This is a genomic window from Neolewinella aurantiaca, assembly GCF_008014675.1.
Classification (GTDB): Bacteria; Bacteroidota; Bacteroidia; order Chitinophagales; family Saprospiraceae; genus Neolewinella; species Neolewinella aurantiaca.
Map to the genome: position 1 here is coordinate 1 of NZ_VOXD01000035.1, position 57671 is coordinate 57671.

Below are 57671 nucleotides of genomic sequence, written 5' to 3' on the forward strand. Positions count from 1 at the left end.
GTTATACCATATCGACATCTCGCTAGATTTTGTCGATCGCGCCCTGACTACCGTAACTTACCAGCAGGTCTACGACTGGGAAACCGCCAACACCTGCCCGACGCGATACACTCAGCTAAGAGTGCTCCGAGAGAGGACGGAATCGGCCACGGCCGCAGCCTAACAGAGGGAACACCCTAGGATTAGATGATTCTAAAATTGTTTTTGCTATATTAGATGGTTTAGATTCTGGTACACTATTTGAGGTCGGGTATGCTATATCTCAAAATAAAAAGGTTATTGTATTCACGCAAAAGGAAGACGATGAATCTCTTAAAATGCTTATAGGTACGGGGTGCATTATAGAATCGGATTTTACTACTGCTCTGTACAAATTATATTGGACGCTTGCAAATGAATAATAAATTATTACTTCTTTCAGGCGGGATGGATTCAATTGCAGTAGCCCATTGGAAAAAACCAAAGTATGCAGTAACGATTGACTATGGTCAAAAGCCTGCTAAAGCTGAAATAAGTGCTGCTAAGTCTGTTTGTGCAACACTCAAGATAGAGCACTTTGTTATTAATGCGAATTGTTCGGATCTTGGTTCTGGTGATTTAAGCGATAACCCTCAAATTAGTGTTGGCCCCGTTTCGGAATGGTGGCCGTATCGTAATCAGCTATTACTGACACTTGCCGCTATGAAAGCATTACACCTTGATGTAAAGCAATTGATTATTGGATCTGTTTCAACTGATAGTATTCATGTCGATGGTACTCTTGAATTCTATCGGGAAATTAATGAATTAATTTCAATGCAGGAGGGGAATCTAATTGTTGAGACTCCAGCAATATCGATGACAACGACTGAGTTAATCAAAACCAGTAAAGTTCCGTACTCGACACTGCTATATGCTCACTCGTGCCATAAGTCAAATCATCCTTGTATGCATTGTCGAGGATGTCAAAAGTACTTGTACAACATTCAACAATTAGAATTAGATTGATCATTAGATATACACTTTCTATGAAAAACAACATCCGCTCAATACTGAAGGCCGCGTCAAGCCTCCTGCCATGTTTTTAGCATTGATTGAGTGTTCTTGGAATGAGAAGCGTTGACCTTTCGGCGTCATTGCCTATGGGATAGCTCCCTGCTTGACTGCACACGTTCTAAATAAGAATGGTCGCGAATAAAACTTTCTATTAATCTTAGACTTTCGCTCGCATTTGAAGGTGTCTTGCACAGATAAAAAACGTATATTGAGCAAAATAGCTCTTATGGAATCAAATTTATACAAAATTAATGTGCAGGCCGAATCTCTACTTCTATATAGCTACACATTTGATGAAATATTAACCTTTGACACCTCTCAATTGTATGTTAAAACAGGGGATGGACTATACGTATCGAATATAAGAAAAGGTAATAAAACACCTATCCCTAACCGTGACAACAAGTACTTTAATTGGCTAGTCAAGAAGTTCATTATACGTAGCCTCAGGGATAGGTCCGATGTGATAGATATAAATAATTTCAGAGGTGAATTTACCTTGACTTCTGATCCACTCCACAAGGGAAAAGAATTTAGTATTTTACGCAGATGCAGCTTTAGGATACAGGAGCTGTATAATGAAATATATTTATTAGTTGATTTATATACTAAAGTATATAATCGGATTTCATTAAGAGATCTTTTGGATAGAGAGTATTTACCGATTGATTACGTAGAGCAAAACTGTAAGAAATGTCTCGTTTATGTTGAATTGGAAGGGAAACGAAGGTGGGTGTATGGACAAATTATAGAAATAAAAGAGTCGTCTGTACTTGTATCCACATCAGATAGTCCAGATGACTATATAAATATAGGACAAGAAAGAGTTTTACCTTCACTCAGAACATCCGATTATGAAAATTTTGAAACACCCTCTAGTGAAGTTGAAGCTTTAAGAGACTTAGTAAAAAAGACCAGCTTATCAAATTCTTCTGATAAGCATCGACATATAGATAGTATTGTAAATAATGTATTTTTTTCACTATTCGAAAACTCTGATAATGATTCATTTAAATCATTAAGTGTTAACCCTTTGACTATTCCAGAAAGCAACATTTTATCTATTTCTAATCAGTCTTTGCCCAAGTACTTAATTAGTAGGCAAGGAAAAACGATTACTTCTGAGAGATTGATGGCAGGGCTATCAAAATTCGATCTGAAGGATAATATAGTTGATGAAAATGTAGTAGTTTTCTTTAGGGAAAGTGACAAAGAAGACATGAGAGACCTCCTGAAAAAACTGAATACAGGGATCATTTCAGGCAATTTTTCTTTTAGTTTACCAACTAAGTTTGGCATCAAATTGAACGTCGTAAAGCACTATGAAATCTCTAAAAATACAGAATACATATCCTCTGTGTTTAATTTTCTTCAGTCTTCTAATTCTGATTTTGTCGATTCGTTAGTTATTATCTACTTACCTCCGAATAGCGCGGATTACTACAATATTAAGGCTCTTTTAGCGTCACACGGAAGGGTATCTCAAATTGTTAGTAAAACTAACTTCGATATTTATTCATGTTGGAATATTTCTGCAAATATATATGCCAAATTAGGCTATACACCTTGGAGTATTGAGTCAAAGGCTGATGACTTTTCAGACCTTGTTTTAGGCTTATCATACAGCTCTCTTAAACATAATGGCAGATTGAAGAGGAACTTAGGTCATGTAAACGTATTTGATAGAAATGGTATTTGGAAATATATGAAATCAAGTATCAACTATTTGAACTTTGAGGAACGACAAGAGGAGATGCCCAGGTTGATACTTAATGCTGTTGCTGATTACCAGTCAACTAATCCCAACTTACGAAGCATTGATATCCACTACACAAAGAAATTTTCGGCTAAGGAGCGAAATAAGGTAATGAGAGCTTTAGAATCTCAGCCAATTGAGTGTGTAAATTTTATTTCCCTTAACAAAGGCCATTCTTTCCATCTGTTTGATTCTAGCCGCTCAACCAAAGTTGTTGGTGGCGGAAAAATCGTTATTTTAGGAAAAAATAGATTTCTTCTTTCTACTTCCGTACAGTCTAACTCGGATAAAATTTTTGAAATTACTGTGTGGATAAATGGCACTGATTGCAACTTAAGTGAAGATGAGATACTAAAAATATCTACCAGAATATTATCAATGACAAAACTAAACTGGAAATCAGCAGTCAAATTGACTAGCGATCCAGTTACAACAAAGTTCTCGTCTGAAGTGGCAAAACTCACCAATTACTTCGACTTAACTTCATGGAGAGAAGTGAGTAATAGCTTATCTAACGTCCCTTGGTTTATTTAATATGAGTATCGATAAAGGAAAACTGTCCGAGCAGTACAACAAGGAGAAAGGCTTCTTTGATAGAGTTGCAATTGAAATTCAAGATACTTTGTCTCGAATTGCTAGTGTATACTTTGACCAAACTAGGCTAAAAGTTTTTATCCCAGCGGTGAGAATTAAGCAAATAGAATCTATTCTTAGTAAGTTAGAGAGAAAAGGAAGAAGTGCTGAGTCACTATACTCAAATGCTAATGATGGGACTATGTCTTTAGTCTTAAATGATTTTATTGGCGGACGAATACTATGTAACACAAATGAAGATGTTGTTCAGATAGTAGCTATTATAGAAAAGCATAAAAGATTTGCAGTCGTTAAGCGTGATGACCTGAAAAAGGAGAGTGGGTACAGAGCGATTCATCTTGATTTGACTTACTCTACGTATCATAAGGATAGTCCAGTAAAAGTACCTTTAGAATTGCAGGTCAAGACTTTTTTTCAACATGCTTGGGCTGAAGTTACGCATGATGATACTTATAAACCTACAGATAATATGGGGGCAGAATTGCCTTCTGAAGACTACTATAAAAATATTGCAGCAATCTTAGACGGTCTTGATGGCTTTTTAAGCACTATAAGAAGTCAAAAACTAAGTTACATAACTCCTCCAGAAGAATTAGAGGACACTGATAAAATCATCAACTCTAAAACTTTGAGTTTTAAAGTTAATCAGTGGAAATCGAATACAAAATTCACCAACCAAGAGATGAACCTTGTTCTAAGCCGATTAAGGGAATTAAACTATCAGACATTAGAGGATATTAATAAATTACTTGAAGATGAAAGTATTCGAGATAAAATTAGAGTATCCAAGTCTGAATTAAAAAACCTTTCAAATGTCTCTGCCTTTGAAATGTTACTGTATGGACCGCTTTTCCAAAAAGGGAAGCCTGAATTAGCTATATCAGAAATTCAATCAAATTTAGGATTCGTAAAGCATAAATGCTCCAAATGCAGTTCATTTTTAACTGAGAATGAATATGACTTCATAATTAGAGAAACTGACTCAGATTACGACTTCTATTGTGAAAAACATCGGCTGGAACACTTTCTTAAAAGATGTGAAATCTGTAATAAATATACAACAGCTATAAAGTGTCTAAAGTGTGAAGCTGAAGATGGGATCCCTTTGTTTTAATCATTGATACTTCACTCATGCCTGAATATCTCATGCCACAAAAAATGACGCTAAAACTTAGTTGTCAAATCCAGAGGAGCGAAGCCTAAATAGATTTTGTGTTGAATGGCCCCACCTACGAACTGCCTACTGGGCATTGAACCAAAACGGCTGGCTAGCGGGCGAATCGATGTTGGGAGAATTTACAACTCACAACGACGGCATCTCTGAACATAATGTTGAGTGGTAGCAATAGAAGAGTGCCCAAATCCCATTTAATCAAGGGCATACTGACGTTATTCTTCACTAAGATGTTTGTGTAGGTGTATCCAGCCGTATAAAAGGTTACGTTCTTTCCTATGCAGCACACCTTAGCGGTTCCTTGAGTTAATCGTCGAAGGCCTTCAACGCCTTCAGACACAGTATCGAGGATCGGGAATAGATGGGTTTCCCCCATTTACCGAATTATGAAAACCTGAGCAATCTTTAAAAAGGGAATAAGCTTCTATTGAAAAAGACCATGCCTTGTCTGAATGAACGCTTCTTTTTGTGTGCTCGAAAATAGACAAGTCTATTGAGCAAGAGTTCTTCTAGCGTTTGGTTTTCCGAAATAAGCTGAAGTACATTGCAGCATTAATAAAACAAAAATCTTTTTTAGGTTTTTCGCCTACCATCCTATTATCACACTTAAACACCTATCTACAATGAGAGTATTCCCTGTCCTTTTTTTCTTACTTATCACCTTTTTCTTCTCGTTCAGAATTAACGCACAACTCAATACTGATGTGATACGGGACGACGATGCTGTATTTACCAATAGCGAACGTTGTGGCGGAGTATTAGAGGTAGCAGCAATGGGTAATAGTGGACCATTTACTGTCCAAGTTTTTAATTCATCAAGAATACAAACCCACAATTTTAGCCTTGCGGTGAACGAGGGTAGAACCCTCGAAAACATCTGCGCTGATGATTACCGAGTAATCTATACAAATAGATTTGGATGTACATTTGTTGATGAGAATATTAGTGTTACACAATGTGGAGGAAACGACTGTTGTGATGACTTTGGAGTTTTCCAAGACTTTCAGACATTACCTCCTGACCCTGAGCGATGCGGTACCAACAACGGTTGTCAGATGAGCTTGAGAGTGTCAACAAATCCTAGAGGTTTTATAACCATCAATAACAGCAGGGATAGATACACTTGGAGCAATGGAGCTACAGGTAATAGCTTGCAAGGGTTATGTTCAGGTTCCTATACAGTAACAGCAACAAATGCTTATGGATGTTCCGCTACTCAAACTTTCAACCTTTGCTGCGCAGGAATCCAGTTAGGTACAATTACAAATGCTATACCTGGAGGCGATAGAGGTAGTGTAGAATATGAACTTCTACACGACATGAGAATAGCAAGTCTTACGCTTAACGGAAATGAAGTAAACCCAAGTGTAAATGGCAACGGGATAACTGGTCTTGAACCGGGAAGTTATGTTATTGCTTTTCAAACGGTTCCTGGATGTACAGCTACTGCTCGTTTTACCATTAGTGAATGTGAAGACCTTGGATCAGATACTTTTGAATTACTTACGTCTACAAGCTCTAGTTGTGGAACTACCGTAAATGTTGGTATGGATGATCCATTAAGATTTACTTACCAATGGCAAGACGGTAATACTAATCGTCAGCGTTTTTTGAATTGTAATGTGAACTACTCCGTTACTATCACTGACAACTTAGGATGCGGAGAGTTCTCAAAGTCTTACGTTGTTTGCAAAGATTTCGAGCCACTTAGTCTTAATAATTTCATCGTTAACTCTTCACCGGCCTCAAGTGGCGAAAGTAATGGTGAACTAACATTAGATTTACCTGATCATTTTACGGAATATACCTCTTCGGTCCAATCAAATCAAAATTCTCAATCTTTAGATTACTACATCTTTAATAATGGAAGCATCGTAATTAGAGGGTTGCAAGGAGGTGAAAATAGCTTAACCTTTACTAACGATTTTGGATGTAGTAGGATAGGGTCAGTAATAGTTCCAAGTTGTGAAAATTCCCTCTCCGAAGGTGATGTCTACCTTACTAATCCAATTGTAGAAGGAGAGTTTCTTAATCCTGAAGGAACACCTATAACAATATCTGCGGAGCTAAACTTTAGACCTGGAGTCAGTGAAAATCGTTCTTTTGATTTTTTGTTAGTTAGAGGGACAGAAACTATTCTGTCACGCTCTACTCCTGAATTTGTATTGCCTGGTAGTTTTGATCTCGGTATATACTCTTACAAAATTCATGTTTTCGACGAGTGTACGGGGACGGTCTTAAGCATATTAGACATTGATCACTTATTGGTAGATTGCGCGAACCCTCATGTTCTTCTTGCTATCGAAAATAGATGTGAAAAGCCCTTGTTCACAAGGGCATGGTATAGCGTGCAAGGAATGGCTGGGAGGAGAGTACATCAGAGATTTGAAATTGGAGATAGCGTTTCTGTTCATCGAGAGTACGAACCATACTCAGAAGGTGATGATGGACATATGGCCTCTTATAAAGCAGTTGTGGAAGAAGTAAATAATTTTGACGTACGTATTACGCACGACCTAGATAGACACCATATTAATCATTCAGACAAACCCGGAAAATTAACTGTAACAATAACTCCTCTTGATGGGACATGTCCACTAGTCGCGGAGGTTCAAATGGGTAAAACAACAGAAATAATTCCACATGTGTTGAGTGGTTGGGATGAACTTTCAGATGGACGTATCTTTGATAACTTGCCTAACTACTTTTGGCTAGGTTTTATTGAAAATTGTGAAGTGTGTGGGCTAGAGGATAATTTTGATGATGCAAATTATAGTGATAACAGCACTGATTTTTGTTTCAATAACAACCCAAGAATCACCGACTTTGAATACCAGCCAAGATTCAGAGACAACCCCTGTAAAGGGGGAGGCACACTGATACTCCCTCCTAGATTCAGTGGTGGGACAGGTGGACTTGTTGATACAGTTAGGATCAACGTTACTCAATCATTTTCATCAAAATTAGAGCAGAGTGGAGGAAAGTGCGGATGTATTTTTCCTCCTGAAGCAGTAGAATGGATATCACAGGCACCACAGATTCACCCATTACTACAGGTTTATGCAGAGTTTAAATGCCTTGAAGGCTCTAGTGATTCTGATCCTACAACGATTGAAATTCCAGAAGAAGAAATCGAACAACTTTGTGATTATTACGGAGACTTGTATGATTGCTTTACTTGCGATGTAGCATTGGCTCCAGATGGTTGTAGTTATGACTTAGTATGTTATGATAACAATGAAGAAACGACTCTTGCGAGTAATGTTCAACGAACTTTACCGGATGCATTTCAGGGTGGACAATGCTTTTTTGTACTGCCAGATGAAAACGTACAAAACCTATTTGACATCTATATTGGAATTCCTTGTGAAGTAACTCCATGTATTCCAGATGCTTGGAGTTGGTCCGAAAAGATCGATGCTGTCACCTCTAGAGAAGTAGAGTATTACCGAGAAACAGGTGGAATACAAGAATGTCCAGAATTCAACTGTCACTTTTCTACTTCAGATATTGATTTCTTTCGCGAAGGTGGGCTGGAAGATTACTATTATAAGTCATTTGAAGCGTACGAAAATAGGCTATCTTACATAAAAGGTATTCGTATTTATCCTAATCCTGTTGTTAAATCTGAAAATAAAATTACTTTTACAGTAAACCGTCTAAATATAGATAAATGGATGGTCGTAGATATTTATGGAAGAGTAATTACAGGAAGCACAAATGTTGTTGCTCAAGATGGAAATACAAAAATAACGATTGAATCTAATCAAATCTTAACAGGAATTATTTTTGTTCAGGTAATATTAGAATCGGGTGAATCCTACACAGAAAAATTAGTTGTTGAATGAAATTTATAAATTGGATATACCTCTATTTGTTCTTAATAGTAGTCACTGTATCTGCTTGTGGTAATTCTTGCCAAGGTGAGATGCAGGAATTTGGAGACCAACTTCTAAATGAAAGTACAAGTGGTCGTCTAACTCACTTAGACTATCCTAATTTGATAACCTTTAGAGATTCATCAGGAAATGAATTCTTGTTTAATAAAGTATTAAACCAAAGAAGTATTGAGCGTAGCGTTGCTTCATATACAGGAGAATGTGATAACGGAAATCAATTTACTCCTTTTCATAACCGAGAAGTATTTGAAGTTACATACGCTTCCAACACACTTGATACTTTATCTATTGTCATTAAACCTCTAGTAACTCGACTAGTTACGTTTGAAGATGAGCTTTCTCCTGAGGATCAATCCCAGATTGGTAGAGATGCGATCTTTGTAAAGCTGTCATTTCCTGGATGTGAAATTATAAACACTTCAAGGCTTTTGTCAGATGATGCTGGCGAAACACGTATCAACGTTATCCCTTTTAGCAGAAGCAAATTTGGGCAGTCATATTCTGACACTTATGGTGTTAGGACGGCATGGAGTAATGAAGTCTGGTTTTCTTTTTCTAGAGGAATTGTCGCTTTTAACTATTGCGAAAAAGACTACGCACAAGTCGTAAACTAATATATCACCATTATAACCTTTTTTAACCCTATAACATCTCCTGTAAAATAAAGGAGAGCCAACTAATACAAAAAATATGAAACACCTCATCCTTTTACTTGTTTTCTTCTCAAGTATATGCGTCATCAACGCGCAGGAAGCAGAAGAATTTGTATTCAACTACTACGTCTGCGAAACTGATAATTGCATCACGCTTCAACCGCATCTTGGTGATGTCAATGAGGAAGATGTTGATTGTTTTGCTTGGGAGTCGGAGGAAAATATTAGCTCCCCGCAACAGCAAGAGCAGGAGGTTTGTCCTACTCAAGATACTAAGTATAGCCTATTCATTATAGATTCGGATGGGAATATTATTGAAGAAATAACCTATTTAGTAACAATAATAGCAGGTGAACCTCCTGCTATTGCAGCGCCCGATTCGCAGAGTTCAGATGTTAAAATGAACAAAGCAAACCTATATAGCTGCAATTTAGCAGAAACATTAAATAACTTCTTAATAAATAATGACATCTACAATGGGATGGACCAGAAAATTTCTAAGGAGTTTTCTAATGTGGCAAACGAAAGCAGGTTGCCTGAAGAATTGTTTACCGACTATTTAAATCAATTTAAGCTAGCATCTATCGAATGGACTGAAAGCAGTGCAACGACTCTGGTTAATTTCATGTGTGTAAATGATTTGAACCCCAATGCTCTATCCTATGCAACCATTACTTCTCCGGATTACACTTGTGACCTGCCCTCTCCCGTAAGCCAAGTTGGTTGGGAGCCATTACGAGGGCCAGACTTTGTTGATCTAACTGAGACTCTAATGAATTCATTAATAATTAGATACCCGTTTCAATAAACAAAAATCAGAAGATGGTGGAATTGCAGGATTCTAGGTATAGCTCAAGAGAAAGCCGTCCTTAATTATTTTAATATTCCTAATTCAAGACGTAATGCTCAATTACCTGTTTATAATAAGAGGCCTGACGGAATTACATATGTAACTGCGATTGATTATAATGACTTTGCTATTTATGATCAGCCTAATTTAATTGAAGTAAAAGGGGTTTACAATTCAACAATTTACACCTATAAGGAAAGAGGCAGTAGCGGTAATTATGCGCCTCAATTTATTGGATACCGAGACTACCTTAAAGATCCAAATTTTGTAAATTATCACACTTCAAGCACTTCGCACGGGTTATGGATGGTTTTCCCTTCTGGTGTTGATGTTCACTCTGATTTAATCAAGGAGTGTTCTGATTATAATATCCCTCTCTTCGTTTCTCACATTGAGCATAATACTTTCTCACCTACCTTTATGCGGGTTACCAGTCCAAATTTTTTAAATGCTTGCGAAGTTGACTTTTCTAGGCACTATTTCAGTGAAATAACACCTTGCATTCTTCATAAAGTTAGACAAGAGTTTGAGAGAAGAGTTTTTACTGTATCTCATGTGCCAAACCATTTTGATTTTATGGCAGCTGCCCAAGAATTTGAAATAAGCTATCTTATTCCAAACCTTGACCCAACTTTCGGTGACTGTGACGATAATCAATAATAGCAATGAAGAGGATTGAAAAAATAAAAGATGGACAGCTACTGTACTCTTACCTAGAGATCAGTAGAGAGGATTGTGCCCTTATAGAACAAGAATTCAGGAACGATGGGGGAGTTGACCTAACCGATAACTACTTCTTCTTTTTCCCTTTTTGTTCGGAGGTATTAATTTACCAGTTGAACGATTCCTCGATTTTGGAAAAAGATACTACCACTAGAAGGCTGTTTGAGTCAAAAAAGGAGTATGAGATTTACCTTTCATATTCACAGTACGCAATCCATAACAAATACATTAATAAGACTCCACCGTATAATGTGATATATGTATTAATTGGCGGTGAAGTTGTGAGAGCAAGAACTGTATCTGAAGAGGTTGCCAAAGTAATAATTCTGAACTCAAAAAAAGATGATTCAATAAGTGGATTTGGTTTGACTTCATATCGAATAAACGATGACACTTTTGTTGTAACCGGTGGTGACCACCATTACCAAATATTTGGTAGTTACGACTGTGTGAATTCAATAATGGAGCATAACAAAAAGATAGTCAAGTTATACGAAAAGAATAAGTCATCTATTGAATTGATTGACTCTCTAATTTTCAACCAAGATGGTTCTTTTATAGAAAACAAGGATGGTTACAAGGCGAAGTTGTCTAAGTGTTTAGGTATAAATATTGATGTTTTAGATTTCTCACTAAATAGTTTAAAGGCAATAGAGGTTCAACTCTATGAAAATGTAATCAGTTTTGATTTCTCTTTAAATATTGCAGACCCTTTACTTTATTACTTTGGCGAAGTATTTATGCATCAAAAAGGAGGTATTTGGCATCTATATCACGAATCGAATATTGGTCACTTAATTCCATGTGTAATTATTAACCAGGAGACCATTCTTATTCATAAAAAAATAGCTAAGTTATTAGACCCTACTAGCAGAAATTGGTTATCATTACTTGAGGTTTATAGATCAATAATAAATTCAATGCCCTAAATCAACAAGTCAACCTCAAAACACTTCTGAATATAATGCTGCGTAGTAGCAATAGAAGAGTGTCCCAAAGCCTGTTGGATCAAGAACATATTGACGTTGTTCTTCACCAAGATGTTCCTTTGGTGTATAGAGAGGTTACGTTCTACTAAACAGAGAATTCCTATATATCCAGAAAGTTTACTGATGTAAGAGACTACAACAAATCCATAGCCTCCTTCAACCTATCCCTATCTCTCACAATCCCGACGTACTTAGAAGTCGTCTTGATCGATGAGTGATCCGCTAAGGTCTTCACCACATTTAGATCAACGCCCTTTTCAATCGTCAGCGTGATCGAAGTGTACCTCGTGGTGTACCAAGTGATGTACCTGTCATCTGTGAAATTGATACGCTTAGAAAGGACTCTGAACGTTCGTCTCATATTAGCTCTGTAGTTGCGGAGTCTGGTGTGAATACGATCCGCGCTATCATCGTAGCCATTGAGTACGTCGAGGATGTATTTGCCGCCCGTATCGTACTGTTTCAAGATTTTCATTGCTGCTTCCGGTACTGGTTTACCGCTGGCACTACCAACACCTGTTTTTGATCTCTTGTACTTCCAGTACTGATTATTGATGTCTTCCCATTTCAGATAAGCAAGATCGATGAAGTTGACTCCAAAGAGCTTGTAGCCCAAAACCCAATAGGCTAGGTGCTTCTTTTGTGTTGGCGGGATGTCGGCAGTGTTGAAGAAGTCTACCACCATTTCCTTTTCTTCTTCCGTCATGTCCTTGATCCTGTTCTTCTTTATTTTCTTTGAGGACTTGGCGTGACGTTTGTTGATATTGTACCCTCTTGGAGAATACTGTGTCTTGATCGGGCATTCTTCCGGTTTGAGAAAGCCCCCTTGCATGGCCTCGCAAAGAGCCGTTTTTAGGGTCTTTAGGTAGTTCCAGCCTTTGATTTCCTTCTCATCCATCTTCTTGAGGATGAGCTTTAGCTCACGGTCTCCGAAGTCTTGTAACCGCATATCCTTCTTGAAACACTTCTTCAGGAAGGAGGTAAGCCCCTTAAAATCGTTGGAGTAGGAGACCTGATCATTATCGAAGTAGTATTGCTCTAACTCCTGGAGATAGGAGAAGAGTTTTTTGTGCGTCGGCTCTTTCTGCTCTTCAGAGCGGTTCAGTTCTTTGACGAAGTGTTTGTAGTCCCATTCGTCCATGTAGTCCGCAATCCTCCATGCTTTCTTCTCGTAGGCTTTGAGGAGTTCATTCTTGCGCTCGGAGTGAAGGAAACAATGGTTCTCAAAGTCCCAAGATTTTTTCTTGCACGAGAAGCCTTTTAGTCTTTTGCGCCTTACGTTTGTTCCCCAAGTGACCATTAAAACGACGGGATGGTCTCCTCTTTTCAGTGTGGTTGACTGGTCTAATCTAAGATAGATATTGATCATTGTGGCAAAGATTCTTTAAAAAATAAAGAAATCGTCAATCACAATTTATTGATAATGAGTTAGTTGTCAATGCCTTCGTGGCATGGCATGCAAGAGGTCACCAGTTCGACTCTGGTATTCTCCACTTAAAGAGCCCGTTCGATTCATTTCGGACGGGCTTTTCTTTTACCCACTATGCCGGAACCTTGTGTTTGCCTGCCAGGAGGCCAAAGGTGACTTAGCGATAACTACAACCAGTAATAGCCCGTTAGCAGAGCTAACGGGCTATTAATTTCCATCCGGAGCGTAAAGGTCCCGGGGTATACGGAGGGGATTACTTATGCATCATCCTCGTCGCCAGCTTCGTCTTCAACGAAGACTTCTGGAGCTTTAACGAGCATGTTGCCGTTGTAGAACATGTTGCCTTCTGCGTCGAAGTAAGCGCGGTGAGGCTGGTGAGTTTCACCAGTAGTCTGGCAAACAGTCAGGCTCGGTACAGAAGCCTTGTAGTGAGTACGACGCTTGCGCTTGCGCTGCTTGGAAATCCGGCTCTTAGGATGTGCCATGGTAATTGTAAATTTTAGCTTTGGATGGTATCGGTAAGGCTGATGGAATCAGCCGGTGATAATTATTTGAGGTCTTTGAGAGCGTCCCAGGGGCTTGGCTTGTCATCGTCGTCATCGCTTTCAGCAGCAGTGTCTGAGACAGTGTCTACAGAAGCATCGATTCGGTCCAGCATCTCTTCGTCGCAAGGGTAGGGCGGTTCACCTTCCCGGCATTCGAAAGTACGGATCATAGGCAACGCCAGAATGACCATTTCGTAAGCATAAGGTGCTACGTTGAACAAACTGGTGTCAGGATGAAGGTAAAGGAGTTCACCCTCTTCTTCCATGTTTTCCGCTTCGGTATTGAACTTAACGATCAGCTGGTTCTGGCCACTGACCGGAAAGTCAACATTCGCCAGGCAGCGGTCGCAATCGGTGCGTACACTTCCGGAGAAATCGAAATCCAGGATCAATTGCCGTTGCTGGCGGTCTACCGTCAGTTCCAGGGCAACGTCGGCGTGTTGTACCGGCGCATCAGGAAAAGTTGCGATAAACGCTTCGTCGATCACAAGGTCATACCGGTAAATCCCCTGACCAAGCCCGCTTAAGGGTAAGATAAATGGTGATTGAGCTGACATAACCTTAGGTTTTATCCCGCTTTGTGTGCCCGTTGGCACGAAGGGACGTTTCAAAGTGGGCGCAAAGATAAGGTATTATTGCGATATGACAAGGTTTGTTGGTAAAATGTTTTATTCCGGTTTATGGCGCGACCGCAGGTGCAAAAAATGACGCTTGAAGAGCAGGGGAGAAGTCAGACACGCTGTGACCATATATAAGGTCTTTCGGCCAGCAGGCCGATTGCGACCTCCGGAGCTGGATTCCGGGAAAGTATTGTTCAACAAGTTGCACTTCTTCCTGCCGGTGTATACTATACCTCGGCAGGGAGCAGAATACTCATAATGTACAGGGAATTAAAGGGTTCAACCGTACAGTATCCGGGTTTGGCACCCGCGTCCGCGCCTTGGTGTTCTTTAGATGTCGTCTAAATAGCGGGTGCAGGTGTGAACAAGTTTGTTAAAGAAATGTCATGAAAGTATCTTTGCGCCACTAGAGAAGGAGTATTTTTCCTCCTTTTTCGCACAACTTACTAAATGTCAATTCCTAATGACATACCATTTGAAGTTTATACAGTCTTTCCTCCTCGTTTGCTGCCTCTTTTTGGGCGGTGTCTCCGTGTTCGCACAGGACGAACTGGCTGACGAGGTCACTCCTGAATCAATTGTTCAGGACGATCCGGCCACTTCCGCTGCCGCTCCGGTTGGAGATGTTGCACCTGGCTCCGGTGATTATACCAAAGGTAAAAACCTTTGGAATGCTAACGGCTGTGGTTCCTGCCACAACAAGAACATGAAGGACAACTCTACTGGCCCTGCTCTTGGTGGTGTCCAGGAACGTTGGGCTTCTGAGCCACGCGAGCATCTTTACCGTTGGATCCAGAATTCGCAGGTGCTTATCGCCTCTGGCGAAAGTGCACGTGCTGTTGAAGTGTTCAACGAGTGGAACAAATCGGTAATGACCGCCTTTACCAACCTCTCTGAAGGAGACGTTGAGCATCTGTTGTCTTACGTTAAAGGTCAGTATACCGGCGAGGGTGTACCGGTTGCTGCCGGTGGCGGCGCTGCAGTGGTTGCTGCTGAGCCTACCGATAATACGTGGCTCTTCGTAATTCTTGGTGGCGCGTTGTTGCTGCTCTCTTTGATTCTTGCCCGGATCACGAGCAACATGAAGTACATGGTCAACACCAAAGAAGGTGAAGTGACCTCCCGTCGTACCCTGGTTGAGATACTGACGAGCAAAGGAATGATCGCTTTTGTTGTCTTTGCTCTCGTTGTACTCGGAGGATATACTACTGTAAACCACGCCATTGAGCTTGGCCGCCAGCAGGAATACCAGCCGGAACAGCCGATCAAATTCAGCCACGTTACCCACGCCGGACTTAACCAGATCGAATGTCAGTACTGCCACGACGGTGCCCGCCGCTCTAAGCACTCCGTCATCCCTGCGGTTAACACCTGTATGAACTGTCACCGTGCGATCAAGAAAGGTAGCAACTACGGTACTGCTGAAATCACGAAAATCTACGCTGCCATCGGTTACGACCCGATCGAAGATGTTTACCTCAAAGACTACGAAAACTACACCAACGAAGAGGTGAAGGATGTCTACAAGAAGTGGATCGCACAGGAATACATCAAAGATGAGGGTGACCTCGACGAGATGGAAAATGTGATCGAGGAGCAACTCGATGCTATCGAAGAAGCACTCACTAATGAGATGACCGGAGATGACAAAATTGCCGGTCCGGTAGAATGGGTCCGTATCCACAACTTGCCTGATCACGCATACTTCAACCACGCCCAGCACGTAACTGTCGGTAACCTGCAGTGTCAAAACTGTCACGGTCCCGTAGAGGAAATGGAACTAGTGTACCAGTACAGCCCTCTCAGCATGGGATGGTGTGTGAATTGCCACCGTGAAACAACGGTAGAATTTGCCGACAACGATTACTACAAAGCGTACGAGCGCTACCACGAGGAAATCAAAAACGGTGAGCGTGATGCTGTTACCGTTGAGGAAGTGGGTGGCCTTAATTGCCAGCGCTGTCACTACTAACTCGTCCGTTAGTACTTTTAAGTTTTTTAGCTCGCAGGCTAGACCTCCCCGAGCTACTCCATTAAGAATATAACTTCCCCAGGGAATGAGCAAGAATAACAAAAAAGTCTGGTTAGGTACCGATCAACTCGAGTCCAGCCCGGAGTACATCAAAGCAACGGACAACGAAATCGGGATGCCCGAGGCCGCTGAAAGCCCACGTCTTGAATCGAGCCGTCGTGACTTCCTCAAGTACCTTGGTTTCGGTATGACCGCAGCCACTATTGCTTCCTGTGATATCCCCGTACGTAAGGCAATCCCTTACGTATCTAAGCCGGACAGCATCGTACCGGGTGTCGCTACTTATTACGCTTCTACCTTCGTTCAGGGTGGCGATTACGTTCCCGTACTCGTCAAGACCCGGGAAGGTCGCCCCATCAAGGTTGAAGGTAACAGCATGAGTCCCATCACCGGTGGTGGGACCAGCGCCCGGGTTCAGGCCTCTGTCCTCGGACTTTACGACACCAGCCGTTTTGACGGACCATACCGTGTCGTTGATGGAAAGGCTGTATCTAAAAAGAACCACGCTGAAAACGACGGCTGGGATGTGATCGACGCTGAGATTACGGCTAAAATGCCAGCTAACTCACGGGTAAGTATCGTTTCTCACACCGTAATGAGCCCATCGCTTCTCGCAGCTGTCGAAGAGTTTAAGGGCCGTTTTACCAACACAACGCTCGTACAGTACGATCCGGTTTCAAGTGCTGCTCTCCTTGACGCCAACGAAGCCGATTTCGGTAAGCGTGCAGTTCCCAGCTACCACTTCGACAAAGCAGAAGTCATCGTGGCCATCGGCTGTGATTTCCTCGGTACCTGGGTTAGCCCGGTCCAGTTTGCCCGCGACTACTCTAAAATGCGTAAGACGAGCGGCAAGAAAATGAGCCGCCACATTCAGGTTGAATCAGCGATGAGCCTTACGGGCTCGAATGCCGATAACCGCATCCTGGTTAAGCCGTCTGAGCAAGGACAGGCCATCGCCGCTCTCTACGGGGCAATCGTTGGTGGTGGTAACTCTACTCTTCCTGCGGCTACCAAAGCAAAAATCGAAGCTGTAGCTACCGAGCTGAAGCGTAACCGCGGTCGTGGTCTCGTTGTAAGCGGTAGCAATAACCTCGCGGAACAGCAAATGGTCAACGCCATCAACAACGCCATCGGCGCTTACGGCAGCACCATTACCACCGACCGGTGGAGCATGCAGCGCAAGGGTTCTGATAAAGCCATTGCGAAGTTCGCTAAAGACCTCACGGCAGGAGCCGTAGACGCGGTCATCGTACTCGACGGTGCTAACCCATGTTGGGACAACCCGTGGGCTGCGCAGATTACCGAAGGCATGAGCAAAGCAAAGGTCTCCGTCTCTATGAGTGGAGTTCCTAACGAAACGGCACTTCAGTGTGCTTACGTAGCTCCAAACCATCACTACCTGGAAAGCTGGGGCGATGTCGAGGCAGTTGAAGGCGAACTGAGCCTTATTCAGCCTACCATCACTCCGATCTTTGCCAGCGTTGGTCGCCACGGTACACGCCAGGAGGGAGAAAGCCTCCTGACCTGGGCCAAGTCGGCTAAACTGAAAGCTGATGCCGAGCAACCATACATGGATTTCGTTGCCGGCAACTGGGAAGCAACTGCATTTGGTGCTCAATCCGGATTCACTTCTTTCCGTGCTTTCTGGGACAGCTCGCTGCAGGACGGTGTGGTTACACTGGATGTGAACACCGCTGCTGCTACCGGAGGTGCTGGTGCAGCTACTTACAATGGCTCGGTTTCCGGTCAGGTAACCCCGGCGGGTACCGGCCAGGAGGTAAGCTTCTTCGAAACCGTTAACATCGGTAACGGTGTCTACGCCAATAACCCATGGCTGCAGGAGGTTCCAGACCCGGTTACCCGGACCGTTTGGGGCAACTACCTCACCATCCCCGTAAGCTGGGAGGGCGGAAATAGCTACACTGCTTACCAGGATCTGAATAACGAAGAATACAAAGGCAAAGCCGACATCGTGACCCTCACGGTTAACGGAACGCCACAAGAGGTTACCGCTGTACGTCAGTTTGGCCAGTTGCCCGAAACTTTTGGTCTTGCTCTCGGCTACGGTCGTAAGGTAACCGGAGTTTCCGGCCGCGCTATCGGTCACGACGTTGGAATCAACGTTTACCCATGGTTACCCGTTAAGGACGGTTACGTTCAGTACTTCGCTGATCAGGCTACAGTTTCCGGAGCTACTGATGTGGAGAATGAATTCGCCTGTGTTCAGTACCACCACACCATGGGACTGACCACTAAAGACGAATCCGGTAAAATGGCATGGTACGATCGTCGTAACGGTGAAATCACCTACGAAGAGCCGGCCGAAGAGGACAAACAGTACATCAAGCCTTACAACGTTGATGAAAAGACGGTAATGGAGCTTGGGGAAGGTATGCAGGGTGGTCTTGTGGACCGCTCCATCATCTTCCAGGGTACGTTCAATGAACTGGGTGAACTGAAAGATCACATCTCTCACAAGCGTGAGCACGCTCAGCACCTGAACGACCAAACGTTGTACCCCTACGATGAGTACAAAGAGGAAGTCTACAGCCAGGGACACTGGTGGGCAATGCACGTGGACCTTACGGCCTGTATCGGTTGTGCCGCGTGTGAAGTAGCCTGTGTCGCTGAAAACAACGTTCCGATTGTAGGCAAGTACGAGGTATGGCGCCACCACGAAATGAAGTGGATGCGTATCGACCGTTACTTCTACGGTGATATCGAAAACCCACGCGCTGTTTACCAGCCGATGATGTGTCAGCACTGTGACAATGCACCTTGTGAGAATGTTTGTCCGGTAAACGCAAGCCAGCACAGCGATGAAGGTCTCAACCAGATGATCTACAACCGTTGTATCGGTACCCGTTACTGTGCCAACAACTGCCCGTACAAAGTGCGTCGCTTCAACTGGCTTGATTTCACCACTGGTGACCTTTTCTCTTCCAATGAGCCAAGTGTTCAGGATGAAGAAATGGCCTTTGGTGCAGATAACCTGACCCGGATGGTACTGAACCCGGACGTGACTGTTCGCAGCCGCGGTGTAATCGAAAAATGTTCTTTCTGTGCTCAGCGCCTTCAGGAAGGTAAGCTTGCGGCGAAGATCGAAAAGCGCCCGCTGCGCGACTCCGATGTTCGTACAGCCTGCCAGACAGCCTGCCCAACTGGTGCGATCACCTTCGGTGACCGTAACAACAAACAGGGTGACGTTGCTGGAAAGCTCACCAATCCGTTGAACTACCTCGCTCTCGAGGAAGTGAACACTCAGCCTGGTGTATTTTACGCTGCGCGCGTTCACAACCCGATTGAGGAACTGGAAGCCTAAAAAAATATGCGGTTTGCTACCGGTGATTGATGATTGCCTGCAGCACTTTGCATCAAAATTAAGAATACCGCCCTGGCGGATAAACGTAAATGATAATCGAGAACGGATAAGCAGTAGGTGAGATGCCATCGCCAACGAAATATCCCGGATTGTATATCGCATATCAATTTAAATATGAGTGGACATGTAGCCCCCGTTCGTAAGCCGTTGATCACGGGTAGTAAAACCTACCATCAGATCACGGAGGACATTTGCCGCCCGACGGAAACGGCCCCCTCGCTTAGCTGGGTAATCACCTTCATCATTTCGGTGATCTGCCTGGGTATGTTCGCCTTTGGCGTAGCCTGGACGGTGTGGGTCGGTATCGGTTCCTGGAACCTTAACCGTACCATCAACTGGGGATGGGACATTACCAACTTCGTTTGGTGGGTAGGTATCGGTCACGCCGGTACGCTTATCTCGGCCATCCTTCTCCTTTTCCGTCAGAAATGGCGTACCGGTGTAAACCGTGCGGCAGAAGCCATGACGATTTTCGCCGTAATGTGCGCGGGGCAATTCCCGCTCATCCACATGGGGCGTCTCTGGCTGGCGATTTTCATCTTCCCGTATCCCAACACACGGGGCCCGCTGTGGGTGAACTTCAACTCACCGCTGCTTTGGGATGTATTCGCGATCTCTACTTACTTCACCGTATCTCTCCTGTTCTGGTATGCTGGTCTGGTTCCTGACCTTGCCACTGTTCGTGACCGGGCTAAGGGCATGCGTAAGAAAATCTACAGCATCGTTTCCTTCGGCTGGAATGGTTCGGCGAAGCACTGGCAACGGTGGGAGAGCCTCTCCCTTATCCTTGCAGGTCTTGCAACACCACTGGTACTTTCTGTACACACAATTGTATCCTTTGACTTTGCAACTTCCGTAATCCCCGGCTGGCACACGACCATCTTCCCTCCCTACTTCGTAGCGGGAGCCATCTTCTCTGGTTTCGCGATGGTACTCACTCTGATGTTGATTGCCCGTAAGGTGCTGCACCTGGAAGACTACATTACCCTGGAGCACGTAGAATCAATGAACAAAGTAATCCTGCTCACAGGATCGATCGTTGGTGTTGCTTACCTCACCGAGCTCTTCATCGCCTGGTACTCCGGTTACATCTACGAACAGTTCGCCTTCCTCAACCGTGTACTCGGCCCTTACTACTGGTCTTACATCGGTATGATGCTTTGTAACGTAATCAGCCCTCAGATTTTCTGGAGCAAGAAGATTCGCCGGAGCCTGTTCTGGACTTTCTTCATGTCGATCTTCATCAATATCGGTATGTGGTTCGAGCGCTTCGTGATTATCGCAACGACCCTTGCGCGTGATTACCTCCCTTCAAGCTGGTCTTACTACGTTCCAACCTGGGTTGAGATTATCATTTTCATCGGTACAATCGGACTGTTCTTCACCTTGTTCCTGATCTTCACCCGTGTGGCTCCGGTAGTAGCAATTGCCGAGGTTAAGAGTATTCTGAAGACATCTGGTGATCAGTACATCGGCGATAAGGCTCACCACCACCCGCACCATGCGGGAGCGGCTGAGCACGTGCCCGCTGCCAACGATCATGCTGCCGGAACTTCGGCGCATACCAAGGAAGACGAAAACGAGATCCACTAGCAGTCCGGACAGAGCCTGACTTTGTCTCAACAATAAAAAGAGCGGACTACCCGCTAGCAATAATTAATCATGGCAGAATTAATGTCAACAGAACGCAACATCCTCTTCGGGCTCTACGACGACGAAGAGAAACTGCTCGATGCGGTAAAAGCGGCCAACGCTGATCATCTCGATATCGACGATGTGTACACGCCCTTCCCCGTACACGGACTTGATCCGCTACTCGGTCTGGAAGAAAGCCGTCTTCACATCGCTGGCTTCATCTTCGGAAGTATCGGATGTCTGTTTGGTTTCGGATTCATGACGTGGGTTTTCACCCGTGACTGGCCGATCATCTTTGGTGGTAAGCCGTACTGGTCTGTTCCCGCCTTCATCCCGATCACATTCGAGCTCACAGTACTTTTTGCCGCTGTAGGTATGGTACTTGTATTTTATATCATTTGTGGTCTCGGCCCCGGCGCGGAACCCCGCCGCCTGCACGACCGGATCACAGACGATAAGTTCTGTATCGCCTTTGACGCTACTGACCTTGGCAGCGAAGCGGTTGAAAAGCTGAAAGGCTATTTCACCAAGACCGGAGCTGAAAGTGTTCACACCAAAGTTGTCCCGGTTTAAGGAACAGCTTTTCCGGCGCACGTTTACGAACAAGCACCGGAGCCACATCACCTTGGGGCGATGACGCAGGTGCAGAGAAAGGATAGGGAAATCGTTATGAATCCACAGCCTTTTAACGTTCACGGCATCCTGCGGCCGCGCCCGAAGAAACTTAAATAAAAACGGAGTAGCATTGATCTCCATCGAAGTATATAGCATGAAAGATTTGCGCGTACTGGTATTGTCCCTCACTCTGGCCGTTGTACTGACTGCCTGTTCTTACCCGGATGAAAATTTCGCCGGAAGTGAGTACATGCCCGACATGGCCCACTCGCTGGCTGTAGAGGCGAATACCTATAATTACTACTACTATAATACCTGGGACGAAGAGTCTACGGTAGAACTTGCTAAGCTGGTTTACCCCCGTACGGTTCCTGCTGGTACTGTACCACGCGGCTACGCCGGTGCGCGGGCACCGAAAAGCATCGATGAAGCATTGATGATGCGTGGAAGCATGGTTGACGCCAATAATATGAGCGCCATCAGTGTGCCGACCAACGGTTCCGTTCCTTATTACTACGACAATACACCCGAAGGTCGCCTCCAGGCAATTGCTGAACTTCAGGAGAATCCTTTCCCGATCACGGAAGAAGGATTGGCCCGTGGTCGCAACCTGTACAACATCTTTTGCGGTATTTGCCACGGAATGGGCGGTGACGGATTGGGCTACCTCTACGACGAGGAGCAAAACCCCAACGCCAAGTACCCACTGGCTCCGGCGAACTTCATGAACGACGAGTTCATCGCTGCTTCCAACGGTCGTTACTACAACGCGATTATGTACGGTTACAACGCGATGGGAGCTTACGCCGATAAAATCAACTACGAAGAACGCTGGCAGGTGATTCACTACATCCGTGAAATGCAGGCCAAGAAGCAGGAAAAGGAATATTCGCCAATGGCAAATACGTTCAACGCCTCTTTCGGAACGCCAGGAAGTAACTTTGAAAGCCTGACGGGACAAAGCATCCCTTCGACGCACGAAGTAATGGAAGAAGGTGAGCACCACAGCGATGGTGATGACCACTCCGGCGAAGCCGCAGGCCACAGCAAAAAGTAAGAACCAGACCACCCAACTAAGAAACTTAGGCCTTCGGGCCCGAAATAATAATAACAGATGGAGAACTTTGTATTCTCATCCCGAGCGAAAACAGTCACAGGTGGTACCGCAATCTTCGGATTGGTCCTGCTGATCATCAGCTACTTTGTAGATGGTGGCGAAGGGCACCACATGCGCTTTTGGACGAACCTACTGCACAACTCAGTGTTCTTTGTCGGTATCTCCTTTATGGCATGTTTTGCCTACGCAGCATTCACCACCGCTTACGCTGGTTGGTTTGTGCAGTTCAAGCGTCTTTGGGAAAGCTTCGGTATGTTCTTGCTTCCGGGCCTCTTTCTCATGGGCATCATCATTGTCGGATTGTTCACGCATTCGCACCACCTGTACCATTGGAATGATACTGCAGCGGTTGAAACAGACGCAATTCTGAACCATAAGTCAGCTTTCCTCAATAAATACTGGTACACTGGTGCTACGGTCATCTTCATGGGTGTGTGGTACTTCTTTATCAGCCGCATTCGCCAAATCAGTATTGACGAGGATAAGAACGGAACAACCGCTTATGTACACCACGCACGCATCAAAAAGTACGCAGCTCCCTTCCTGATCATCCTTGGTTTCACGACCGCGGCTTGTATCTGGCAGTGGATCATGTCTCTCGATGCTCACTGGTACTCTACAATGTTTGCATGGTACGCTTCTGCATCGCTTTTCGTGGCGATGACGGCACTGACCATCATGATTCTGATTTACCTCAAGAGCCGTGGCTACTTTCCCGGAATCAACGCTGAGCACTTCCATGACCTCGGTAAGTACCTCTTTGCGATCTCTATCTTCTGGACTTACGTATGGTTCAGCCAGTTTATGTTGATCTGGTACGGCAATGTCGGTGAAGAGACAATCTACTTCCGGACACGGATGGATAACTATCCGGTACTGTTCTGGGGCAACCTGCTGCTCAACTTCATTGCACCGTTCTTCATCCTGATGCGGAACGACACCAAGCGTAAGTTCGGTACACTGTTCTTTGCTTCTGCAATTGTATTCTTCGGCCACTGGTTCGATTACTTCAACATGATCAAGCCGGCAGCGCGTGAAACGCTGACGCACATGAGCCATGAAGGAGGTGAGCACCACGAAGAAGGTGAACACGCAACGATGGATACCGCCGGTCATGGCGATGACCATGCTGCTGCGGGACATGATGGTCACGCTGGTGATCACGCTACTACTGGCCACGATGGTCACGAAGCTGCTCATGGAGAGGAACGGGTGAGTACCCGGGTATTCCTCCCTTATAAAGCTGGTTACACCGTCCCCGGTCTGCTGGAGATTGGAATCTTCCTCGGCTTCCTCGGAGGCTTCCTGTTCTTCGTTCTCAGTTCCCTTTCCAAGGCACCACTGGAGCCGAAAAAAGATCCTTACTTCGAAGAGAGTCTGCACCACCACACCTAGCAGATGTCTGGCTATTTAGACTCAGTCTAAAGATTGCCTTTCTGTTTAACACAAATGGTGTTCCCTCGTTAAATTTGCGTGAGTCCTGAAGATCATACTTCCGGATTTTGAAAATAAGCTAACTTAAAGCTGATGTCTACATTAATCGTACTTATCTGTATTGCGCTATTGCTCCTGATCATCGTTCAGATCGCCCGCGTGCGTGATCTGGCCAAGCAAATGCGTGGTGAAGAAGAAGTGGATGCACGGAATACCAAAATGACAGGATACTACCTGTTGGTATTTTTGGTTGCCTTTCTGGTCATTACCGTGGCGTCCATGGTTTACTATAAAAACTACATGTTGGGTTACGGCCCGAACGATTCGCTTTCGGAGCATGGTGGTTTGATTGACGGCATGATGAACCTGACCTTTGTCATTACATTCATCGTATTCGTGATTACGCACATCCTTTTGTTCTGGTACTCCTACAAGTACCGTAAGCAGGAAGGCAAAAAAGCACAGTACATTTCACACAATAACACTCTTGAGATCGTGTGGACGGGTATCCCCGCTATCGTTATGACCTTTCTGGTGATTGGTGGTTTGGATGCATGGAATACCATTATGGGAGATGTCGGAGCCGACGACGACTACATGGAAATCGAAGCTAACGGCTACCAGTTTGCCTGGCAGCTGCGCTACCCTGGCGATGATGGCCTGCTGGGACGTACCAACTTCCGGCTTATCGAAGGAAATAACCCCTTCGGTCAGGACTGGACCGATCTCAAAAATGCTGATGATATTCACGTTGGTCAGATCGTTCTGCCAGTAAACAAGAAAATCCGCGTACGTATTACTGCTCGTGATGTACTTCACGATTTCTACCTTCCCCAATTCCGGGTTAAGATGGATGCTGTTCCTGGTCTGCCGACCTTCTTCGTGTTCACTCCTACGAAAACGACAAAGGAATGGCGCAAAGAATTGAGCCAGTACGAAGAGTACCAGATTCCTTCGATAACAGATCCTGAGAAGATGTACTGGGAAACCGCAAACATGGAATTGGCCTGTGCCGAGCTTTGTGGTAAGGGGCACTGGTCTATGAAAAAAACAGTTACAATCCTCGAGGAGGATGAGTACGAAGAGTGGCTGGCGGAGCAGAAGTCTTACTACCTCTCGACAATTCGTGGAACGGAGAGTGACCCGAACGGAAACATCCTCTTCCCTGCGGAAATTACACAGCGTCGTCAGGAGTTTATTCAGGAAGCCAACACTGCCCTGGAAACCCCGGAAGACGATGACAACACGCTCATCCTGAAGTACGTGACGTTCGAGACCGGAAGCGCCCAACTCACCGAGTTGAGTTCATACCAGTTAGACGACGCGATCAACTTCCTGAAAAAGAATACCGACGTCAACGTCATGCTGAAGGGACATACTGACAGCACCGGAGACGCCACAGCTAACTATACATTATCGGAGCGGCGTGCATCCGAGGTGCGGTCTTACTTACTGAAAGGCGGTATCGATGCGCAACGAATGACTAGTGCCGGATTCGGTTCTACCGTTCCGGTTGCTGATAATGGTACTGCTGAGGGTCGTCAGGCCAACCGTCGAACAGAACTATACGTAACGCGTGGTGAACTACCTGCGTTGCCCGTAATGATGGATTCCACCCCATCCAAGTAAACTATCCAGAGAGAACTTTTTAAAGCTGAACATCATGGCTACAGCAATTTTTACTCCGACTACCCGTGAGGAGGGTCTGATCCAGGAACTGGGTTACGACGACCACTTCCACGAGCACCATCATGGAGACAAGTACCAGTCGAACTTCGTTTCGCACTATATCTTTTCCATGGATCACAAAATGATCGCCAAGCAGTTCCTGATTACAGGAATGATGTGGGCTATCATTGGTGGTCTCATGTCCTTGGTTTTCCGGATGCAACTCGGTTTTCCAGAGGAAAGCCTTGCCTGGCTCAAACCAGTGCTCGGTAAGTGGATATCCGTAAATGCTGATGGCATTGGTACACTTCAGGAAGACTTCTACTACGCCCTCGTAACTATGCACGGTACCATTCTGGTATTCTTCGTACTTACGGCTGGCTTGTCGGGGACTTTCTCCAACATGCTCATTCCACTGATGATCGGGGCGCGGGATATGGCTTCTCCGCTTCTGAACATGCTGAGCTACTGGTTCTTCTTCCTTTCTGGCTTGGTGATGTTCTCTTCGCTGTTCCTCAGCACCGGCCCGTTTGCGGGTGGTTGGGTTGCGTACCCTCCGTTGTCGGCGTTGCCGGAAGCGATGGATGGCTCTAAAGCGGGTATGACGTTGTGGACGATCTCTCTGGTCTTCTTCGTTGTTTCTCAGCTGCTTGGTGGTGTCAACTATATTACTACTGTCCTTAACCTGCGGACCAAAGGAATGACCATGTGGCGTCTTCCGCTGCCGATTTGGGCTTTCTTCGTAACTGCCATCATTGGTCTGCTGTCGTTCCCTGTACTCGTATCTGCATTCTTCCTTCTGATGTTGGATCGTGGTATCGGTACCAGTTTCTACCTCTCGGATATTTACATCGGTGGTCAGGCACTTGATCACGTTGGTGGTAGCCCGATCCTGTACCAGCATTTGTTCTGGTTCCTTGGTCACCCGGAGGTTTACATCATTATTCTCCCCGCGATGGGTATTGTTTCAGAGGTACTCTCTGTAAACGCCCGCAAGCCGATCTTCGGTTACAAGGCCATGGTTTTCTCGATCCTCGCGATTGCCTTCTTGTCCTTTATCGTTTGGGCCCACCACATGTTCATGTCTGGTGTCAACCCGTTCATTGCTAACTTCTTTGTAATCTTCACCTTGATTATTGCTGTTCCTTCGGCGGTTAAGGTGTTCAACTGGATTGCGACACTCTACGGAGGTAGCATTCGCTTTAATCCGGCCAGCTTGTTTGCCATCGGCTTTGTGTCGATGTTCATCTCTGGTGGTCTTACCGGTATCTGGCTTGGTAACTCTACACTCGATATTCAGCTTCACGATACCTACTTCGTAGTTGCTCACTTCCACATCGTAATGGGTGTTGCTGCCTTCTTCGGTATGTATTCTGGTGTATACCACTGGTTCCCGAAAATGTACGGTCGCTTCATGAACGAGACGCTTGGTAAATTCCACTTCTGGGGTACGCTCATCGGAGCTTACTGTGTGTTCTGGCCAATGCACTACCTGGGTATGGCCGGTGTACCGCGTCGTTACTTCAGATTCGATACATTCGAGACCTTCATGCACTTCGCTGAACTCAATAAGTTCATCACAATTGCGGCGATCATCACCTTCGGTTTCCAGATTTTGTTCGTAATCAACTTCTTCTACAGCATCTGGAAAGGACGTAAGCTGACAACAATGAACCCATACAAGGCGAACACCCTTGAGTGGACCACTCCGATCGAAACAGGCCACGGAAACTGGCCAGGTAAACTTCCTACCGTTCAGCGTTGGTCTTACGACTACGGTAAAGACGGTCGTGACTTCATCACTCAGGTTGAGCCAATCGGAGAGAACGAGTCTGCGGAACACTAATTCAAACCAATAGAACCTCCTGCGTGAAAGAGCAGATTACTACAAGTCGGAACAATACTCAGGGCATCGCCGGAAGGCTGAATGACCTTGGGGCACTGGTGAAATTCCGGTTGTCGGCTACGGTAGTGCTCTCTTCAGTGCTGGCCTACCTTGTCGCCCTCGGTGCTGGCAGCTTCAGTTGGTGGGCAGTATGTGTGCTCACCGCCGGAGGCTTCCTTACTACAGCAGCAGCTAACATTCTGAATGAGTTGCTGGAGAAGGACTATGATAAGATGATGGTCCGGACGCAAAACCGGCCGCTGGCTGAAGGGCGGCTAAGCAGCAGCGATGCGCTGCTCATCGCCGGATTCTCCAGCATTGCCGGGATAACGCTTCTGGCGCTCTTCAATCCCTGGACTGCATTCCTGGGAATGGTATCGTTGATTAGCTATGCCTTTGTTTATACTCCACTCAAGAGGGTAGGACCGATTGCAATTCTGGTGGGAGCCATCCCCGGTGCCTTACCGGCACTTATCGGCTGCGCTGCAGCTGAAGGGATGATTACCACCCTTGGAATCACGCTGTTTTCGATTCAGTTCTTTTGGCAGCTTCCTCATTTCTACGCTATTGGCTATCTTGGTTATGCAGACTATGCAAAAGCGGGCTTTAAGCTTGTTCCTGAGAAAAACGGAGATGTAGATACAGATATGTTGAGCCGGGATTCTGTCCTGGCTTGTATTGCACTGTTTCCACTTGCAGTTGTTCCATTTTTGCTTGGGGTGACCTCGCTGTGGGCAACGATCGTCGTGATTTTGCTAAGTGCGGTTTTCCTTTGGTTTGCCCTTGGGTTCAAATCTGCCCCGAAACGTAAGACCGCGCTGGGAATGATGTTTTTCTCCTTTGCTTACCTGCCCCTGGCCTTTACAGTGCTATGGCTCGGCCGGCAGTTTTTATAAAATTGAGTGCAATGGATACAACTATCAAAAAAGACATGGGCGCCGTAACGCGCCATAACAAAATACATCCTAAGAAACTGGTTCTCTGGGTGTCAATTGTAAGTTTGGTGATGATGTTCACTGCGCTTACGAGTGCCTACATCGTACGCCGTGCAGCGGGTAACTGGCTCGAATTTTCTATTCCAACCATTTTCTACGTGAACACTTTGGTCATCGCAGCAAGTAGTATAACTTTGCACGCCGCATACGCTGCCTTCAAACGAGAAGCAGCAGGAGCATACAAAGGCTTACTTAGCCTGAGCTTTCTGTTAGGATCGGCATTTGTCGTTCTGCAGTTGCTTGGCTGGGAAGAAATGGCTGCTCAGGGATTGGACATTAAGATCAATCCTTCTACCAGCTTTGTGTACGCCCTTAGCGGCTTGCACGCAGCACACGTACTTGGCGGTATTGCCGCAATGGCCGTCGCACTCGTGATTGCCTTTTCGCAAAAACTAAAAAGAACGCCGGCCCGTCAGCTCCGCCTGGAACTCACGCTGACTTACTGGCACTTTGTTGACATTCTCTGGATATACCTAATTATCTTCCTGAGTCTGCAACGCTAATTGAATTTAAAGAGAACATCCTCCCTTCTGGTGGGGATTTTGAACTGAGTATAAATACGCACAATATGGCCGCAGTTACGGACATTCACGTTGAAAACGACGAGCACGTCGACCACCACCCCGAAGGCGGTTGGGAAGGCGGTAAAAAGAAACCATTTGCAGTTTCCTACGGGAAACTGATGATGTGGTACTTCCTGCTTTCTGATGCTTTCACTTTTGCTGGCTTTCTTATTGCCTACGGTACGCTGCGTATCAGTAGCCCCAGCTGGCCCGTTCCGGATGCAGTTTTCGCTACTGCTCCTTTTGGTATCCACGAAATGTTCCCCGGAGGCCACGCTCCGTTGATCTTCGTTACCTTCATGTCCTTCCTGCTGATCATCAGCTCGGGCACAATGGTACGTGCGGTACAGGAAGGTGCACGCGAGAACAAGCGCGGTGTTGTATTCTGGATGCTACTTACCGTACTTGGTGGTGCCGGGTTCCTCGGCTGTCAGGCCTGGGAGTGGAACAACTTGATCAACGTAGAGCACATGACTGTGACTACCAATCCATTCGGTACTTACACTGAGAACGGAGTCTACCTCGATCCGGCCACGGGTGAACCTACTGACGAAGTTGTAGAAGCTGGTACTACTTACCTCCTGCACAAAGCCGGAGAAAGCCACGGTGAAGGATACGAAGGCGATCACTTCACGTACCCTACGGAAGAAACCGATGCCCCCGGCTACATGGTTGATAAGCGCGGTTACATTCACCGTAAATACCTGGTTACCGGAGAAGACAGTTATAATACCGGTAAGACGATGACTCAAGACTTCGGTCCGGTTGCATTCGGTGCCCTGTTCTTCGGTATCACCGGCTTCCACGGTTTTCACGTATTCACCGGTGTTATCTTCCTCCTCATCATTCTGATCAATGCAGGGAGTGGTGTCTACGCGGCACGGAAGAACGGTTACGAGATGGTTGAGAAGATTGGCCTTTACTGGCACTTTGTAGACCTCGTATGGGTATTCGTATTCCTGGTATTTTACCTCCTGTAGAACCTTCCTCCCGGAAGGGAGGGCTGATTTGGAACTTTTGATCCCGAGTTGATCGGTAGTTCCTTTGACATTATTTAAAAAAAACTTCGGCTGAAGCGCCGATTAAAAATAAAATCATGGCTGATCATCTTAGCTACGAAGAATCGACAAAAGCGGTATGGAAAGGCCTTGGCCTTTTGGCGGGAGTTACTCTTGTGGAGGTAGTTCTTTCTCTCCTCAAAGCTCAGGATTGGGCGAAGGACATGGGCTGGCTGTTCGGCCTCCTGGCTATTCTCATTATCGTACTTTCAATTTACAAGGCCTACTTTATCATCTACGAGTTCATGCACATGAGCTACGAGGTGAAGGGGCTGGCAATGAGTGTTCTCCTGCCAACACTCCTCTTATTATGGGGTGTAATTGCTTTCTTCTGGGAGGGTAGTGCCTGGAAAGGAAACCGTGAACTCATTCAGGAGCGTAACCGGATGGAAGTTCAGACCGATCCCGCAGACCCGGTAGGGACGGTAATTACGGACGAAGACTACATCATCGGATAGTAGCAGCTTCCAAATTTTGTTTGAAGACTTAACGTCGCCATCGGATCCTTGATTCGGTGGCGACGTTTTTATTGCGGGAACGCAGGTGCAGTAGCCGGTTGGAAGGGAGGCTGGTAACAGTATCAGCCCGGATGATCTTTTTCAGGCAGGGCGCGACCTGCTTCTTAATCCTTTTATTGCACCTGCGGCCGCGCATAAATGGTCACGAAACGACTTGTGACACTTTGTTATGTTTATGAGTCTGACATTTGTAGTACTTTCGCGACAGATCACTAACCAAACCAAGAATACGTGAAAACCAACCACTTTTTTCTCTGCTGCCTGCTCATGTTTGCCGGCTTGTCTCTCTCCGCTCAGGAAGTCAAGTTCGGAGGCCTCGACAAGAGCCCTCTGGATGCAGCACATTACCCGGCGAGTTCTGCTTACGCAAATTACCTGGATGCAGATGACCCGGACCGCGATCAAAAAATAAAGGTCCTCTACAGCCGTCCGCTCAAAAAGGACCGTACTCTTTTCGGGGAACTCGTTCCCTTCGGGAAAGATTGGCGCCTGGGCGCTAATGAAGCGTCCGAAATTACCTTCTTTCAGCCCGTAGAAATTGGAATGGTGCGCGTTGCTCCTGGTTCCTACACGATGTTTGCCGAGCCGCACTCCGCTACAAAATGGACGTTCAAGCTGTCGACTGAGCGGTTCATCGGAGGAACGAATAACCGCGATGTTTCCAAGGATATCGTACACGTCGAAATCCCCGTAGTACAGGTGCCGAACAGCCGTGAATCCTTTTCGATCGGCTTCCAGGAAATTGATGACAATACCGTTCACATGCTGATGGAATGGGGGAATACCCGGGCAATGCTGCCTATCAATATGAATCCACCTTCATTTTCCGGTGATGATGCCAGCCCGATGGATCTTGTACAGTACCCTGAAATGAGCCGTTTGCGTAACCTCGTTAAGCCGGAAGAACTGGAAGCGAATGAGCCGCAGGTACGGGTTGTCTACAGCCGTCCGCAGATGAAGGGCCGCAAAATATTCGGTGAACTGCTTAAGTACGGATCTACCTGGAGGGTTGGTGCGAACCAAACCACGGAAGTTACCTTCTTCAACGATGTAATGGTTGGAGGCAAAGAACTGAAGGCTGGTCGTTACGGCCTCTTTGCTGACGTCAATGAAGGGGAATGGGAGTTCATCATCCATAAAGCCGTTCAAAGCTGGGGCAATGCCAATTTCAACGAAGACGATGTTGTCGTAAAAGTTAAAGCAAAAACCGAAAAGACTCCCGAAACACTCGAAGCACTGTCAATGACCTTTGTTGAGAAGGACAATAAAAATATCGACCTGGTAGTAGGTTGGGAGAATACAATGGCGCGTCTGCCAATCGTATTGAGTGGAAAGTAGGACAGGATAACTGACTTCTCGATAAGCTATCAGAAGTAACCTTCCGAAGGCATAGCTATTTAATCCCAATCTGAGTCGTTCCGAATCCCGCTCTTGTCGCTTAAGCAGACAGGAGCTGAATTCGGGACGACTCATTTTATTTATTGGTACCTCCTAAATGCAATTTTATCATCCGGGGAGCCCGGTGTTCATCTTTGATGAGACAGGTTTTCTTCACAATTAACATCACCGCTCAGTTAAAGGGCTGACCTTAAACTGATCAGCTCTTGTACAACTATCGAAAAGGATAGGGGAACCTGGCGGATGCGCCTTGCGTTAACAGCTATTAACAGGTCAATAAACATACTGGTTAGAATGTTTTGCTACCTTGCAGTATGAAACAGGAATTGAAGTCGGAGCTGACTAAGCAGCTTATCATAAGTAAAGCCTTTGACTTGTTTTATGAAAACGGGTTCAAGAATACCAGTATCGACAGAATCATGAAAGCAACCGACTTGAGTAAAGGTGCTTTTTACCATCATTACGGTAGTAAGAAGGAACTAGGGCTTGAAGTTATCAGCCTGAAGGTCCAGAAGCGGGTTGTAGATGGAATGATTTCTCCTTTGAACAGACCTGGTAATTCGCTGGAACTCCTTGAGTCAGTATTCATTGACAGGCTGAGGGCCTTCCCTTTTTACGACAAGCAAAATGGCTGTCCGATGAATAACCTGATTAATGAAATTGGCAACGATGAATCAGTGTACCAAACTGCACTAAGGAACATCATTGAGCAGTGGAAGTCGGCATTGATTCAATTGCTGGAAAGAGGGAAGCAGGCAGGCGAAATCAAGCGTGAGGTTTCAAGTTCTGCAGTTGCAATATATCTGATTAGTGCTTTTGAGGGAATCAGAGGAATCCGGAAGCTTTACCACGAAGATTCTGTCCTCGAAGATTACCTGAAGGGCCTTTCGATGTATCTGGAACAAATCAAAGTTTAATTTTTTTACCCCAAAACATACCATTTAGTATGTTTTGCAAAATATCCTTACATGAAAACCAAGAGAAGAGATTTTATCAAAAAAACAGCTATGCTGGGCATCGGAGCAGCTGGCCCCCAACTGGGAATGGCTGCGAAGAAATCAGGTGAGGCTTCCGGTACCCGACCCAAAGTATTGTTCTTCGATGTAAACGAGACTTTATTGGATCTTACGACCATGAAGAAAAGCGTGGGCGCGGCATTGGGTAACCGCGAGGAGTTACTTCCGCTATGGTTTACGACTATGCTTCAGTATTCCCTTGTTTCGACAGTGGGGCGGAAGTACAACGACTTTGGGATAATAGGGTCTGCCGCATTACAAATGGTTGCTGCAAACCATGGTATCACCCTCACGGAAGAAGAAGCGAAAGAGGCAATCCTTCCTCCGCTTCGTTCGATACCTGCGCATCCGGAGGTTAAAGAATCATTGACCAGACTGAAAGAAGCAGGTTATAAATTGGTTTCTTTCACCAACTCTTCCAATATTGGCGTAGAGACTCAGTTTAAAAATGCGGGCCTGACTGAGTATTTCGACGAGCGACTGAGTGTTGAAGACATAGGTAAATACAAACCTCATACGGATGCTTATGACTGGGCCGCGAGGAAAATGGGTGTAGCTCCCGAGGAATGCCTGATGGTTGCTGCTCATGGATGGGATATTGCGGGTGCGCTATGGGCAAATTGGAGAGGTGCCTTTATCAGCAGGCCGGGGGCCCAGTTGTATCCTCTTGCCCCGGCACCGGAAATAAACGAAGCGAACCTTGAGTTGACTGCGAATCGATTGATTTCACTAAAATAGAATTGAACCATGGCTAATTTAACGGACAAAGTAATCATCGTTACAGGCTCCTCCAGGGGAATCGGGAAGGCGGTAGCTGTGCTACTGGCTAAGAACGGGGCGAAGATTGTAGTCAATTATTCCAGCAGCGAGGAGGAGGCAGCAGAAACCGTAGACGAGATCGTCAGTGCGGGAGGAAAGGCGATCGCAGTCAAAGCGGACGTGAGCAAGCGGGAAGAAGTGACATCATTATTCGATAAATCGCTCGAAGAATTCGGTAAAATCGATGTCTTGATCAACAACGCGGGAATTATGATTTCCAGGAAATTGAAAGATCATACAGATGAGGACTTCAGCAAGCAGTTTGAGGTCAACGTCAGAGGAGCTTTCAATACCCTGCGGGAAGCGGACAGCAAACTTGCGGACAACGGAATTATCGTCAATTTTTCCTCAAGCACTACCAGATTGATGTTTCCCACGTACGCTGTCTATTCCGCTACAAAAGCCGCAGTAGAACAGATGACCAGGGTATTCTCCAAAGAAATCGGAAGGGGGATATCTGTGAATGCTATTGCCCCCGGGCCCACCGAAACTGACCTTTTTCTGGACGGTAAATCTCAGGAGCAATTGGATAAGCTGGGCTCTATGACTGCCTTTGGCCGGATTGCAAAGCCTGTCGATATTGCAAGGGTTGTTCTCTTTCTGGCCAGTGACGACTCAAAGTGGATCACAGGACAGGTTATAGGCGCTAACGGAGGGCTGGTCTGATGAGATCATTGCTCCGGTTTGTTGGGCTTCAACCGAAAAAGAGAAGGCGGCTTTCCCTGAGGAAAGTCGCCTTCTCTGTATAGTTGTAATTTTTTCTTGAAGCGATCGTACTGTTGGTACGTGGCCGCAAAAAAGGCTTACTTGAACATACCGCCGATCTTACCGAGAAGACCACCAGCTTTGTCTTCGCCCTTACCGAGCATGTTGGCCGCCTGGCCGAGGAGGTCAGCAGCACCACCTTCAGCACCGGCAGTGAGGTTACCGAGGAGGCTGCCTGCGTCAAGACCGAGAGCATCCATCATTGAGCCTGCGTCGATACCGTCGGTATCACCGGCTGCCTGGGTGGCACCACCAATCTTGTTCATGATCATCGGAAGGGCCACGCTGGAAAGTGTTCCGGCAACGCCTTCAGAAAGGCCAAGCTTGCTGGTAACGTTGCTGATGAAGTTGCCAGCAATGCCTTTGTACACCATGTTTTGGAGAAGACCGCCGCCAGCTGCACTGTCGCTGGTGTCTGAACCACCAACTGCGCTGCTCAGCATACCAAGAATTCCGTCTACGTTTCCTCCGGAAACGGCACCCATGATGCCTTCGGTGATAGATTCCTTAGCGATAGGAAGCGTTTGTTCAGCCTGGCCCATGTCGAGTCCGGTTTTTTCGGAGATGGCGGATACTACCTGGCCTTTAACGGCGTCCATGATTGAGTCTAACATAGTTGTAATGTATTTTTTTGATGGTGAGCCTGACAATACGCCAAGCCTGTTAACTATTGGTTTGACGCAGATATTTCCATTTGGTCACACTCTAAAGTAGCTTTAAGAGCTTTTTCTGGTTTAATCTGCATTTTCGGCACCTTATAATAAGAGTAACGCTTCAGATAAAATTTCTCTTTCTTCCCCCGGAAGAATTTCTCCACCGTTGCCGAAGTTAATGTCGGATTGGTAAAAGCCTTCTTCGGCAACTACGCGAACATTGAGGGCACTCAGCGACCAGAGCAGTGATTGACGTGCTTTTTCGCCCCGCGGCGCCCTGGGAGTAAAGGTGAACACCAGTGCGGGTTTGGAATCGAGTTCTCCGGAGGAAGCCAGCCAATCGAGCGCGTTCTTAAGTACCCCGGGAATGTTGTGGAGGTAAGCGGGGGTAGCGAAAACGAGCGCACTTGCCTGATCGACATCGGAGCGCCAACGTAATACAGGCTCCGGCCAGGGGGCTGTATCACGGCCCGGCTGAAAGACGGGGAGGTCGGCAAGGTAATCCGTGCTTCGTACGGGGCGAGGCTGCAACTTTCCTATTCCGTTGAGAAACCGGGAGTTCGCGCTCTGAGGATGAGGAGATCCGGAAATGAGGAGCAGCATAAGCATGATTGTTTGTTCCGGGGGGCGGCATCCCCGATAGCGTGGAATTCCCTTCGGTTACCCAAACGAATCAGTAGCGATGCTTAGTCCTCATCGTCACTGGACAGGTCATCGTCATCGGCGAGTTCATCGGGGTCGATATCAGCTTCTTCGATATCGTCGTCGTCATATTTATCGGCGTATTCATCACGAACATCATCCAGCAGGTTGCCGTCGTCGTCGTAATCGTCGTCGTCATCGATGATCTCGAGTGCTTCGGTTTTGGTCATCCGGATGAGGTAGTACTTCTCTTCGGTTTCGAAGGGAAGGGCACTGGTTAAGCGGCCGTTTACATCGGTGAACCGAATGAGGGAAGAGGCGAAGCCTTCCGGGTAGAACAACTTGATCTGCTCCAGGACTTCATCGTCAAGCTTCTCATAGTTTTTGATTACACGGGGTTTGCTCATGGATTAGGGGAGTTGTAGGTTTTCAATAAATGGCGAGACAATAATAGGGGGGATATTGGGAAATAGAAGATTTATTTTATGATAAATGTGCCCGGAGATGAGAATTAAAACCGGAGGCCCGGACAGAACCAGAACGCCCCCGTCTCCGGGGGTGGGGACGAGGGCGCTGATAAGTGTTAAGCGATGTGCTTATCGTATTACTTGCCCGCTGCTTTAGCGTGGTCTGCGAGGAATTTTTCGAGGCCGATATCCGTGAGTGGGTGCTTCAGAAGGCTCTCGAAGGCACTGAGCCCACAAGTAACGATGTCTGCACCTGCGCGCGCCGCCTCAATGATGTGCTTGCCATTACGGATAGACGCCGCAAGAATTTCAGTTTCGTAACCCTGCACTTCGTAGATCTCGGCAATCTCCTCGATCAGTTGCATGCCGTCCCAGCCGATGTCGTCGATACGACCGACAAACGGGCTAACGTAAGTAGCACCCGCTTTGGCGGCAAGGATTGCCTGCCCGGGGCTGAAAACGAGTGTGCAATTAGTGCGGATGCCCTGGGAGGTACACCACGCAAGAGCTTTTACACCTTCGCGGATCATCGGAATCTTGATCACGATGTTATCGGCAATCTTGATCAACTCACTGGCTTCTTTTTTCATGCCTTCGAAATCAGTGCTGATGACCTCGGCACTGACGTCACCGCTGGTGATGTCACAGATTTTCTTGTAATGAGCCATCACGGCTTTGTCCCCGCTGATTTTTTCCTTGGCCATCAGGCTGGGGTTGGTGGTTACACCATCAAGAATACCGAGAGATTCGGCTTCGGCAATGTCGTTGAGGTTAGCAGTATCGATGAAGAACTTCATGCTGAGTTGTTTTTGATTTTGTGATTGGTGCAGAAGGTTAGTTCACGCTTCTGCACATACAAAAATACACCTTGCCAGAGACTTTGTTTACAGTTTAAGCAATGTATTTGCTCCGCAACCGTGTGCATCGCGTGAGACTTCTTATTTAGTTAACCTGAAAAAGGTAAAGATGTGCGCTCTGCGGGTTTATTGCGTCCGAATTTGAGGCGGAGCCAGGCGACCTTTACTTATCGGTAGTTGGAGCTGCAGCCTCTTCCGAGTAGGTATTCAGACGTACCTGTTTTTCTTTTGGACCCGGACGAACTTTCATATTCAGGAATTCAACCAGTAGAGAGAATGCGATGGCGAAATACAGATAACCCTTAGGAACGGTACCAACTTCGGAGCCGAAGACTTCAAAGTGTGCGAGATGGGCTCCCTCCACGATGAGCATGAAGCCGATGAGGATCAGAAAGGCAAGGCCTAACATCTGGATGGTCGGGTTACGGTTCACGAAATTGCCCACCGGTACGGCGAATGCCATCATGATACCTACCGATACGACAACGGCGATGATCATTATCAGCAGCGCACCCTCCAGGCCATTCGTCATACCAATGGCCGTAAGGATAGAATCTACCGAGAAAACCAGGTTGATAATGGTGATCTGAACGATCACCGACTGCAGCGTGGCACCGACTGATTTGCCAACGCCGGGGTCTCCTTCCGTATGCTCGTCGCCTTCCAGTTTGTGGTGAATCTCGGATGTGGATTTATAGAGCAGGAAAACTCCGCCGATCACGAGAATGATGGCCTGTCCGCTAAGGCCGCCTTTGAACCAACCCCAGTCGAAGTCGTAAAATGATTCGTTCATGGCAACGAGGAAAGAAACACCGAACAGAAGAACGATCCGAAGAACCATCGCCAGAATCAGGCCAACGTTGGTTGCTTTCTTGCGCTCGGCGTCTGTTTTTAACTTGCCGGAAGCAATGGAGATAAAGATGATGTTATCGATACCCAGAACGATCTCGAGGAAAGTGAGGGTGAGCAAAGAGAGCCATACCGCGCCACTGGCAAAGTCAGGCATATCGAATAGAAACATATTACTAGTAGGTATTTCCGTGTGGTTGAAGCTTATCGACGGGCAGAAACCGTCCGCTTGGTCAAGCTTTTATCTTACATGGTGTAAAACTACACAGGTGACCGGATGTTTGGAAAAAGATGAAAGAAACAAAATTCCGTCGCCTGCGTCGCGACGAACTGGAGGAAGTGGAAGGGCAATTTGTCAAGTTCCTGGCTGTCAATGGAATAGATGCTCAGAGTTGGCAGAAATTGAAAGAAGATGAACCCGGAAGAGCAGACGATTTTATCCTGCAATTTTCGCAAATAGTCTTTGCGGGAGTGATTGAAAAGGTAAAATACCTGGTTCATCGGCGTCCTAACGACCTGAGAACATATAAAACTGATGAGGATAAAATCTACATGCGAGGCATTCTGCTGGATGGTGAAACATCGATTGATTTCACGAAAACGGACCTTCCCCCCAAAGAGATATTCCAACGCCTCAAAGATGAAAAGGTGACTCCGAAAATTTATTCTGCGGAGCGGAAATACATTCCCATCGGCCGTGATCAGGACATATTTGTCATTATGGAAGAAGGGGCCCTCATCGACGATGGAGAATTGTTTGAAACCCTTGCTGCTCTGTAAGGCACACGCTTGATTTTAGCAGGGCGCAGCAGCGCAGGTGCAGTATTGGGTTGAGATTGCTGGGGTAGGGCCGGGAAACCGGCTTCAAAGGCGTAGAATAAATATATGTTTCACCGTCTTTTTGGTGGAACCCGTATCTTTGTGTCAGAATTTACGTCTCAAGGACGAACTATTGCCCATACACCGAACAGAATCCTCTGGCTTTACCGGGTTCAGTTCATCATCATAATCCACACATGAAGAATATTTCCGGCCTTTTTTTCCTTCTCTTACTGTTACTTTTCCTTGTAAGTTGTAGCAGTGAGCCTACATCCGTTACCGACACTTCCGGCACCGAAACGCCTGCGGCAGAAACGGAAGATCCCAACGATGGCAATACCGCCATCTACGACGTCGATGCCGACGATCCCTACCTCGTTTCCAACGACTACTTCCTCGGCATGACGCCAGGAGGAAGCCTTGCTGACTTCAAAGACGGACTCCGTAACGGTGAACTGAGAACCGGAGAAGGCGCTTTCGAAGTCTTCTATATCGACGGCGCCGAAGGCGACGAGCTCGGTTACGTTTACTCCATGGATGGTGCCGAAGGCACCATTGATCAAATCACCATCACTTCCCCGAAGGTGGTAACCGAAGAAGGTGTCCGGGTAGGACTGAGCTTCAATGAGCTCACCCAGCGCCTCGGAGAACTGGAAGTCTTCGCTTCCGAAATCGAGTCCCGCGTCTATGCTACAAAAAATGGAGTCACTTACCGCCTGAACACCAACGGTACGCCCGGTAAAACGACTGCGGAAGACATCAAAGGCGATGTTGAAGTAGCCCAGATTATCCTCGGTTTCTGAACCGGAATGATGCCATGGTTTTGCCGGGCGTAACCAACATGGCCTCTGCAAATCAGTATTACCAGTAAAAATATCCGCTGATCTATGGGGAATGTCGTCCAGATAGTGCTTGCCGCAGGTGGCTCTTCCCGGATGGGACAAGCCAAGCAATTGCTCAAAGTAAACGGTGAAAGTATGGTTCGCCGCGTGGTGCAGGCGGCCAGAGCCACCGCTAACCGCGTGGTGGTAGTGACGGGCTCCTCCGGATCTGAAGTATACCACGAACTCAAGGACCTGGCCGGTGTGCTCTTCGCCTACAATCCCCGCTGGGAGGAAGGAATAGGGCGCAGCGTAGCCATCGGTGTGGCTACGGCCAATATTCACAGCACCGAAGCTTACTTCATTACCCTTGCGGACCAGCCGCTGATCGAAACCCGACACCTCGAGCGCTACCTTGAAGCATACCACAAGTCTCCCGACCGCATTATCGCAACCGCGTACCCGAACGGTCCGGGAGTGCCTGCGATATTTCCCGCCCGGCTGGAAGGCGAGCTGCTACGCTTAGAGGGTAGGACCGGAGCCAAACAACTCATCATAAAGGAATGGGACAACCTGAGCCTGATCGATGCATCACCGATCACGTTCGACGTAGATACGCCGGAGGATTACGAAGCGGTGACCGGGCATAAACCGGAGTAAATGACCAACTGGTTAGGGGAAGGTCCGGTTGCCACAGCCATTACCGGCAAAATATACCTAACCACTTCGACTTAGGCGTATAAACATGAAGCTATTCAAGAACTCCCGTAGTTTCCCGTACAGGAATCTGTCGGAACTCTACCTCGATCCGGTAGTCTTTTCCAATACCACGTACCATCGGCTGAAACATGGTGTTCATCAGGTCGGTCGCCTGTACTTTGGCACGTCGGAACACATCGGATTCGATGGCTTCGCTACGAAAGGCTTCGCGCAGCGCATTCACCCCTTCGTTGATGTTAACACCTTCAAGTTCGCGCATCCACCCGATGTCGAGTTTCTCGATTTTGGGTAAGACCTCGTGACTCAGGATCTGGGGGTCGGGTAGGGTGATGGTCACCACTTTGCTCCTCTCATCGAGGTCTACTTGAAATTGCTGGTCGAGCCGAAAGCCTACTTTGAGGATAGAAATGGCCGTGATTTCCACGTCTGTTTCAGAAACGTTCATTCCCCAGATGGAGGTCTGGAGTTGTTTGCTTATCCCTTTTTTGTCTTTCACTTCAATGGTGGCCAGTTCGCCGATCACGTTTTCAACCTTTTCCTGAAACATCCCTTTACTGCGACTGAAGTCATCTATTTTGGCGCGTTCTTCCATCCGGGCCATCAGGGGGCGTAAGGCTTCACCCGTTGCAACCTTACAGGGATTGTTTACATCGGCTCCCTTAGCTAAGATGTTTCCGTTGCGCGTGCGGATTACAACGGCAAGAATTTTATTGACCATGAAGCAGGTATAGTTAGAGGCTACTTCCTCGAAGATGGTGATCAGTTTACTCCCTCCTTCTTCGTACCAGGCTTCGTACTCCGCAGCGGTACTATCCCGCATGCGCATGAAATCGTTGTAGTACAAGCTTGCAAATTCCTCTTGCTGCCGGTCGTATTCTCTGATCACTTCACTCCGCAGGCTGTCGTTGAGCCCCATACGATTGCTGACGTGCTTCAGGATATCGGTATTGATGTCATACACTAGGGCATCGAATTCACGCTTATACCTTTTGGGGTTCTGGAGGATGGCCAGCGCTTGTTCCGGATCGATGCTGATCTGAAAATCTGCGGGCATGTACTGCAGCTGGTATTCTGCTGGCGCGGCCAGAAATCCACTGCCCGGTTTATAGGCCTTGTAAGCAAGGGTGCCGAGAATTCCGGCAATCAGCACCACAATGGCAATTTGGGTATAGTTGCTGCCGCGTGATTGAGCGCCTTTTGATGATGAGGGGGCACCCTGATATTGATCTGCCATGGCTGAAGTTTGTTGAAATCTGGTTAGGCGGTTTAAAGAGTAACAGACACCTGCTCAGTTTGATGATAAGGTAGCGCTGAAGTGAAACAGCTTTAGTGCGTATGAGCTTTCTCCCTATCCGCTGCCAGTAGCAACTCATGCAGTTTAAGTACTTGTACTGCTTCAGCAACGTCGTGTACTCTTAAAACAGATGCGCCTTGTTGAAGTGCGAACAAATGTAAGGCCGATGTGGCACTAAGGCTTTCTGCCGCCGTAATTTTTAAAGGCCTCCAGATGGAAGACTTGCGGCTGATGCCCACAAAAACCGGAACACCCAGTTGCTTGAAAGCTTTCAGGTTTCTAAGAATTTCGTAGTTCTGAGCGACGGATTTGCCGAATCCCCAACCCGGATCAACGAGAATGTCTTTCACTCCCGACTCGCGCAGCGCTATCAGTCGTTCGGCCAGAAAGTCGAATACTGCCACAATAACGTCGTCTCCGTAACTCTCGGTGAAAGCCTGCATGTCACTCGGCTTACCGGGCATGTGCATCAGCACGTAGGGGACTTTAAGCTGGGGTAAAACCTCGAATAATTGCGGGTCGAACTTTCCGGCAGAGATGTCATTGATCATCGCAGCACCTGCCTTCACGGACGAGATAGCCGTAGCTGCATAAATGGTGTCTACGCTGACGTAACTATCCGGATAAGCCGCTACAATTGCTTCGATAACCGGAAGAACACGGTCGATTTCTTCCGCGCTCGAAATCAGTTCTGCGCCCGGTCGGCTGCTCATTCCGCCAACATCGAGCAAAGTGGCTCCGGATTCCAGCATGGCGCCTGCCTGATCCACTGCTTGTTGTACCGAAGCAATTCTGCTGGCAGCATGAAAACTATCCGGTGTAGCATTGAGGATGCCCATAATCAGGGGTTTCTCCGCCACGAGGAGCCGGCCGTTACAGTTGAGGGTAAAGGGAGTGAATTGCATAGGGCAAAGTTAGAAACAAGGGAGTTGGGAAGCAGTACTCTGGCCGGCCAATTGTAATCTAATGCCTCCCGGTCTGGTACTGCGCCTTGCCCGCAAGTAAAGGATAACGGAAGAAAGAAGTGAAAAGCAACCCTGGCTACAGGAGTATTGTCCTCGGTTCAGAACTTCGCCGGCAGGTTTCTGTGATCTGGCTTACCTTAGCGGTTACGTGTACACCGAACAGAACATCCGAGGGCTGGCCATCAACTTTTTGCGGCAGCATTACAAACTCCGCCCGCGGTCGGGTACGAGTGGCACCCGCGTCGTACATCGCCCTCACTACTATGAAGGGGTAACGATTGACGCCCGGTTGGCGTACCAGAAGCCAGATCTGAGCTGGTTTACCGCTACGGTGGAAGCTTCGAGTGTTGATAGTGCACACGAAGTGTTGTACCGGGTGAATTACTTCCGGATCGGGGCTCATTCTTTGCTGTTTACCCTGGTGGTTATGACCGGGTATCTGGCGGTGACGCAGGTGCAGGGCGAGTCGCTCTGGGCGCAATTCGGGCGGCCAGGGGTGTATAGTTATCTGCTTACGCTGTTCCTGACGATTTGGGGAGTGAGCGGTGTTTTGCTCAGTCGGCTCAAGTACTATCGTTACATCTATGCTATTGCTCAGTTCATCCGCTTTCATGCCGATGCGCAGTGGGTTGCCTACGACCGGAAGATTTTCGAAGGGCTAAAGAGCAAGTACTACGTGGAGTTACAGCGACAATGTCTTCGTTTCGGTTTCGGTCTGATGGAGATCCAGGAAGATAATAAGGTCCGTTGGATCATCGAGCCAAGTCATATCGATCAGTTCAAGGGCAGCAGGGCAAAGCTACCTCTTTGGGTAGCTGTAGCAGGGAAAACCCCACCGCTGCTTGCTGGTCTTCGCAAAAAACTTCCTTTGAGGCCAGGAACAAAAACCAATGTGCCGGAGCCAGCGCAGCCGGCCCCGCCCGAGGAGATGACCGACCCTCTGTCGGTTGGTGCCTATCTCCCGATGTATGAGCGCAAAGACGATTACCTGACCACCATCATTCCCGCCAAAAAAGGCCGCGTCGCGTGGTATAAACAGCCGGCAAGGGTAAGTAAACGTCTCCGCTGGAAAATACGCCACGCCATCCGATCACTTTATCCTCCGGAAATCAGAAAGAGACCGGGCTATTACGAACTGCCATGGGGAGTGACGACAGCCTTTATCGTCACATTTATTGCGTTCGGAACACTGATCTATTTACAGTCGGAATGGACCGCAGAGCGCCGCCCTGGTCAGGTGGCTGCCGCTCCTGATCTGGAACCACTGGAAACGGCGGCAACCCCCGCCGACTCCGACGCGTCGCCCGAGGTACTCCCCGGAGAATACGACCACGAACTGTCCGCAAAAAGCCCCTCGGTGGTCCGGGACACCATCCTCGACCTCAACGAGGACGCAATAATTGTTCCGGCAAGTCTCCCCCAGAACACCATTTTCTACCTCCGCTATGACACTTCCGGGGTGATGGAAAGCAGCTACGGATGCGGCCCTCTCGTTCGGTCAAATGTCAGGGGCTATATCCTGCAGGAAGGCCGATACCCTGAATACGAAGTTGCCCTGGAAAGAGCAACCTACCTCAACGGTGCATTCAGCATCCCGGTTGCAATTCTACTGGCCGATTGCCTTGAAGAAGGGGCTCCCGGATACATCCTGTACGTTGGCGATCTGCTGAGCACGGAGCCCAAGGCAAACTTCGACCTGAGGCGTTATTCCAATGCTTTCGAACTGGAGCTGAGTGTAGTCGAAATCAAATAAATTGGTCCGGCACATAGCCGGCAAAAGGGCTGTATTCTCCTCCTTTCCGCTTCCTTTAACACAAGCCTGCACCTGCGTGCGCGCCTGCTATTGATCGAACAGGCCCCGCAAGTTCTCAGCCTCGCCCGGCTTCATGCGGCCGGCGAGAACAAGGCGTAGTTCCCGGCGGCGTAAAGCAGCGTGATACCGCTGTTCTTCGATCTCAGTGAGTGGCACGATGGGCGGAACTCTGACCGGAGAGCCGTTGTCTTTGTCGAGCCCAACAAAAGTAAAATAAGCGCTGTGGGTACGTCGTGGGTTTTCGCCCTGCATCGAAGCAGCAGTTGCCTGCACGTGAATCTCGAGGCTGGTCGTAAAAGCACGGGTAACGGTAGCCTCCAGGGTTACCACCTCTCCGTTACGTATAGGAGAGCCGAAAGCCACGTTGTCTACCGAAGCCGTTACGACGGGTTTTGCGCAGTGTTTTCCCGCGCAAATGGCACAGGCAATATCCATCCAGCGGAGCATATTGCCACCCATCAGGTTGTTCTGAGGGTTGGTATCGTTTGGCATCACGAGCTCAGACATGATGGTCCGTGAGTCTTCTACTTTCTTGGCAGCCGGGATTTGGTTCTTTGGCACTTACTGTATTTTTTGTGAACGTTAGGTTGGCCTTCGGGCCAACGGGGTACTGCACTGATTACCGGAGAACTACTCCGGGCCGGTTCAGTACCGGTACGTCCTCGAGCCGCGCTGCGTCGATCTGATTTGGAGTGAAGACGAAACGCTTGTCGAGCATTTTGTCTTCATGGTTAAAGCTGATCCAGTACTCGTTCTTCAGGCCGAAGAGTTCGCGTTGGATGGGTTCAACTTTGAGAAGGTCCTGTGAGCCAATACTCTGGTGGAAGTGGCGGAGAACAGTAGTGGTTTTATCCTTTCCTTCAATTTCGCCGTAGCCTTGGCTGGTGATGAGCACATTTTCCATTGGTGCTTCCCGAAGGTTGATAATGAAGATATCCCAAAGTTCTTCGTTATGGCCGTCTTTTCGGGGAACAGCGGCTACAAGTACATCTTTTACTTCGGGGACAATGATATCGTTCTTCATAAGGCTATTATTCAGGGGACGGGGAGACTCGAATCTGCTCCCCCGGGGGAATTGGCCGCGAAGATAGGGATTTACCAGGTAGCCTGAAAGTAAAACTGGTTAAGAGAACGTTACCGACAAACACCTAAAAAAGGCTCATCTGCGGTGGGCCTTCCCAGATTTTAGGGCCACGGGTGGTGGCAAATCCATCCGCTTCGATGTGGCGGGCGAACCAGGCGCTGGCGTCGGGCGAGAGGATATTATCGGGCTCGTGCGGAAAGAAGTAGGTCTCGGGCAGGTTCCATTCTTTCAGCTTGTCGGACCAGGCCGCGAGGCGCGTGAAGTCAGTTTCTCTGAGGCCATTGCCCACAAAACGAATCATGGTTCGGGGGGCAGTAACGTAGTTGTGGAGAACATCCCTGCGGCCAGCTACGTCGGTGATGACGGCAGCGATATTGCGCGCTGCAAGCGCGCTCATCAGTGCTTCGGTCGCCGCCGGAGCCGAGAACCAGCTGGCATGGCGAACTTCTACGGCCAGGGGAAGCGTCTGGGGCCAGCGGTCAAGGAAAATGGTCAGTAGTTTCAGGCGATTTGCTCCGAAATAGGGGGGGAGCTGAAGAAAAACACAGCCCAGTTTGTCTCGCATTCCGTCCATACTACGAATGAATACCTCGAGCGTTCCGTCGGGCATGCCGAAGTCATTACTGTGGCTGATCGTCTGGGGGACTTTAGGGCAGAACCGGAAATCGTCGGGGACACTGCTGCACCACCTTGCCACTAAATCCGGTGCAGGCACCCGGTAGTGAGTGGTGTTGAGTTCGATGGTATTGAATTGCTTACCGTATTCCCGGAGGTAGTCCGCCGATTTGGTTTTATCGGGGTACCATTTCCCGACCCATTCTTTCATGCTCCAGCCGGTGGCGCCGATGTAAATATGAGGCTTAGTATTGCTTTGGCTCAGACTGTGCTGGAGGAGGCGGTCGGTATTGGCCACCGGGTCTTTGGGCAAGTCGAAGTTAACATTGCTGAGATCATCGGCTTTTCCGAATTTCATGACACTGATTTTCGGGGAAAACCAGTGGCTGACCGATGATGTTCAACATCACCTTGATCGCCACTGGTTTAAAGTTGTTTTGGCAGGTAGATCCCGAAGTGGCCCGCGCAAAGAGGGCTTTCTGTAAATGGGATCTCGGAATTGTCTGTTCCGACAAGCCTCTCTTGAATGAAAATAGAGAGTAGCGCGATTGTGACGCAAAGATATACGAGTTTGATGGAATAGTGTTGCCATTCATCACCCAATATGACCGTTCCGTAAATAAGGAATGGTTTCGCGCAAGTTCTTCAACGGTCCTTGTACCTGCGGCCGCGCCTGACTACTCGAAGTCGGCCATTACTTTGTAAGTCGGGTCTTCATCGACGTTCACTTCAATGAGCTCATCGGCCTTATTGAGGCGCTTGCGGCAATCCGGGCTGAGGTGGCGCAACGTAACTTTTTTACCCACTTTCGCGTACCGCTCAGTCATGCGGTTCAGGGCTTCGATGGCGGACATATCGGCTACCCGACTCTCCATGAAATCGATAATGATCTCGTCGGGGTCGTTGAGCGGGTCAAACTTTTCGCTGAACGTCTGGACGGAGCCAAAGAAGAGCGGGCCGTAGATTTCGTAGTGTTTCACACCGTTCTCGTCAATGTGTTTGCGGGCACGGATGCGCTTGGCGTTCTCGTAAGCGAAGCGGAGAGCTGCGATGATTACACCGGCCAGTACGGCCAGGGCGAGGTCGAGGAAAACGGTGAGTACCGTGACGAGAACGATCACAAAAAGATCCCATTTCGGCATCTTGCCGAAGGTGCGCAGAGAGGTCCACTCGAAGGTGCCGATGGCAACCATAATCATGATGCCGGTGAGTGCCGCCATGGGCACCATCTCGATGTAACTGGAGCCGAACATGATGAAGATGAGCAGCATCACGGCGGCGACGATACCGGAAAGGCGGGCCCGCGAACCGGAACTGATGTTGATGAGGCTCTGCCCGATCATCGCACAACCTCCCATACCTCCGGTAAAACCACTAAGCATATTGGCTGCGCCCTGAGCAACAGCTTCCTTATTGCCGCGTCCCCGGGTTTCGGTGATTTCATCGATGATGTTGAGCGTAAGGAGGCTTTCGATCAGACCAACACCCGCAACGATGAGGGAGTAGGGGAGGATGATCTTAAGGGTTTCCCAGGTAAAAGGAACCTGCGGGATGGAAGGCCACGGGAAGCCACCCTCAATGGAGGCGATATCGCCGACGGTTCTGGTGTCGAGATCCATGAAATATACCAGTGCAAAGACCACGATGATACTGGCCAGTCCGGAAGGAATCGCCTTGGTCAGTTTGGGTAAACCCCACATAATCAGCATTACGAGGGCCACCAGGCCGAGCATGAGGTACATTTCGTTACCCATCAGCCATTCGCCGGTTTGGGCGTCCTTGAACTGTTCGAGCTGGGCGAGAAAGATTACGATGGCCAGTCCGTTAACGAAGCCGAACACTACGGAATGAGGAACCAGACGCATCAGCTTGCCCAGTCGCAGAACACCGGCCAGAATTTGAATTATACCAGCAACTATGACACACGCAAAGACGTAACCGGGGGCGTTTTCGGGCCCGACGGAGACGACCAAACCTACGATAACCACAGCCACGGCACCTGTAGCACCCGAGATCATGCCCGGGCGGCCGCCGAAAACAGCCGTGATCAGGCCCATCACGAAAGCAGCGTACAAACCGATGAGTGGATCGAGGTTCGCGATGATGGCAAAGGCCACGGCTTCCGGCACCAGCGCAAGGGCAACGGTAAGGCCCGCGAGGATTTCCGTACGGTAGTTGACTTCCTGCTTGAAGTCGAAGAGGTTGAGATTAATATTCATTCGGGGAGAATTCCTGGGGGGGGAGAAAAGCTGTTACACTCAGCAACAAATTGGGGCTTTCGTGCTGATTTTCAGGGGTGAATCACCGGTTTGTGATTCAGTGCATCCCTGCTTAGTTTAATTCGGGCGCAAAGGTAGTCATTTTCCGCTACGGAATCAGACGTAATGGATTAACATTGAAGGTTGTGAACGTAAACCTTCACCCACAGACAGGCACAGTTGCGTGATTTCTTCTGCCTTTCATGAATTCATAACGGTTTTTCATTTTGGAGGATCAGGGGCGGGGCCGCAGGTGCAGTGTTGGGGGAGGGGGCAGGGGGTGTTGGAATACGGTCCTGCTTCGCGTTAGAATTCCCCTTCAAAAACCCTAACTGCCGGCCCCTCCAACCACAGCGAAGTATACCGCCCATCGCGCAAAACTCCCCGAACGGCGAGGTCTCCGCCTTTAGCTTTCACCGGTACGTGGAAAGCCCCATCGGCGATCCCGGAACGGCGGACGGCGGCGATAGCCGCCGCGGTGACGCCGGTGCCGCAGGCGAGGGTTTCGTCTTCAACCCCGCGCTCGTAGGTGGCGATGCTGAGCTGTTTGCCATCGGTACTTACAAAATTCACGTTGATGCCTTCCTTTGCGTAGGGCTCGGAGTAACGAATGGCGCGGCCTTCGGCGTAGACGTCCACCTGATTGCTGTCTTCGACAAAAGAGATGTAGTGCGGTGAGCCGGTGTCGAGCACGAAGACCTTGTCTGGTTCTGGTTCGCTAATGTCTTCTACGTCCAGCATTTCCAGGGAGATGTCGCCGGTGTTGAGGAGTTTCGCCCGGTGTGGACCATCGACGGCGAGAAAACTGTATTCCTCCCGGGCAATGCCGAGGTCGTGCGCGAAGCGCACGATGCAACGCCCGCCGTTGCCGCACATGCTGCTGGGCGCTCCGTCGGAATTATAGTAGATCATCTCGAAGTCGTAATCAGGATGTGCCCGAAGGAGCATCAGTCCGTCCGCTCCGATGCCGAAGCGACGGTGACACCAATGGGCGATGGTTGCCTGATCGAATTGTTGGTGGAGCGTACCGGCCCGGTCGTCCAAGAGTATGAAGTCGTTGCCGGCACCGTGGTATTTGTGGAAGGTCATGTTTGGTGGATAGTTGGTGGGAAAGGTAGTGCCACTGTTGCAACTGACGGCACTGGCCTGTTCGGCTGGAGTAAGCTAAATCATGTATCGGGAATCACGCATCGAGAATCTTTTGGGTGGTTAAGCGTAGCGCAGCTTGCGGCAGCACGACCCGCTACTTTCCACCCACTTTTTCCTGCCTACTGTAAGTCAAGTGTATCACGTGCTTCAGCTTCTGCCTTGGCCCGATCGGCAGCACCTGCGGGAGCGAAGCGGTCTTTTTGCGCTTCCAGCGGGTCATCGAAGCCTACGGGAACGTCCATAGTGTAGTGGCGGTAGGCCGCCAGGGCGCAGAAGGCAAGGATGATGACGAGGCCGTACATGCTGAGTTTCCAGCCAAAGATGTTGCCGACGTAATCGCCATCGTAGGGGTCGCGTTGTTCGTCCATAAATTTAGGGGTTAAGGGACAAAGGTAAGGTTTAGTGAATCACTGATGTGCGGTTGGGAGGAGGTGTGTTTAACAATGGTCCGCTACAGTTTGTAGCTAATGAGATGACTTTATTTTCGTGCTTAGCAAATCTTGCAGGGTGGCAACAGCGTCATATCTCGTCATACATCTCGTCTCACCTTGCCTTCCGGCGGCCCTCAATGCCGAACTTCAGATTTCAGAAGAGTCGGACCGGATCGGGATTCTAAATATTCGCTCAGCAATCAAAGTGTAGAGTGCAGAACGCAGAGTTCAGTCCCTCCGCCTTCGGCCTTGGCACCGGCAGAGGAGCCTTACTCCGATTGAACACACGTCACCGCCCGTCTAACCTTGCCTGCCGGCGGCCTTCTTTCGCTGCGCGGCTTCTGCGAGGTGACGGGGTAAAGAAGCAAACCCCTCAGGCTGTGTCCTCGGCTGATCACTAATACTGTCACTGCTGGCCTAAAAAGCAAAAACTCGCCTCAAACTGATCCTTCGAAGTCTGGAACTATCGGGAGCCGAAGCCCTTCGGAAATGCAGCAACTCAGTGTTGGCTCATACAACTTGCTTTTCTTAACGGCCACCAGCAACCGCATTAGTGGCCGGGGCCAAGGCCGAAGTAGCTGCGCAATGAAAATAGTCGAAGGCATCGATGGAGGAGTTTTACTCTGATTAAATCTAACCCGTCAATAAAGCAACCTGAAGTCGCTAATCCCTGCTATTCACCGGAGGTGAAGGCGACCGAACCAAGGCTTATCCTTGATTCTCTAAACACCGTAATTGAAAGCAAAGCACAGAACTCCGACACTCCGCCTTCGGCCTTGGCACCGGCAGTGGAATCCGGTTTTTGAAGCCGTTAAAAAATGGAAACTGTCTGAGCGTTCTCAAAGCCCAGGAAGTAGCCACCCAGACTTCAACGGATCGATGGGTTTAGAAGCAACCCAACCAACGCCGCCGCGAGTTTTTCCATTTTAGGCTTCAAGAACTGGACTCCACGATCAGCCGGTGGCACAGCCTTGATTTTTTGGTTCGTTTTTTATCAAGAAAAAATGAACGGGCAAAACGGGAAGAAGCGCAGTCCTGGGGAACCAGTGGAGGAGCTCTATTCCGATTGAGCCCGCGCTACATCCCATCTTACCTTGCCTGCCGGCGGCCTTCTTTGACGGGGCAAAGAAGCAAACCCCTCGGGCTGTGTCCCCGGCTGATCACTAATACTGTCACTGCTGGCCTAAAAAGCAAAAACTCGCCTCAAACTGATCCTTCGAAGTCTGGAACTATCGGGAGCCGAAGCCCTTCGGAAATGCAGCAACTCAGTGTTGGCTCATACAACTTGCTTTTCTTAACGGCCACCAGCAACCGCATTAGTGGCCGGGGCCAAGGCCGAAGTAGCTGCGCAATGAAAATAGTCGAAGGCATCGATGGAGGAGTTTTACTCTGATTAAATCCAACCCGTCAATAAAGCAACCTGAAGTCGCTAATCCCTGCTATTCACCGGAGGTGAAGGCGACCGAACCAAGGCTTATCCTTGATTCTCTAAACACCGTAATTGAAAGCAAAGCACAGAACTCCGACACTCCTCCTTCGGCCTTGGCACCGGCAGTGGAATCCGGTTTTTGAAGCCGTTAAAAAATGGAAACTGTCTGAGCGTTCTCAAAGCTCAGGAAGTAGCCATCCAGACCTCAAAGGATCGATGGGTTTAGAAGCAACCCAACCAACGCCGACGCGAGTTTTTTCATTTTAGGCTTCTAAAATTGGATTCCACGATCAGCCGGTGGCACAGCCTTGATTTTTTGGTTCGTTTTTTATCAAGAAAAAATGAACGGGCAAAACGGGAAGAAGCATAGTCCTTGGGCACCGGCAGTAGGCACGCTTTACCGCCCATCTTACCTTGCCTGCCGGCGGCCTTCTTTGACGGGGCAAAGAAGCAAACCCCTCAGGCTGTGTCCTCGGCTGATCACTAATACTGTCACTGCTGGCCTAAAAAGCAAAAACTCGCCTCAAACTGATCCTTCGAAGTCTGGAACTATCGGGAGCCGAAGCCTTTCGGAAATGCAGCAACTCAGTATTGGCTCATACAACTTGCTTTTCTTAACGGCCACCAGCAACCGCATTAGTGGCCGGGGCCAAGGCCGAAGTAGCTGCGCAATGAAAATAGTCGAAGGCATTGATGGAGGAGTTTTACTCTGATTAAATCCAACCCGTCAATCAAGCGACCGTAAGTCGCTAATCCCTGCTATTCACCGGAGGTGAAGGCAGCCGGACCAAAGCTTATCCTTGATGCTCCAACTTCCGTAATTGAAAGCAACGCACAGAGTTCCGACACTCCGGCTTCGGCCTTGGCACCGGCAGTGGAATCCGGTTTTTGAAGCCGTTAAAAAATGGAAACTGTCTGAGCGTTCTCAAAGCTCAGGAAGTAGCCATCCAGACCTCAAAGGATCGATGGGTTTAGAAGCAACCCAACCAACGCCGACGCGAGTTTTTCCATTTTAGGCTTCTAAAATTGGATTCCACGATCAGCCGGTGGCACAGCCTTGATTTTTTGGTTCGTTTTTTATCAAGAAAAAATGAACGGGCAAAACGGGAAGAAGCGCATTCCTGGGGAACCGGCAGCAGGCACGCTTTACCGTCCGTCTAACCTTGCCTGCCGGCGGCCTTCTTTAACGGGGTAAAGAAGCAAACCCCTCAGGCTGTGTCCTCGGCTGATCACTAATACTGTCACTGCTGGCCTAAAAAGCAAAAACTCGCCTCAAACTGATCCTTCGAAGTCTGGAACTATCGGGAGCCGAAGCCCTTCGGAAATGCAGCAACTCAGTGTTGGCTCATACAACTTGCTTTTCTTAACGGCCACCAGCAACCGCATTAGTGGCCGGGGCCAAGGCCGAAGTAGCTGCGCAATGAAAATAGTCAGAGGCATCGATGGAGGTGTTTTACTCCGATTAAATCCAACCCGTCAATAAAGCAACCTGAAGTCGCTCATCCCTGCTATTCACCGGAGGTGAAGGCGACCGGACCAAGGCTTATCCTTGATTCTCTAAACACCGTAATTGAAAGCAAAGCACAGAACTCCGACACTCCGCCTTCGGCCTTGGCACCGGCAGTGGAATCCGGTTTTTGAAGCCGTTAAAAAATGGAAACTGTCTGAGCGTTCTCAAAGCCCAGGAAGTAGCCACCCAGACTTCAACGGATCGATGGGTTTAGAAGCAACCCAACCAACGCCGCCGCGAGTTTTTCCATTTTAGGCTTCTAAAATTGGATTCCACGATCAGCCGGTGGCACAGCCTTGATTTTTTGGTTCGTTTTTTATCAAGAAAAAATGAACGGGCCCAGGGGGAAGAACTTAGTCCTCAGGCTCCGGAGGAAGAATTTTACTCCGATTGAACACACGTCACCGCTCGTCTAACCTTACCTGCCGGCGGCCTTCTTTCGCTGCGCGGCTTCTGCGAGGTGACGGGGCAAAGAAGCAAACCCCTCAGGCTGTGTCCCCGGCTGGTCACTAATGCGGTCACTGCTGGCCTAAAAAGCAAAAACTCGCCTCAAACTTGCCCTTCGAAGTCTTGGAACCGTCGGATTTAATAGCCTTTCGGAAATGCAGCAACTCAGTATTGGCTCATACAACTTGCTTTTCTTAACGGCCACCAGCAACCGCATTAGTGGCCGGGGCCAAGGCCGAAGTAGCTGCGCAATGAAAATAGTCGAAGGCATCGATGGAGGAGTTTTACTCCGATTAAATCCAACCCGTCAATCAAGCAACCTGAAGTCGCTAATCCCTGCTATTCACCGGAGGTGAAGGCAGCCGGACCAAAGCTTATCCTTGATTCTCTAAACACCGTAATTGAAAGCAAAGCACAGAACTCCGACACTCCTCCTTCGGCCTTGGCACCGGCAGTGGAATCCGATTTTTGAAGCCGTTAAAAAATGGAAACTGTCTGAGCGTTCTCAAAGCCCAGGAAGTAGCCATCCAGACCTCAAAGGATCGATGGGTTTAGAAGCAACCCAACCAACGCCGCCGCGAGTTTTTCCATTTTAGGCTTCTAAAATTGGATTCCACGATCAGCCGGTGGCACAGCCTTGATTTTTTGGTTCGTTTTTTATCAAGAAAAAATGAACGGGCAAAACGGGAAGAAGCGCAGTCCTGGGGAACCAGTGGAGGAGCTCTATTCCGATTGAGCCCGCGCTACATCCCGTCTAACCTTGCCTGCCGGCGGCCTTCTTTGACGGGGCAAAGAAGCAAACCCCTCGGGCTGTGTCCCCGGCTGATCACTAATACTGTCACTGCTGGCCTAAAAAGCAAAAACTCGCCTCAAACTGATCCTTCGAGGTCTGGAACTATCGGGAGTCGAAGCCCTTCGGAAATACCGCGACTCTGTGATGGCTCATACAACTTGCTTTTCTTAACGGCCACCAGCAACCGCATTAGTGGCCGGGGCCAAGGCCGAAGTAGCTGCGCAATGAAAATAGTCGAAGGCATCGATGGAGGAGTTTTACTCCGATTAAATCCAACCCGTCAATCAAGCAACCTGAAGTCGCTAATCCCTGCTATTCACCGGAGGTGAAGGCGACCGGACCAAGGCTGAAACTGTTGCGCAAAGGAGAATAGCCGCCGGCAGGCATACAAGACGGGCTGTGAGCTTAGGCTTCTTTGGTGTTAAATCGACTTAGCTATGAATGATCGTTTCATTCTTCGCCGGACGAAAAAGCATTAAAACGCAAGTGCTGGATAATCCCACCCACGCCTAAAACGCATGCAGTGATCAAGGAGGCAAAGTTGTATGGGGCCAGAGTTACCTAAAATCGTAGCGGACCATTGTGTAACAAATTACACACAACCTTTCTTGAGCGGCATTGCTTAGGGCCGGAGGTCCGTTTCTTGTAGCGTGGGGGCCTGTCCCCACGTTTTCGTTGTGCATTTGGTTATTCACACGGCTGAGCGTAATCTGGGCAATCGCAAGCTCCTACGTCGCAAGCGATTTTGATTGGCGATTCTTGGTTCTCGGAATTTAATTCTTGATTTAGCTACCGTAGGTACTATAGTCATTACAAAATTCTCAATTTGTGGAAGACTTTGCGATCGCCCTTACAGCGTAATCGCAAAGTCATAACTACTTTACGACAACTGAAGTTGCCGCCTGAAGCAAGCAAATCCCTTTGCAAATCACAAAAGCAATTGCCCTGTTGAGGAGGTCATTTTACAACAACAGTACTCCCGCATCCGTTCTCCTGTTTTGCCTATGAAGCCTACCGACCTACTGATCCTGATAAGCTGCTGCGTCCTCTCCGCCTTACTGGCGCTGGCTGGTGCATATACATTCCTTGCACCTGCGGCCGCGCCCGAAAATACAGCTTCCGAATTGCTCGTTAACCCGAGAATAGAAGACTTGCGTTTGCGCACTTTTGCGAGTAGCGCACCCACCGATTTTATTACTGCTGCGAGCAAGGTTACCTCGGCGGTCGTGTTTATTCGCTGCTTTGGGCAGCGGGTGAGCGCATTCGAAACCAACGTGGAAGTTACCACCACGGGATCGGGTGTAATCATCGGCGGCGATGGTTTGATTGCTACTAACAACCACGTCATTTCCGGCGCAAAACGCATTCGTGTGTTGCTGGAAGATAAGCGTGAATTCGATGCGGAAGTAATCGGAGTCGACGAAAGCACCGACCTCGCACTGCTGCGCGTGCGCCCCAACGGCACACTTCCCAGTCTGTCTTTCGGTAATTCCGACAGCCTGCAGGTAGGGGAGTGGGTGCTGGCCGTGGGCAATCCTTTCAGCCTCAACTCAACGGTGACGGCGGGTATCGTATCCGCCAAAGGCCGTAGTATCGACGTGCTGGAATCCAACGATCGGATCGAGAGCTTCATCCAGACCGATGCGGCCGTTAACCCGGGCAACTCCGGCGGAGCACTGGTGAATACCAACGGCGAACTGATTGGTATCAACACCGCAATCCTGACCAACAGCGGCCGGCACGAAGGCTTCGCCTTCGCCATTCCCGGTAATCTGGCCAGCCGGGTGCTGGGGGATTTGGAACGCTTCGGCGAAGTGAAACGCGCCCGGCTGGGGGTTTACATTCAGGCCGTCAACGATGCTCAGGCGAAGAGTCTTGGTCTGAAGTCAGCAACGGGCGTTCTGATTACCAACCTGACGCCGAACGGCGCGGCCCTCAGGGCCGGCCTTGAGGTTGGCGACGTGATGACGGCGCTCAACGGCGTTGAAATCAGTTCTGCGCCAGAAATGCAGGAACAACTCAGCCGTTACCGCCCCGGGCGTAAAATCAGGATCAGTTACATCCGCAACGGCAGAAAACGGTCTACTACCGCCAAGCTGCGCGACAAGGAGAACAACGCCAAAGCTTTGGTAAGCCATCAGGAAGAAGACCTGTTGCACCAACTTGGCTTTGAGGTCAGGGCGCTTACCGCAGAAGAAGAAAAAGTAATTCCCGAAGGAGGCGTAAACGTGCTTTCCATTTTCCGGGACAGCCCCATCGAGGCCACCAACATGAACGTTGGCTTCATCATCACCGCCATCAACGATGAACCGGTAAGTTCGGTGGCCGATTTCATGCGGCTGATTGGCCGCGAAGGGGAGTTGCTTTTCAAAGGCAGGTACCTCGGCTACGAGGGGGATTACTTTTATCAGGTAGAGTAGGGGCGGGTCAGATCGCGAACCTGAACACTTTTACCGCCGGATTATTTACTTCTGTACTGTCCCGGGCTCGATCCAGATTGTCGCTCACCCCCCTCCCAGCTTCCCCACACCGCTACGCTGGGGAGGAGCAATCGCGACAATAAGGTTTGTGCCCGTACTTCTTCGCCCTTTAGCCTTATTCATTCATGCCCGAGTTACCCGAAGTTCACAATTTTAAGCAGTATTTCGATGCCGCGGCCATTGGTCAGCAGATCGCGCGTATGGAAATCCACGATGACCGGATCATCCGGAACATGAGCGGGCCGGTATTCGCCGACGCGCTCAAGGGACGAAAAATCACGGGGTCGATCCGGAGGGGGAAATACCTCTTTGCTCAGCTCGACAATGGTCATGATGTGTTGTTGCACTTCGGGATGACGGGCGACCTCAACCTCTACCAGGAGCCCGAAGACCGGGGGCGGTTCGAAA

General features: G+C 48.1%; 46 protein-coding genes and 1 pseudogene (1 of these 47 running past the window's edge). 31 read left to right on the plus strand and 16 right to left on the minus strand.

Going from position 1 to position 57671, the window contains the following annotated elements:
- Positions 1-176 precede the first annotated feature (176 nt).
- The 9 genes and pseudogenes from FUA23_RS23170 to FUA23_RS18330 form a co-directional block, all read left to right on the plus strand.
- Positions 177-401, plus strand: a pseudogene (locus FUA23_RS23170) (nucleoside 2-deoxyribosyltransferase); the annotation flags it as partial.
- Positions 394-987, plus strand: coding sequence for a 7-cyano-7-deazaguanine synthase (locus tag FUA23_RS18295; RefSeq protein ID WP_147932215.1), 594 nt, complete (start codon positions 394-396; stop codon positions 985-987). The pseudogene FUA23_RS23170 and the gene FUA23_RS18295, both read left to right, overlap by 8 nt.
- A 274-nt stretch (positions 988-1261) precedes the next feature.
- A complete protein-coding gene (locus FUA23_RS18300) occupies positions 1262-3325 on the plus strand; it encodes an argonaute/piwi family protein (protein WP_147932216.1) in 2064 nt (687 codons plus the stop codon).
- Position 3326: 1 nt separating this feature from the next.
- Positions 3327-4499 carry a GTP pyrophosphokinase gene (locus tag FUA23_RS18305; protein ID WP_147932217.1) on the plus strand — a complete coding sequence of 391 codons (1173 nt, stop codon included), beginning with the start codon at positions 3327-3329 and terminating at the stop codon, positions 4497-4499.
- A gap of 683 nt (positions 4500-5182) precedes the next feature.
- Entirely contained in the window at positions 5183-8407 is a 3225-nt protein-coding gene (locus tag FUA23_RS18310) for a T9SS type A sorting domain-containing protein (protein WP_147932218.1), read from the plus strand.
- Positions 8404-9072 carry a hypothetical protein gene (locus FUA23_RS18315; protein WP_147932219.1) on the plus strand — a complete coding sequence of 223 codons (669 nt, stop codon included), beginning with the start codon at positions 8404-8406 and terminating at the stop codon, positions 9070-9072. Before FUA23_RS18310 ends, FUA23_RS18315 begins: the two co-directional genes overlap by 4 nt.
- 76 nt (positions 9073-9148) lie before the next feature.
- On the plus strand, positions 9149-9919 hold the full coding sequence (locus tag FUA23_RS18320; protein WP_147932220.1) for a hypothetical protein: 771 nt from the start codon (positions 9149-9151) through the stop codon (positions 9917-9919).
- 348 nt (positions 9920-10267) lie between these two features.
- Positions 10268-10621 (plus strand): hypothetical protein, encoded by a 354-nt coding sequence (locus FUA23_RS18325; protein ID WP_147932221.1) that lies wholly within the window; start codon positions 10268-10270, stop codon positions 10619-10621.
- Positions 10622-10626: 5 nt separating this feature from the next.
- Positions 10627-11613 (plus strand): hypothetical protein, encoded by a 987-nt coding sequence (locus tag FUA23_RS18330; protein ID WP_147932222.1) that lies wholly within the window; start codon positions 10627-10629, stop codon positions 11611-11613.
- A 193-nt stretch (positions 11614-11806) separates the two neighbouring features.
- Here the strand turns inward: FUA23_RS18330 and FUA23_RS18340 are convergent, their stop codons facing one another.
- The 3 genes from FUA23_RS18340 to FUA23_RS18350 all read right to left on the minus strand — a co-directional run bounded on the left by FUA23_RS18340 (position 11807) and on the right by FUA23_RS18350 (position 14204).
- Positions 11807-13042, minus strand: a complete 1236-nt coding sequence (locus FUA23_RS18340; RefSeq protein ID WP_147932224.1) for a tyrosine-type recombinase/integrase — start codon at positions 13040-13042, stop codon at positions 11807-11809.
- A 317-nt stretch (positions 13043-13359) separates the two neighbouring features.
- Positions 13360-13587: a 50S ribosomal protein L32 gene (rpmF, locus tag FUA23_RS22940; protein WP_147932225.1), complete on the minus strand. Its 228-nt coding sequence runs from the start codon at positions 13585-13587 to the stop codon at positions 13360-13362.
- A gap of 62 nt (positions 13588-13649) precedes the next feature.
- Positions 13650-14204 (minus strand): YceD family protein, encoded by a 555-nt coding sequence (locus FUA23_RS18350; protein WP_147932226.1) that lies wholly within the window; start codon positions 14202-14204, stop codon positions 13650-13652.
- Between the two features lie 526 nt (positions 14205-14730).
- Between FUA23_RS18350 and FUA23_RS18355 the strand changes: the two genes are divergently transcribed.
- The 16 genes from FUA23_RS18355 (at position 14731) to FUA23_RS18430 (ending at position 35068) form a co-directional block, all read left to right on the plus strand.
- Positions 14731-16239 (plus strand): c-type cytochrome, encoded by a 1509-nt coding sequence (locus tag FUA23_RS18355; RefSeq protein WP_147932227.1) that lies wholly within the window; start codon positions 14731-14733, stop codon positions 16237-16239.
- Between the two features lie 85 nt (positions 16240-16324).
- Positions 16325-19621: a TAT-variant-translocated molybdopterin oxidoreductase gene (locus tag FUA23_RS18360; protein WP_147932228.1), complete on the plus strand. Its 3297-nt coding sequence runs from the start codon at positions 16325-16327 to the stop codon at positions 19619-19621.
- Between the two features lie 174 nt (positions 19622-19795).
- Complete coding sequence (gene nrfD / locus FUA23_RS18365) at positions 19796-21274, plus strand: NrfD/PsrC family molybdoenzyme membrane anchor subunit (protein ID WP_147932229.1); 1479 nt, start codon at positions 19796-19798, stop codon at positions 21272-21274.
- Positions 21275-21343: 69 nt separating this feature from the next.
- Positions 21344-21889 (plus strand): DUF3341 domain-containing protein, encoded by a 546-nt coding sequence (locus FUA23_RS18370; protein WP_246144350.1) that lies wholly within the window; start codon positions 21344-21346, stop codon positions 21887-21889.
- 196 nt (positions 21890-22085) lie between these two features.
- Complete coding sequence (locus FUA23_RS18375) at positions 22086-22988, plus strand: c-type cytochrome (protein WP_147932231.1); 903 nt, start codon at positions 22086-22088, stop codon at positions 22986-22988.
- A gap of 57 nt (positions 22989-23045) precedes the next feature.
- Positions 23046-24443, plus strand: a complete 1398-nt coding sequence (locus tag FUA23_RS18380) for a hypothetical protein (protein WP_147932232.1) — start codon at positions 23046-23048, stop codon at positions 24441-24443.
- Between the two features lie 132 nt (positions 24444-24575).
- Positions 24576-26111 carry an OmpA family protein gene (locus tag FUA23_RS18385; RefSeq protein WP_246144351.1) on the plus strand — a complete coding sequence of 512 codons (1536 nt, stop codon included), beginning with the start codon at positions 24576-24578 and terminating at the stop codon, positions 26109-26111.
- A 34-nt stretch (positions 26112-26145) separates the two neighbouring features.
- Positions 26146-27996: a cytochrome c oxidase subunit I gene (locus FUA23_RS18390; protein WP_147932233.1), complete on the plus strand. Its 1851-nt coding sequence runs from the start codon at positions 26146-26148 to the stop codon at positions 27994-27996.
- 23 nt (positions 27997-28019) lie between these two features.
- Positions 28020-28931 carry a heme o synthase gene (gene cyoE, locus FUA23_RS18395; RefSeq protein WP_246144353.1) on the plus strand — a complete coding sequence of 304 codons (912 nt, stop codon included), beginning with the start codon at positions 28020-28022 and terminating at the stop codon, positions 28929-28931.
- A gap of 11 nt (positions 28932-28942) precedes the next feature.
- Positions 28943-29533: a cytochrome c oxidase subunit 3 gene (locus FUA23_RS18400; protein WP_147932234.1), complete on the plus strand. Its 591-nt coding sequence runs from the start codon at positions 28943-28945 to the stop codon at positions 29531-29533.
- A 65-nt stretch (positions 29534-29598) separates the two neighbouring features.
- On the plus strand, positions 29599-30573 hold the full coding sequence (locus FUA23_RS18405) for a cytochrome c oxidase subunit 3 (RefSeq protein ID WP_147932235.1): 975 nt from the start codon (positions 29599-29601) through the stop codon (positions 30571-30573).
- Between the two features lie 116 nt (positions 30574-30689).
- Positions 30690-31109, plus strand: coding sequence for a cytochrome C oxidase subunit IV family protein (locus FUA23_RS18410; RefSeq protein ID WP_147932236.1), 420 nt, complete (start codon positions 30690-30692; stop codon positions 31107-31109).
- 291 nt (positions 31110-31400) lie between these two features.
- Positions 31401-32507, plus strand: a complete 1107-nt coding sequence (locus tag FUA23_RS18415) for a DUF2911 domain-containing protein (protein ID WP_246144356.1) — start codon at positions 31401-31403, stop codon at positions 32505-32507.
- A 374-nt stretch (positions 32508-32881) separates the two neighbouring features.
- Positions 32882-33484, plus strand: coding sequence for a TetR/AcrR family transcriptional regulator (locus FUA23_RS18420; protein WP_147932237.1), 603 nt, complete (start codon positions 32882-32884; stop codon positions 33482-33484).
- A 51-nt stretch (positions 33485-33535) separates the two neighbouring features.
- Complete coding sequence (locus tag FUA23_RS18425; RefSeq protein ID WP_147932238.1) at positions 33536-34321, plus strand: haloacid dehalogenase type II; 786 nt, start codon at positions 33536-33538, stop codon at positions 34319-34321.
- A gap of 9 nt (positions 34322-34330) precedes the next feature.
- Positions 34331-35068 carry an SDR family oxidoreductase gene (locus FUA23_RS18430; RefSeq protein ID WP_147932239.1) on the plus strand — a complete coding sequence of 246 codons (738 nt, stop codon included), beginning with the start codon at positions 34331-34333 and terminating at the stop codon, positions 35066-35068.
- A gap of 137 nt (positions 35069-35205) precedes the next feature.
- Here FUA23_RS18430 and FUA23_RS18435 read toward each other — a convergent pair whose 3' ends face one another.
- The 5 genes from FUA23_RS18435 to FUA23_RS18455 all read right to left on the minus strand — a co-directional run bounded on the left by FUA23_RS18435 (position 35206) and on the right by FUA23_RS18455 (position 38807).
- Entirely contained in the window at positions 35206-35781 is a 576-nt protein-coding gene (locus tag FUA23_RS18435; protein WP_147932240.1) for a DUF937 domain-containing protein, read from the minus strand.
- 141 nt (positions 35782-35922) lie between these two features.
- Positions 35923-36423, minus strand: a complete 501-nt coding sequence (locus tag FUA23_RS18440; RefSeq protein ID WP_187271125.1) for an NADPH-dependent FMN reductase — start codon at positions 36421-36423, stop codon at positions 35923-35925.
- 83 nt (positions 36424-36506) lie between these two features.
- The gene (locus FUA23_RS18445; protein WP_147932242.1) at positions 36507-36869 is read right to left on the minus strand and encodes a hypothetical protein; all 363 of its coding nucleotides are present in this window, start codon (positions 36867-36869) and stop codon (positions 36507-36509) included.
- Positions 36870-37066: 197 nt separating this feature from the next.
- On the minus strand, positions 37067-37726 hold the full coding sequence (gene fsa / locus FUA23_RS18450; protein ID WP_147932243.1) for a fructose-6-phosphate aldolase: 660 nt from the start codon (positions 37724-37726) through the stop codon (positions 37067-37069).
- A gap of 223 nt (positions 37727-37949) precedes the next feature.
- Positions 37950-38807 carry a TerC family protein gene (locus tag FUA23_RS18455; protein WP_246144357.1) on the minus strand — a complete coding sequence of 286 codons (858 nt, stop codon included), beginning with the start codon at positions 38805-38807 and terminating at the stop codon, positions 37950-37952.
- Positions 38808-38926: 119 nt separating this feature from the next.
- Between FUA23_RS18455 and FUA23_RS18460 the strand changes: the two genes are divergently transcribed.
- The 3 genes from FUA23_RS18460 to FUA23_RS18470 all read left to right on the plus strand — a co-directional run bounded on the left by FUA23_RS18460 (position 38927) and on the right by FUA23_RS18470 (position 40935).
- Positions 38927-39415 carry a DUF6495 family protein gene (locus tag FUA23_RS18460; protein WP_147932244.1) on the plus strand — a complete coding sequence of 163 codons (489 nt, stop codon included), beginning with the start codon at positions 38927-38929 and terminating at the stop codon, positions 39413-39415.
- A 236-nt stretch (positions 39416-39651) separates the two neighbouring features.
- A complete protein-coding gene (locus tag FUA23_RS18465; RefSeq protein ID WP_147932245.1) occupies positions 39652-40257 on the plus strand; it encodes a hypothetical protein in 606 nt (201 codons plus the stop codon).
- 84 nt (positions 40258-40341) lie between these two features.
- Complete coding sequence (locus FUA23_RS18470) at positions 40342-40935, plus strand: nucleotidyltransferase family protein (protein WP_147932246.1); 594 nt, start codon at positions 40342-40344, stop codon at positions 40933-40935.
- A gap of 91 nt (positions 40936-41026) precedes the next feature.
- On the opposite strand, the gene FUA23_RS18475 is transcribed toward FUA23_RS18470, so the two are convergent.
- Positions 41027-42229: a DUF4230 domain-containing protein gene (locus tag FUA23_RS18475; protein ID WP_147932247.1), complete on the minus strand. Its 1203-nt coding sequence runs from the start codon at positions 42227-42229 to the stop codon at positions 41027-41029.
- Between the two features lie 92 nt (positions 42230-42321).
- A complete protein-coding gene (gene folP / locus FUA23_RS18480) occupies positions 42322-43194 on the minus strand; it encodes a dihydropteroate synthase (RefSeq protein WP_147932248.1) in 873 nt (290 codons plus the stop codon).
- 208 nt (positions 43195-43402) lie between these two features.
- On the opposite strand from folP, the gene FUA23_RS18485 reads away from it, so the two are divergent.
- Complete coding sequence (locus tag FUA23_RS18485) at positions 43403-45007, plus strand: hypothetical protein (RefSeq protein ID WP_147932249.1); 1605 nt, start codon at positions 43403-43405, stop codon at positions 45005-45007.
- A gap of 87 nt (positions 45008-45094) precedes the next feature.
- On the opposite strand, the gene FUA23_RS18490 is transcribed toward FUA23_RS18485, so the two are convergent.
- The 6 genes from FUA23_RS18490 to FUA23_RS18515 all read right to left on the minus strand — a co-directional run bounded on the left by FUA23_RS18490 (position 45095) and on the right by FUA23_RS18515 (position 50541).
- Positions 45095-45574: an acyl-CoA thioesterase gene (locus tag FUA23_RS18490; RefSeq protein WP_147932266.1), complete on the minus strand. Its 480-nt coding sequence runs from the start codon at positions 45572-45574 to the stop codon at positions 45095-45097.
- Positions 45575-45686: 112 nt separating this feature from the next.
- The gene (locus FUA23_RS18495; RefSeq protein ID WP_147932250.1) at positions 45687-46091 is read right to left on the minus strand and encodes a hypothetical protein; all 405 of its coding nucleotides are present in this window, start codon (positions 46089-46091) and stop codon (positions 45687-45689) included.
- Between the two features lie 124 nt (positions 46092-46215).
- Complete coding sequence (locus FUA23_RS18500) at positions 46216-47124, minus strand: DUF72 domain-containing protein (RefSeq protein WP_147932251.1); 909 nt, start codon at positions 47122-47124, stop codon at positions 46216-46218.
- A gap of 319 nt (positions 47125-47443) precedes the next feature.
- Complete coding sequence (locus FUA23_RS18505) at positions 47444-48985, minus strand: SulP family inorganic anion transporter (RefSeq protein WP_147932252.1); 1542 nt, start codon at positions 48983-48985, stop codon at positions 47444-47446.
- 345 nt (positions 48986-49330) lie between these two features.
- Entirely contained in the window at positions 49331-50113 is a 783-nt protein-coding gene (gene dapF / locus FUA23_RS18510) for a diaminopimelate epimerase (protein WP_147932253.1), read from the minus strand.
- Positions 50114-50292: 179 nt separating this feature from the next.
- Positions 50293-50541, minus strand: coding sequence for a hypothetical protein (locus FUA23_RS18515; protein ID WP_147932254.1), 249 nt, complete (start codon positions 50539-50541; stop codon positions 50293-50295).
- 5246 nt (positions 50542-55787) lie between these two features.
- Here FUA23_RS18515 and FUA23_RS18520 point away from each other — a divergent pair.
- Together FUA23_RS18520 and FUA23_RS18525 are read left to right on the plus strand one after the other, a co-directional pair.
- Positions 55788-57203, plus strand: coding sequence for a trypsin-like peptidase domain-containing protein (locus FUA23_RS18520; RefSeq protein ID WP_147932255.1), 1416 nt, complete (start codon positions 55788-55790; stop codon positions 57201-57203).
- A gap of 185 nt (positions 57204-57388) precedes the next feature.
- Positions 57389-57671 carry the 5' end (the start) of an Fpg/Nei family DNA glycosylase gene (locus tag FUA23_RS18525; RefSeq protein WP_147932256.1) on the plus strand. It continues 506 nt past the right edge of the window, so the window shows 283 of its 789 coding nt (coding positions 1-283); the start codon lies at positions 57389-57391; its stop codon lies beyond the right edge, outside the window.

What these genes read in the sequence shown, in the direction of transcription:
- FUA23_RS18295 (WP_147932215.1), top strand. Translation starts at nt 394, where the DNA reads ATGAATAATAAATTATTACTTCTTTCAGGCGGGATGGATTCAATTGCA.
- FUA23_RS18300 (WP_147932216.1), top strand. Translation starts at nt 1,262, where the DNA reads ATGGAATCAAATTTATACAAAATTAATGTGCAGGCCGAATCTCTACTT.
- FUA23_RS18305 (WP_147932217.1), top strand. Translation starts at nt 3,327, where the DNA reads ATGAGTATCGATAAAGGAAAACTGTCCGAGCAGTACAACAAGGAGAAA.
- FUA23_RS18310 (WP_147932218.1), top strand. Translation starts at nt 5,183, where the DNA reads ATGAGAGTATTCCCTGTCCTTTTTTTCTTACTTATCACCTTTTTCTTC.
- FUA23_RS18315 (WP_147932219.1), top strand. Translation starts at nt 8,404, where the DNA reads ATGAAATTTATAAATTGGATATACCTCTATTTGTTCTTAATAGTAGTC.
- FUA23_RS18320 (WP_147932220.1), top strand. Translation starts at nt 9,149, where the DNA reads ATGAAACACCTCATCCTTTTACTTGTTTTCTTCTCAAGTATATGCGTC.
- FUA23_RS18325 (WP_147932221.1), top strand. Translation starts at nt 10,268, where the DNA reads ATGGTTTTCCCTTCTGGTGTTGATGTTCACTCTGATTTAATCAAGGAG.
- FUA23_RS18330 (WP_147932222.1), top strand. Translation starts at nt 10,627, where the DNA reads ATGAAGAGGATTGAAAAAATAAAAGATGGACAGCTACTGTACTCTTAC.
- FUA23_RS18340 (WP_147932224.1), bottom strand. Translation starts at nt 13,042, where the DNA reads ATGATCAATATCTATCTTAGATTAGACCAGTCAACCACACTGAAAAGA.
- rpmF (WP_147932225.1), bottom strand. Translation starts at nt 13,587, where the DNA reads ATGGCACATCCTAAGAGCCGGATTTCCAAGCAGCGCAAGCGCAAGCGT.
- FUA23_RS18350 (WP_147932226.1), bottom strand. Translation starts at nt 14,204, where the DNA reads ATGTCAGCTCAATCACCATTTATCTTACCCTTAAGCGGGCTTGGTCAG.
- FUA23_RS18355 (WP_147932227.1), top strand. Translation starts at nt 14,731, where the DNA reads ATGACATACCATTTGAAGTTTATACAGTCTTTCCTCCTCGTTTGCTGC.
- FUA23_RS18360 (WP_147932228.1), top strand. Translation starts at nt 16,325, where the DNA reads ATGAGCAAGAATAACAAAAAAGTCTGGTTAGGTACCGATCAACTCGAG.
- nrfD (WP_147932229.1), top strand. Translation starts at nt 19,796, where the DNA reads ATGAGTGGACATGTAGCCCCCGTTCGTAAGCCGTTGATCACGGGTAGT.
- FUA23_RS18370 (WP_246144350.1), top strand. Translation starts at nt 21,344, where the DNA reads ATGGCAGAATTAATGTCAACAGAACGCAACATCCTCTTCGGGCTCTAC.
- FUA23_RS18375 (WP_147932231.1), top strand. Translation starts at nt 22,086, where the DNA reads ATGAAAGATTTGCGCGTACTGGTATTGTCCCTCACTCTGGCCGTTGTA.
- FUA23_RS18380 (WP_147932232.1), top strand. Translation starts at nt 23,046, where the DNA reads ATGGAGAACTTTGTATTCTCATCCCGAGCGAAAACAGTCACAGGTGGT.
- FUA23_RS18385 (WP_246144351.1), top strand. Translation starts at nt 24,576, where the DNA reads ATGTCTACATTAATCGTACTTATCTGTATTGCGCTATTGCTCCTGATC.
- FUA23_RS18390 (WP_147932233.1), top strand. Translation starts at nt 26,146, where the DNA reads ATGGCTACAGCAATTTTTACTCCGACTACCCGTGAGGAGGGTCTGATC.
- FUA23_RS18400 (WP_147932234.1), top strand. Translation starts at nt 28,943, where the DNA reads ATGGATACAACTATCAAAAAAGACATGGGCGCCGTAACGCGCCATAAC.
- FUA23_RS18405 (WP_147932235.1), top strand. Translation starts at nt 29,599, where the DNA reads ATGGCCGCAGTTACGGACATTCACGTTGAAAACGACGAGCACGTCGAC.
- FUA23_RS18410 (WP_147932236.1), top strand. Translation starts at nt 30,690, where the DNA reads ATGGCTGATCATCTTAGCTACGAAGAATCGACAAAAGCGGTATGGAAA.
- FUA23_RS18420 (WP_147932237.1), top strand. Translation starts at nt 32,882, where the DNA reads ATGAAACAGGAATTGAAGTCGGAGCTGACTAAGCAGCTTATCATAAGT.
- FUA23_RS18425 (WP_147932238.1), top strand. Translation starts at nt 33,536, where the DNA reads ATGAAAACCAAGAGAAGAGATTTTATCAAAAAAACAGCTATGCTGGGC.
- FUA23_RS18430 (WP_147932239.1), top strand. Translation starts at nt 34,331, where the DNA reads ATGGCTAATTTAACGGACAAAGTAATCATCGTTACAGGCTCCTCCAGG.
- FUA23_RS18435 (WP_147932240.1), bottom strand. Translation starts at nt 35,781, where the DNA reads ATGTTAGACTCAATCATGGACGCCGTTAAAGGCCAGGTAGTATCCGCC.
- FUA23_RS18440 (WP_187271125.1), bottom strand. Translation starts at nt 36,423, where the DNA reads ATGCTGCTCCTCATTTCCGGATCTCCTCATCCTCAGAGCGCGAACTCC.
- FUA23_RS18445 (WP_147932242.1), bottom strand. Translation starts at nt 36,869, where the DNA reads ATGAGCAAACCCCGTGTAATCAAAAACTATGAGAAGCTTGACGATGAA.
- fsa (WP_147932243.1), bottom strand. Translation starts at nt 37,726, where the DNA reads ATGAAGTTCTTCATCGATACTGCTAACCTCAACGACATTGCCGAAGCC.
- FUA23_RS18455 (WP_246144357.1), bottom strand. Translation starts at nt 38,807, where the DNA reads ATGTTTCTATTCGATATGCCTGACTTTGCCAGTGGCGCGGTATGGCTC.
- FUA23_RS18460 (WP_147932244.1), top strand. Translation starts at nt 38,927, where the DNA reads ATGAAAGAAACAAAATTCCGTCGCCTGCGTCGCGACGAACTGGAGGAA.
- FUA23_RS18465 (WP_147932245.1), top strand. Translation starts at nt 39,652, where the DNA reads ATGAAGAATATTTCCGGCCTTTTTTTCCTTCTCTTACTGTTACTTTTC.
- FUA23_RS18470 (WP_147932246.1), top strand. Translation starts at nt 40,342, where the DNA reads ATGGGGAATGTCGTCCAGATAGTGCTTGCCGCAGGTGGCTCTTCCCGG.
- FUA23_RS18475 (WP_147932247.1), bottom strand. Translation starts at nt 42,229, where the DNA reads ATGGCAGATCAATATCAGGGTGCCCCCTCATCATCAAAAGGCGCTCAA.
- folP (WP_147932248.1), bottom strand. Translation starts at nt 43,194, where the DNA reads ATGCAATTCACTCCCTTTACCCTCAACTGTAACGGCCGGCTCCTCGTG.
- FUA23_RS18490 (WP_147932266.1), bottom strand. Translation starts at nt 45,574, where the DNA reads ATGTCTGAGCTCGTGATGCCAAACGATACCAACCCTCAGAACAACCTG.
- FUA23_RS18495 (WP_147932250.1), bottom strand. Translation starts at nt 46,091, where the DNA reads ATGAAGAACGATATCATTGTCCCCGAAGTAAAAGATGTACTTGTAGCC.
- FUA23_RS18500 (WP_147932251.1), bottom strand. Translation starts at nt 47,124, where the DNA reads ATGAAATTCGGAAAAGCCGATGATCTCAGCAATGTTAACTTCGACTTG.
- FUA23_RS18505 (WP_147932252.1), bottom strand. Translation starts at nt 48,985, where the DNA reads ATGAATATTAATCTCAACCTCTTCGACTTCAAGCAGGAAGTCAACTAC.
- dapF (WP_147932253.1), bottom strand. Translation starts at nt 50,113, where the DNA reads ATGACCTTCCACAAATACCACGGTGCCGGCAACGACTTCATACTCTTG.
- FUA23_RS18515 (WP_147932254.1), bottom strand. Translation starts at nt 50,541, where the DNA reads ATGGACGAACAACGCGACCCCTACGATGGCGATTACGTCGGCAACATC.
- FUA23_RS18520 (WP_147932255.1), top strand. Translation starts at nt 55,788, where the DNA reads ATGAAGCCTACCGACCTACTGATCCTGATAAGCTGCTGCGTCCTCTCC.